Consider the following 56,336-nt stretch of genomic DNA (forward strand, 5'->3'; position numbering starts at 1 on the left):
TCATTTTCGCGGATCGCCCAGAGCCGTGCCATGATGTCGGTGCGGTCCCGTTGCAGCGGATCGAAGAGCGCACTCGGGCGGGCCGCGGCGATTTTTTCGGCGGCCTTCACGATCGGCTCGTAACCCGTGCATCGACAGAGATTGCCTTGCAGTGCCTTTTCAATATCGGCGCGGCCGGGTTTTTCGCTGGTCAGCCAGAGGCCGTAAAGCGACATGATGAAGCCCGGCGTACAGAAGCCGCATTGCGACCCGTGGAAATCCACCATGGCCTGCTGCACCGGGTGCAGCGTGCCATCGCGCGCGGCCAGATGCTCCACCGTGACGATGTGGGTGCCGTGCAGCGAGCCCAGAAAACGGATACAGGCATTGACGCTTTCATAACGCAGCGAACCATCCAGCAGCCGCCCGACCAGCACCGTGCAGGCACCGCAGTCGCCTTCCGCACAGCCTTCCTTGGTCCCGGTCAACCGCTTGCTGATGCGGAGGTAATCGAGAAGCGTGTCCGTCGGTCCGAAATCCCTGAGCGAGATGGTTTCGCTGTTGAGGATGAAGCTGATCGCGTCTTTCATGCAATGCCCTGCTTTTTGTCCGGCTGCCGAGCCGGTTTCTTGTCATTATCTCTGCATATCTATGCACGACCGCGCGTGCATATCGATTTCCGTTTTGGCAATTCATTGTTTCCATAACGGAAAGAAAATCCGGCAATTATTGCGCCGTCCAGCCGCCATCGACGGAGATATGCGTGCCGGTGATATTGCTTGCGGCGTCACTTGCCAGAAATAGGGCAGCCGCCGCCACGTCATCGACGGTGACGAATTGCTTGGTCGCCTGCAATTCCAGCATCACGTCGTTCTTCACCGCCTCTTCGCTGATGCCGCGCATCTTGGCCATTTCCGGTATCTGCTTTTCAACCAGCGGCGTCAGCACGTAACCGGGACAAATGGCGTTGACGGTGACGCCGGTCTGCGCAAGCTCCAGCGCCGCTGTCTTCGTCAGGCCCATGATGCCGTGTTTGGCCGCCACATAGGCCGATTTGAACGGCGAGGCGACGAGACCATGGGCCGAGGAAATATTGATAATGCGGCCTTTGCCAGCCTTCTTCATCAGCGGTATCGCGGCACGCATGGTATGGAAGGAACTGGTCAGATTGATGGCGATGATCCAGTCCCATTTTTCCGTTGGGAAGTCCTCGATCGGCGCGATGTGCTGGATACCGGCATTGTTGATGAGCACATCCACCGAGCCGAGTTTTTCATGGGAGGAATTGATAAGGTCGGCGATCTCGTCCGGTTTCGTCATATCGGCCGGGTGATAAAGCACGCGCCCGCCGCTTTCGGCTTCCAGCAAAAGGCGGAGTTTTTCAATCTCGTCCTCGTCGCCGAAACCGTTCAGCACGATATTGGCGCCTTCCCTCGCAAATCTCTGGGCGATGGCAAGGCCGATACCGCTTGTGGAGCCTGTCACGATAACTGTCCGATGCATGCTTTCCCCTTTTTGCATTACTTCGCACATGTTTAAGCAGGTTATGCCCAAAGGGGGCGGGCTGGCAATCGCCATTTCGGGCGTCATTGCGCGGGCCATTTCAGGCAAGGGTGACGCGGTGGCGAATCCGGCTGCGCCTATCCATTTTTTCGAAGCTAAGCTTCCAGATTTTGCGTTTGTCTGGGGGGCTGTGCGTCCCTATCTCTGAGGCAAGCAAACAGAGGTATCGTTTATGGAACTCGGTCTTTACACATTCGCGGATGTCAATCCCAACCCCGCCGATGGCCGCGGGCCGGAAGGCGCGCGCCGGCTGAAGGATCTTCTCGAGGAAATCGAGCTTGCCGATCAGGTCGGGCTCGATGTTTTCGGGCTGGGCGAGCACCACCGTCCGGATTATGTCGCTTCCTCACCCTCCACCGTGCTTGCAGCTGCGGCTGTCAAAACCAGGAACATTCGTCTCACCAGCGCCGTCTCGGTGTTGAGTTCGGATGATCCGGTGCGGGTGTTCCAGCAATTTTCGACCGTCGATCTCCTGTCGAACGGTCGCGCCGAAATCATGGCCGGGCGCGGCTCCTTCATCGAATCCTACCCGCTGTTCGGTTACGATCTCGAGGATTATGACGTGCTCTTCGCCGAAAAGCTCGATCTGCTGCTGGCGCTGCGCGAACAGGAAATCGTCACCTGGTCCGGTACCAAACATCCGGCCATCAACGGGCGCGGCGTCTATCCGCGCCCGCTGCAGGAACGTCTGCCGGTATGGATTGCGGTGGGCGGCACGCCGCAATCGGTGGCGCGGGCCGGCGCCATGGGCCTGCCGGTGGCGCTTGCCATTATCGGCGGCGAATATCGCCGTTTCGCGCCGCTGTTCGATCTCTACCACGAGGCGGCACGCCGGGCGGGGCAGGAAAAGACCAAGCTGCGCACCAGCATCAATGTGCATGGCTTCATTGCCGACACCACCGAGAAGGCGGCGGACCAGTTTTATGGCCCGCAGGCGGAGGTGATGAACCGCATTGGCCGCGAGCGTGGCTGGGGGCCGACGAACCGCGCGCATTTCGATGCCGCACGCGGGCCGGAGGGCAATCTTTTCCTCGGTGAGCCGGAACTGGTGGCGGAAAAGATCATCAAAGCACATGGCGTGTTCAGGAATGATCGCTTCCTGCTGCAGATGGCCATCGGCCTGATGCCGCATGATCAGATCATGCGCGGCATCGAGCTTTATGGTACGAAAGTCGCCCCTGTTGTCAGAAAAGAATTGACGGGGAGTGCTGATCCGGTGAAAGCCACGGCCTGATGATTACCAAGGCGGGCGTTTTCAGACCCGCCAAATAGAACGACGGACAGAGACATGGTCATTTCCACCGAAGAAGAACTGGTTCTGCTGAAGGATATCGGCCGTTTGTGCGCCGTTGCCATGCAGACCATGGCGGACGCGCTGGAACCCGGCATCACCACGGCCGAACTGGATGCTATCGGCCGCAAGGTGCTGGAGGACAATGGTGCGCAATCGGCGCCGGAATTCTGCTACAAGTTTCCCGGCGCGACCTGCATCAGCGTCAACGAGGAAGTGGCCCACGGTATTCCGGGGCCACGCATCATCAAGGCGGGTGATCTCGTCAATATCGATGTCTCGGCGGTAAAGAACGGCTTTTTCGGTGATACGGGTTCGTCTTTCGCCGTGCCGCCGGTGAAGAAGGATATCGAACGCCTGTGCCGTGATGGCAAACGCGCCATGTGGACGGGCCTGCAGCAGGTGAAAACCGGCCGGCCCTTTGCCGATATCGGCAATGCCATCGGCGCTTTTGCCAAAAAGAACCGCTATACGCTGATCACCAACCTCGCCAGCCACGGCATCGGCCGTTCCCTGCATGAGGAGCCGAAGGAACTGGCGACCTGGCCCGACAAGGGCGAACGCCGCATCATGCAGGAAGGCATGGTGTTCACCGTCGAGCCGTTTCTTTCGACCGGTGCCTATTGGGCCGAAGACGGCGACGATGATCCATGGACGCTCTATAGCGATCCGAGCGCGCCGACGGTGCAATATGAGCATACGGTGGTGGCGACGAAGAACGGGCCGCTGGTGCTGACGCTGGTTGAATGACGGGTGGGGCTGAGTTCCGTTCATCAAGGGCAAATTACAAACGTCTATCTTCTCGTTCTCGCCCCTGAGTGGGGCGAGCGGGTGCCCCTTGTTTCTTCTCCCCGAGGGGGAGAAGTCCGCGGCAGCGGGATGAGGGGGCAAGGGTCGAGATATACGGAGAGCTTGCCCCCTCATCCGACCCTTCGGGCCACCTTCTCCCCGGCGGGGAGAAGAAACTCGCGGCACCTTCGGAACATATCGGATGCGCGCCGCGTGACCGATAAAGGCGGCTTATGACGCCGATCAAAATAACTCGCTTGTCGCTTATTCGCGTGGTTGCGATAAGCCATGCATGATCACCGACAAGCCACTTTCCGCCAGACATCTGACTGCACTCGGTTTCGCCGGGGCTCTGATGATGGCGTCCGCCATGGGTTTCGGCCGCTTTTCCTTCACCCCCATCCTGCCCGGCATGATGGCGGATGTGCCGCTTTCTGCTGGGGATGCTGGCATCGTGGCGGCGGGCAATTTTGCCGGTTATCTGGCGGGTGCGGTGCTTTCGGCCTATTCCTGGGGTTCGGGGAGGGAGCGGCTCGTAGCACTTGGCGGGCTGTTTTCCACCGCCGCGCTGCTGCTGGCCATGGCCGCTTTCAATTCCGTCGCGGCCTTCACCGTCATCCGGTTCCTGGCCGGTGTCGCCAGCGCGCTGACGATGATCTTCACGTCGCAGATCGTCATCGGACATGCCATGAAGGCCGGCAAGGATCATATTCAGGCACTGCATTATGGCGGGGTTGGCGCGGGTATCGCCATCTCCTCGCTTGCGGTCTATCTGATCGGCGTGGTTTTTGATGGTGGCGGCGCCTCCTGGCGGGAGGAGTGGATCGCCGGTGCCGTCTTTTCCTTCCTGACCTTCCTTCTTGTCTGGCGGGTGCTGCCCGCAGGCCCGCCACGGCATGCGTCCTCGGTGGCCGAGCCGCCACTCCAATGGACGCGGCCGCTTTTTCTGACCACGCTTGCCTACGGGCTTTTCGGTTTTGGTTATGTCATCACCGCCACCTTCATCGTGGCGATTGCCCGCATGGCTGCTGCCGGTGCCTTCGTGGAGTTTCTGGCCTGGTTCATCACCGGCTGCGCCGCCGCCATTTCGCTTTTCCTGTGGAAACCGGTGCTGAAGTCACAGGGATTGAAACGCGCTTTCGTGATCGTTCTCGCCGTCGAAGCCATCGGCGTCTTCGCTTCCGTGATGCTGCCGCCGGTGCCCGGTGTTCTCGCGGGCGGTCTGCTTCTGGGGCTGACCTTCATGGTCATCACCGCCTATGGCCTGCAGCTCGGCCGGGAATTTGCCGGTCCAAGCCCGCGCCGCGCCTTTGCGCTGATGACGGCCGCCTTCGGAACGGGCCAGATCGTCGGGCCGCTGGCCGCCGGTTGGATTGCCGAGGTGACGGGCAGTTTTACCGCACCCAGCATTCTCGCTTCAGCCGTGCTCGTGGTCAGCATTCTCCTGATGCTGCCGGTGCTTGCTACCGAGCGGCGGCGTTAGGCAGCGAGCGGTCTCTCCCCGTCTTTCTGCGGTGTTCCATCGCGGCTCGTTTCGCCAGCTTCGCCTTACATCTTGTTAAGGTCCGCGCTTCTCCGTTGCTGTGCACAAATTTCTGCCCTAGGTTCGGGCCATCTAGTGCTTCGCCAATAATGGCTGATTTCAAACGCGCGTGAGTTCGAAAACGTGTTTCATTCCTTCTTTCCCAGGCCGAAAGCCTTCTTTACCTCCGCCATCGTTTGGGCCTTCTTCGCCATTCTTGCCTGGTATTTCATCTTTGAAAGGCTAGGGGCGTCCTGGGGTTATGTGATGCCCGAGCAGGAACCCTACGATCTCAGCTATTTTCTGGTTCCGGCAAATCTGTTCTTTTACGGCTATCTCGCATCGTGCCTAGCGTTATTCGGCGTTGTCTGGACCGTCATCGCCAAGGATCACCCCTGGAAGCTCTGGTCTATCTGGGGATCGCTGCTGATTATCGCGGTAACCTATTTCGGCGTTCAGATTTCCGTCGTCATCAACAATTTTCGGCGGCCTTTCGGCGACCTTCTGCAAAATGCCCTTTCCAAACAACCGGGTATCGAAGTCTGGGATTTCTACAGCCTCCAGATCGTCTTCGCCAAGATTGCCTTTCTCAGCATGGCGGTTTCGATCCTGACGGATTTCTTCACCAGCCATTACATCTTCCGCTGGCGAACCGCGATGAACGATTTCTACATGTCCAAGTGGGAAAAGCTGCGCCATATCGAAGGTGCTTCCCAGCGCGTTCAGGAAGATACGATGCGGTTCTCCTCCACGCTTGAGGCATTGGGCATCACCCTGATCAATTCGGTGATGACGCTCGTCGTTTTCCTGCCGATCCTGTTTGCGCTGTCTTCCTATGTCTCCGAATTGCCGATCATCGGCGAAGTGCCGCATGCGCTGTTCTGGCTGGCGATCGTCTGGTCGATATTCGGTACGGTGCTTCTGGCGACGGTCGGCATCAAACTGCCCGGTTTGAACTTCCGCAATCAGCGTGTGGAAGCCGCCTATCGTAAGGAACTTGTCTATGGCGAGGATCACGCCGACCGCGCCCAGCCGCCAACAGTCAAGGAGCTCTACTCCAATGTGCGGAAGAACTATTTCCGCATGTACTGGCACTATCTCTATTTCAATGTGGCGCGGTATTTCTACATTCAGGCCGATGCGGTGTTCCTGCTCCTGATGCTCGTTCCTACCATCGTCGCCGGCAAGATCACCTATGGTATCTACCAGCAGATCGCCACGGCCTTCGGTCAGGTCAGTAATTCGTTCCAGTATCTGGTCAACTCCTGGACGACGATCATCGAACTGCTCTCCATCCACAAACGTCTTGTCGCCTTCGAAGCGGCAATCGACGACAAGCCCCTGCCTGACATTGACGAGCGTTATCTGCAGCGCGAAGCGGAAGCCGGTGAACTGGCGGCCAACAAACCCTGAGAAAAGGCGGTCGATTGGCCGCCTTCAGGTCTTGAGCACGTTCTACGGAGACGATGTGTTTGATGAACTGCCTCATCCGCACGTCGTCACCCCGGACTTGATCCGGGGTCCAGCGCGATCAAGTCCTTGATCGCAAAAGGCTCTTGTCACGGCGCAGACGCGCCGTGGCTGGATGCCGGGTCGAGCCCGGCATGACGGAGGAGAGGTATTCGACCTTTGTCACGAAACGGAGAGTGTGAGGAAGTTTACCCCTCGGTTTTCTGCTTCTTCCGCGCCTCGATCATCGGCATGGCCTCAGCATAACTCACGCAGGCGACATCGTCTTTCCGGCAGACTTCGCGCAGCAGGCGCTCATAGGCGTTCCAATAGGCGCCGCCATTCATCTTCACGAAATGAAAGCCCATCTGCAGCGGAATGCGCTCGCCATTGTATTGTCTGTCGAAAGCATTGCGGAAGGCCGTATAGGCGCGGTCTTCAAATTCCCTGGCGCGATCCGGCGTCTCGATGCCGATGGAATGGCGGATGAAGAGATTGTAGTCCATGGCAATGATGGGGCGGTTGCCCGGCCCTTCGGGAATGAGCGGCAGGCCGAAATGCTCGATGCCGTCGCGCTCCGCCGGCCATTCCGGCCCCTTGGTGATGCTGGTGGCATCGTAAACGAAGCCGTGTTTTTTCTGGGCGGTGGTCAGTGCCGGTCCCTGCGACAGATAGGGCGCACGGAAACCGTTGATGTTCTTCACCATGTTGCGCCAGCCTTCGGGCTCCTCGCCCTTCTTGCCGATCATCTGCCAGGCATTTTCCAGCGTGCTGGTGAAGGTGGTGAATTCGCCATCCCATTGTTCGGCGGTCCATTGGCCTCCATCGAAATGGCCGCAGGTGTGGTTGCCGATCTCGTTACCTTCACGATAGGCGGCCCAGATGTTTCTGAGCCGCGTCTCCACCTCTTCCGGTGACTGGCCGAAACCGACATTGGAGCGACCGGCCTTCTGGCCCGGACCCTGATAGGTCTTGGCGCTGGTCTTGCGGTCCATGACCAGCGTGCAGGCGAGAAAATAGGTGAAATGCGCGCCGACTTCCTTCGCCGTCGCGCGGCTTCTTTCCCACAGCGTATTGTCGCCCGCACCGTCAAAGGACACGATGACAAGCTGCTTCGGCTTTTCCGTATTTTCGGCAAAAGCGGGCAGGGCGGCGAGAAGCGACAGGGAAAAAGCGGCAAATGGGCGAAACATCAGTCATCCGTCATATGATACACCGTGGCCTTTTGCGGGTGGAATAAGGCGAAGCTTTGAATAGTCTGGCTTTTTTACGTCTTTCAGCCTAATTCCTGTTCTGCCTCGCGGTGATAGGGCCGCGTTCCGATCCACCGGGGGACCGTGTTCCATGCTTTTTCTCGTACTCTGTCTTGCCTTGTTTTTCCTGACGCATCTTTTGAAGGTGTTTGCGCCGCAATTTCGCGCGCGAATGATCGCGAAGCTGGGTGAAGGTCCTTTCAAGGGGCTTTATTCCGTCGCCAGCCTCATCACGCTCGGCCTCGTCATCTATGCCTTTGGGGAAGCCCGGCAGGAGACGGGCATGTTGTGGTATCCGCCGGTCTGGACGAGCCATCTTGCCGTGACGCTGATGCTGCCGGCGATGATCTGTCTTATCGCCAGCCTCATACCGGCTGGCAACATCGCGGTGAAGACGAAGCATCCGCTCATTCTCTCCGTCAAGATCTGGGCGCTCGCCCATCTTCTGGCGAATGGCGAAACCTCTTCGATCCTGCTTTTTGCATCCTTCCTTGCCTGGGGTGTGGTGATGCGCATTTCGCTGAAGCGGCGGGAAAGGGCGGGCGAAAAAGTGCTCCGTCCCTTCGTCTCGGGCCGTTATGATGTGGTGGCCATTGTCGGCGGCATCGTTCTCTGGGGGGCTTTCATCCTGAAACTGCACGAATGGTTGATCGGCGTTCAGCCGATCGCGATGTAGGAAATCAACGTTTCCCCCTTACATATCAGGCAAAATAGGCTAGAAGGCCGACCATGACCCGGTCGGCCACGCTTGTGCTTGCCCGGGTAAGCGGCTTGGTATGTCCGCGGACGGATGGATCGGCGACGATCTCCGCGCGGGTAACGGAGAATTTGATGGCAAACGAAAATGATACCTTTATCCGCGAAGTGAACGAGCAGATCCGCTCCGAGCAGCTGTCGCGCTTCTGGGGCCGTTACGGTATCGTGGTTGCGGGCGCCGCCGTTCTCGTGGTTCTCGGTGCCGCCGGCGCCGGCATTTACGAATACTGGAACACCAGCCGCGCTTCCAATTCCGGCGACCAGTTCCTTGCGGCGCTGACGCTTGCTTCCGAAAACAAGACGGATGAGGCGCTGAAGGCTTTTGCCGATCTCGAAACCTCCGGTCATGGCAATTATCCGGTGCTGGCGAAGTTCCGCTCGGCCACGCTGCTGTCGCAGAAGGGTGATGCGGCCGGCGCCATCGCCGCCTTCACCGCCATTGGCAACGACACATCTGCACCGCAGGTCTTCCGCGACACGGCAAAGGTGCGCGCGGCCTGGTTGCTGGTGGACAACGGCACCTATGATCAGGTGGTTGCACTGGCCGAGCCTTTGAGCGCCGAAGGCCAGACCATGCGGGCCTCGGCCCGTGAGGCTCTCGGACTTGCCGCCTACAAGGCCGGCGATTTCGTCAAGGCCAAACAATGGTTCGAGCAGATCGTCAACGACACGCAGGCACCGCGCAACGTGACGAGCCGTGCGCAGATCATGCTCGACAATATCACCGCTTCGGGCAAAGCTGCTTAAAGCCGCTTATCCCGAGCCATCGCCCGGCATTTCTTCGCATTGCCAAAGCGATCCAACTGATTATTTTACGCATGTCTTTTGCCCAAAACAGGTAACGTTTTGGGCAGACTTGCTCTAAGGAACAGACAACAATGAGCTTCACCGTCGCCATAGTCGGGCGCCCCAATGTCGGCAAGTCCACGCTTTTCAACCGTCTGGTCGGAAAGAAGCTGGCGCTGGTGGACGATACGCCAGGCGTGACCCGCGACCGCCGCCCCGGCGACGCGAAGCTTGTCGATCTGCGTTTCACCATCATCGATACCGCCGGTCTGGAGCAATCCGGGCCGGAAACGCTTCAGGGCCGCATGTGGGCGCAAACGGAAGCGGCGATTGATGAAGCCGATGTGACGCTGTTCGTGGTTGACGCCAAGGCCGGGCTGACGCCCGCCGACGAGACACTGGGCGAAATGCTGCGCCGTCGCGGCAAGCCTGTCGTGCTGGTGGCCAACAAGTCCGAAGCGCGCGGTTCTGACGCCGGTTTCTATGATGCCTTTACGCTCGGTCTTGGCGAGCCTTGCCCGATCTCGGCCGAACACGGTCAGGGCATGATCGACCTGCGCGACGCCATCGTTGCGGCGATCGGCGAAGACGCCGCCTTCCCGCCTGAAGTGGATGAGGCGGAGACGGATATCGTTCTGCCGCGCACTGAACCCGGCAGCGAGGAAGAGGAAGAGGAAGAGCCCGTCTATGACGAGACCAAGCCGCTGCGCGTCGCCATTATCGGTCGACCGAATGCGGGCAAGTCGACGCTCATCAACCGTTTCCTCGGCGAAGACCGGCTGCTGACCGGCCCGGAAGCCGGCATTACCCGCGACAGTATTTCGGTTGAATGGGACTGGCGCGGCCGCACCATCAAGATGTTCGATACGGCCGGCATGCGCCGCAAGGCCAAGGTTACGGAGAAGCTGGAAAAGCTCTCGGTGGCGGATTCGCTGCGCTCCATCCGTTTTGCCGAGACGGTGGTGATTGTGTTCGACAGCACCATCCCGTTCGAAAAGCAGGATCTGCAACTGGTCGATCTCGTCATTCGCGAAGGCCGCGCCGCCGTGCTCGCCTTCAACAAGTGGGATCTGGTTGAAGACCCGCAGGCCTATCTGGCCGATCTGCGGGAAAAGACCGAGCGGCTGCTGCCGCAGGCGCGCGGCATTCGCGCCGTGCCGATCTCCGGCCAGACGGGTTATGGCCTCGACCGGCTGATGCAGAGCATCATCGATACGGACAAGGTCTGGAACCGCCGTATCTCGACCGCCAGGCTCAACCGCTGGCTGGATGGGCAGACCACGCAGCATCCGCCGCCGGCCGTTTCCGGCCGTCGCCTGAAGCTGAAATATATGACGCAGGTCAAGGCCCGCCCGCCGGCCTTCATGATCTCGTGCACCCGCCCGGAAGCCATTCCGGAGAGCTATACGCGTTATCTGGTGAACGGCCTGCGCAAGGATTTCGACATGCCGGGCGTGCCGATCCGCGTGCATTATCGCGGCTCGGACAATCCGTTCGAGAACAAGGCGAAGAAGCGGCGTTGATTTTGACGTGAAGGGTCGCCGCGTCTTTCTTCTCCCCATCGGGGAGAAGGTGGCCCGAAGGGGCAACCTCTCCGCATATCTCGACCCTCGCCCCCTCATCCCGCTGCCGCGGACTTCTCCCCCTCGGGGAGAAGAAACAGGCGGCTGACGCTCATCCAACGCCTTGTTTTGAAGAGTAAAAAACCATGCTGATCAAGCAGACCGACTATCACCGGATTTACCGGGTCATCAACAGCCTGCTCATCAGCCAGAACGCCGATCCCGCCTCGGCCTCGATGTATTTCAGTACCTTCGGCGCTTTCATCCTCAAACAGCATTACAAGGTCAAGGCTGTGCCGAAGGGCGGGCTTGCCGCCTATAATCTCGGTGGAAAGGTCCTGCTGTTTGCGGATCACCGCGATGATGGTTACGTGACGGGTGCTGGCGAGAATTTCCATTGCTGGGTCGAGGCTGATGGCTGGGCGATTGATTTCATGGCGCCGGCTTTTTCAGATGGCGCGCGGGAACTGTCCGTGCCGCCGAAGATGTTTCAGCGGCCGCTTGCTGTAATGGCGGCATCGATCAATGATCTCGGACACTCCGGTGATTTCTTCTACCGTTCAGAAGCAGAAGCGACGGCAAGACGGTTCGCCGACTGGCACAGCCACGCCATGCTTGGCGATATGGCGAGCGTCGCCGCCAGCTGGTTCCGCAAATCGCCAAAGCAGATGTCTGCATCGCTCTCGATGGTTGACAAGGACGGCAAGCCGCGAACTGTACCGCTTTCCGGGCAAATGCTTACCGGAGCATGGTGAAGACAGGTTTCGCCGCACGGCGTTGATCCCCAGAGGTTTCGGCGGCGAAAGGTCTTTTGATTTATAAGGGCAACCCTGTTACGCAGTTTAAACTGCACAGGGACTGGATGACGTGCTCCTATGGCCGATGAAACGATTTCAATAAGCTTCACGCCTGATCCGAAACATGTCCCCGACTATGTCCACGGCTATCAACATCAGGCCTATGAAAATTACGGCATGATTCTCGACAGGTCCTGGACGCGCCATCTTGCCTCGGCAAGAGTGAAGCTGTCGATATTTGCGGGACTGGCGGCCGGTTTTATCTATTCCCTAAGCCTGCCATGGTTCCCGGGTGTCTGGCCGGTGGTCGGTTATTGGGTGTTTGCCCCTGCACCATTTGTGGCCCTCGTCGTCTGGTACATTATCTGGCAGGGCGCGAGACGGGAGGCGAAATCCTATTACGAGGTTTTGGCACACTGGAATATCGCGCACGAGCGCATGTATTCGCCGCACTCGCAGATCGAAATCGGGCCCGATGGCTTTAAGCAGATCACACGACTGGACACCGTGCAATTGAGCTGGGCGCGTTATCATCTCGCACTCACGCCGCCGGACAGTCTGGTGCTGGTTTTTCACGGAACGGTGGTTGTCATCCCCAACAGCGCCCTGCCGATGGCGCCGATGCAAATTGTCGAGAAGATCAATGATTGGTGCGCAGCCCAGCAAAAAGAGCTTCTTCCTTTACCCGGAAGCGCATCTCAAGGGGGCGGCTGAGTATTATCGGGAAATAGGACGGCCAGCGTAATCTCGCGGCAACCGCCTGACGTCAATCAGCAGCCCGACCCCGTTCTAAAGATAACGGCAGTCGCGTCCTGATCGCCTTGTGACATTCCCGTCATGTTTCGTCCACTGGCCCTGCGCAAAAAAAAATGGGGAATGTGCTTGCCTTCAGGCAAGCTGTGAACGCGACAGAAGCGGCAGGGATTTTCCTGCCGCATGGATGACATTGTCGAGGAACTGCCGTGAGGCCTTTTCCCAGCTGTAGCTTTTTGAAAGCGCTAAGGCCTCCTGCGGCGAACAATCCAGCGCCGCCAGACAGGCATTGCGAAGATTGTCATCCAGCGCGCCGGCGGCCGGGTTGCCGCCAAGGATATCGATCGGCCCGGTGACGGGGAAGGCGGCGACGGGCACACCGCTTGCCAGTGCTTCCAGAATGGTGTTGCCGAAAGTGTCGGTTTTTGAGGGGAAAACGAAGACATCGGCCTGCGCATAGGCATCGGCCAGCTCTTCGCCGGTCTTGACGCCGGTAAACAGCACGCCGGGATATTTTTCCTGCAATTCGTGACGGGCCGGGCCGTCGCCGATGACGACCTTGGATCCGGGCAGGTCGAGTTCCAGAAATTCCGGCAGGTTCTTCTCCACCGCCACACGACCGACAGTCATGAAGATCGGCCTTGGCAGATCAAAAGGCAGTGTGGTTTTCGGGCGCGGATGGAACAGTTCGGCGTCGATGCCCCGGCTCCAGCGCTTCAGGTTCTTGACGCCGCGCGCTTCCAGCTCGGTCTCGAGGCTTGGGGTCGCCACCATGCAGGTGTTGCCGCCATTGTGGAACCAGCGCACGAAGGCATAAAGCCAGCTTTCGGGGATCGGGAAACGCGCCGCGACATATTCCGGGAAGCGGGTGTGATAGCTGGTGGAAAACCGCATATGGTTCTTCACACACCAGCGCCGCGCCATAAAACCCAGCGGCCCTTCGGTGGCGATATGCACGAAGGAGGGCTGGCTTTTTTCGATCTCCGCCGCGACACGGCGATAGCCGGCGACGGAGAGGCGGATTTCCGGATAGGTGGGGCAGGGAATGCTGTAGAAACTCTGGGGCGTGACCATGTTCACGTCCACACCCAGCCGCGCCAGCTCGGTATTGGTGTTCTCGATCGAGCGAACCACGCCGTTGACCTGCGGGTGCCAGGCATCTGTGACAATCGTGATTCTCGTCATGAAACACTGATCCTGCTCATCTGCGCGCAGGCGAATCCCCATTGCCCGGCTTCCGCCCGTATATGCGGCGCGCGTGTTACAGGATCATGTCAGGGCATATGACTGTCAATATCGTCCCTTTTCAGGGCAGCCTGCTGGCCTATCCGACCAGCGGCAGCAGTTCGGGGCTGATCAGCGCGCCGTGGTGGCCGATGACGGTTGCCGCTGCCCTTGCGGCAAAGGCGGCGGCTTCCTGTGGCGAGCTGCCGGCTACATAACGGGCAAGGAAGGCGCCGTTGAAGCTGTCGCCGGCGCTCGTCGTATCCACCACCTCCACGGCCTTTTCCGCCGGGGCATGGGTGCGGTTGCCGCCGAAATCGAGTGTCGCACCCTTTGCGCCGTCTTTCACCACGATGTTTTCGACGCCGAGGGAACGGTAACGGTCGATGGTGGCTTCCACGGAGGCGTCGCCGAAATGGCTGGCCTCGTCATCAAAGCTCGGCATGACAAGTGTTGCGGCGCGTGCACCGTTGGAAATCGTCTCGAGCATGACGTCCTTGTCTGCCCAGAGGCGCGGGCGGATGTTCGGATCGAAAACCACGGGCTTGCCCGCCGCCCTGGCGCGGCGAAGCTCGGCCAGAAACGTATCGACATCATGGGCGGAGGCGAGGATGGCGAGGGTGATGCCGGAGAAATAGATGACGTCAGCGCTTTCCACTGTTCGGCGCAGGTGATCCGCGTCGGCGGCCAGCTGTCTTGCGGCGGCGGCATTGCGCCAATAGCTGAAGGTGCGTTCGCCGTCCTTCAGGTTGATGAGGTAGAGGCCGGGCGTGCCGCCCTTGATGCGGCGGATCTTTTCGGTGCCAATGCCGGCTTCCGCAATGAAGGCGAGCATGTCTTCCGAAAGCGGATCATCGCCGAGTGCCGTGAAATAATCGACGGACCAGTCTTCAGGCAGGCAGGCGCGGGCATACCAGGCGGTATTGAACGTATCTCCGGCGAAACCCTTGCGCAGCAGACCGTTGCCGGCCTGCGACAGTTCCACCATGCATTCGCCAATCGATAAAAACCGTCCGCCCACGCCGTCATCCTCCCGTTTTATCCAGCCATGCGGCTTACGACGCGCGCGCGCCGCTGACAAGGGCGGTTCTGGCCGATTGTGCGTGTGCGAAGTTCCGGTTTACGCGGCCGCACAGGCTTTATATTCTCCCGCCAGACACATCAGGAGATTGCCGATGACGCTACCCCATGCCCCGGTCCACAAACCTCAAGCGCAATCGGACTGGTGGAAGGGAGCGGTGATCTATCAGGTCTATCCGCGCTCGTTTCAGGATACGACCGGAGACGGTTATGGCGATCTTGCCGGGGTGACGAAACGGCTGCCCTATATCGCGTCGCTTGGCGTTGATGCCATCTGGCTGTCGCCGTTCTTCACCTCGCCCATGGCCGATATGGGTTACGATGTTTCCGATTATTGCAATGTCGATCCGTTGTTCGGCACGCTTGCCGATTTCGATGCACTGATGGCGGAAGCGCATCGGCTGGGGTTGAAGGTCATCATCGATCAGGTCATTTCACACACGTCGGATCAGCATCCTTGGTTTGTGGACAGCCGGGCGAGCCGGACGAACAGCAAGGCCGACTGGTATGTCTGGGCCAATCCCAAGCCTGATGGTACGGCGCCCACCAACTGGCTTTCCGTGTTTGGCGGGCCGGCATGGGAATGGGACGGCGTGCGCAAGCAATATTACATGCACAGCTTCCTTGCCTCGCAGCCGGATCTCAATTTCCATAATGCCGAGGTTCAGGACGCGCTCCTGGAAACCGTGCGGTTCTGGCTGGATCGCGGCGTTGACGGTTTCCGGCTCGATACCGTCAACCACTATTTCCATGACAAGCTGCTGCGCGACAACCCGCCACTTTTCGACGAGGAGAGCTTTGGTCTCGATGCCTCAGACGTCAATCCTTACGGCATGCAGGACCATCTCTACGACAAGACGCGGCCGGAAAATGTTGCCTTTCTCAAACGCTTCCGGGCGTTGCTCGATGAATATGAGGGCCGCGCCACGGTGGGAGAGGTGGGCGATGGGGCGCGCTCGCTGAAGACGGTTGCCTCCTATACATCAGGCAATGACAAGCTCAACATGTGCTACACTTTTGACCTGCTGGGGCCGGATTTCAGCGCAAAACACCTGCGTGGTTCGGTCGAGACCTTCGGCAAGGTGGTGACGAATGGCTGGGTGTGCTGGGCCTTTTCCAACCATGATGTGGTGCGTCACCTCAGCCGCTTTTCGGAAAGCGTGGAGGAACAGACGCGGGTGGCGAAACTTGCCATCTGCGTTCTTGCCAGCCTGCGCGGTTCCATATGTCTCTATCAGGGTGAGGAGCTGGGGCTGACGGAGGCCGAGCTTGCCTTTGATGACCTGCGCGACCCCTATGGCATTCGTTTCTGGCCGGCCTTCAAGGGGCGCGATGGATGCCGCACGCCGATGGTGTGGGAGACCGGCAAGCCGAATTCCGGGTTTTCAAGCGCTGAAAAGCCGTGGCTGCCAGTGCCCTATGTCCATGCCATGCAGGCTGTGGATGCACAGGAGCGCAAGCCGGACTCGGTGCTGAACCATTACCGTGCGGTTTTGTCTTTCCGTAAAAGCCATGGCGCATTGCGTGACGGGGACATACACTTCATCAAGACCAATCTCGATGTGCTGGCCTTCACGCGCAGCAAGGGTGACGAAAAACTCCTATTTGTTTTCAACCTCACTCGCGAGCCGGTTGAATTTCCCGTGCCCAAGACGATGCGTGTCACGGATATCCTGCCGATGCCGGGTTTTGCGCCGCTATTCGATGCTGATATCGTGAAGCTCGAGGGGCTGGATGTGTTTTGTGGGGTTGTCACATGAGTGGTCAATTCATCATTGGAAACGCCGCCGACCATCGAGATGACTGGTCGCTTTTGCGGCATCGCCTGTGGCCGGATACCTCGCCCGCCGAACATATGACGGAATTGCAGGACGTCTCCGAAACCGGGGCTGGATTGATTGTCCATGATCCGGCCGGAGTGGCAATCGGTTTTGCCGAGGTCAGCCTGCGGCGGGACTACGTTAATGGCTGCGATACCACGCCCGTGGCATTTCTTGAGGGAATTTATGTCGAGGAGGCGTTTCGCGGCCAAGGCATTGCTGCCGCACTGGTGGCCGAAGTGACCCGCTGGGCGGTTCGTCAGGGTGTGAGCGAGCTTGCTTCCGATGCCGATATTGCAAACGTCGATTCACATCGCATGCATGCGGCGCTGGGGTTTGAGGAAACGGAACGGGTGGTTTATTTCCGCAAGCTGCTGCCCTCGGATTGAAGGGGAGACACAATGATTTTTGCCGATCCTCCACTCTTGTGACAAGCACAGGAATAGGGATCGGCATTTCATCCGCCCAGCCGGGATGTTTTCCGGTCAATCAGATCAGCGCAAACCGGTCCACGTCCACCATGCCCATATCCGAAATCTTCAGATGCGGGATAACGGGCAGGGGCAGGAAGGCGACCTGCAGGAAGGGCTCTTCCAGCGTGGTGCCGAGCGCATAGGCTGCTTTTCTGAGCGTGTGCAGTGTGTCGCGCACCGTCTCATAGGGTTCGAGGCTCATGAGGCCGGCGACGGGGAGCGGGATTTCGCCGGTCACCTTGCCGTCTTCGACCACCACGAAACCGCCCTTGATTTCGCCGAGCCGGGTGGCGGCCAGTGCCATGTCGTCCTCACCGACGCCGACGACGCAGATATTGTGGCTGTCATGGCCGACGGTGGAGGCGATGGCGCCTTTCTTCAGGCCGAAGCCCTGCACGAAACCATTGGCATGGTTGCCGTTCTTGCCGTGGCGTTCGATGACGGCGACCTTGATGATGTCGTTCTCGAGATCGACTGTCGTCTGGTTGCCATCCGTCGGCAGTTTATAGCGGCGATGTTCGGTGATGATCTTGCCGGGAAGCACGCCCATGACGGGTGTTTCGCCTTCGGTGACAGGCACGCCGAAATGGGAAGCGAGCACCGGTCTTGCCTTGACGCTATCAAGACCAACGGGGGTGACCGGCTTGCGGGTGGCAAACAGGGCGTCATCGACGATCCTGCCGCCGGAAAGCACCATGCTGGCCTTGCAGTTCTGCAGGCTGTCGATGACCACGAGATCGGCGCGCCAGCCGGGCGCGATGAGGCCGCGATCACGCAGGCCGAAGGCTTTTGCGGCGGAAATCGAGGCGGCGCGGTAGATGGCGAGGGGCTCCACACCGCTGGCGATGGCGGTGCGGATCATATAATCGAGATGGCCCTGTTCGGCGATATCGAGCGGATTGCGATCATCCGTGCATAGCGCCAGATAGGGCGACAGGCGTTCGGTAATGATCGGCATCAGCGCGTGCAGGTCTTTGGAGACCGAGCCTTCCCGCACCAGAATATGCATGCCCTTGCGGATTTTTTCGAGCGCTTCCGGTGCATTCGTGCATTCATGTTCGGTGCGGATGCCGGCGGCGAGATAGCCATTCAGCGCGGTGCCTGACAGAAGCGGCGCGTGGCCGTCGATATGTTGCCCCTGAAAGGCCTCCAGTTTTGCCATGCACACCGGGTCCTTATGGATGACGCCGGGAAAATTCATGAATTCGGCAAGCCCGATGACCTTGGGGTGATTGCGGAACGGCAAGAGTTTCTCGATCGGCAGATCGGCGCCCGAGGTTTCCAGATGGGTCGCGGGCACGCAGGAGGATAGCTGCACGCGGATGTCCATGATGGTTTCCATGGCGCTGTCGAGGAAGAATTGCAGCCCTTCCACCCCCAGAACATTGGCGATCTCATGCGGGTCGCAAATTGCCGTCGTGACGCCATAAGGCAGAACGCAGCGGTCGAACTCGTGCGGAGTGACGAGCGATGATTCGATATGAAGATGCGTATCGATGAAACCTGGAACGACGATCTTGCCGGTAATATCGATTTCCCGACGGCCTTCATAGTTCTCGCAGGTACCGACGATGGTATCGCCGCAGATGGCGATATCCGAAGCAACAAGTTCCCCGGTCACCAGGTCGAAGAAGCGTCCGCCTTTGAGAATCATATCTGCCGGTTCACGGCCAGTACCCTGATCGATGCGCGTTTCAAGTTTCGAATTCATGCGGCTCTTCTTCAGCTCCTGGTTTACGTCGTAAGCGAGAATTTTTAATATTTACATTCTCAGGTTGCTTCTTGATATATTCAGATTGATTCTTCGGTTTTTAAATATATCCTGAGTAAATAATTTTCATATTCGTGCTATCTTATGTTCTGTGTTGCAGAGTTAAATAGTTCGGTGGGCTTATCTTTATCCGTCTGAAGGCTGGTTTTATGTTGGTCTTTACCAATAGCGGGTCACGTTATCATTCCCGGGAAGGAAAATAAAAGCGTCTGATGCTCAAGCGAATTTCCACCCGGCAATTGACTGTTGGCATGTTTATCGAAGCGGTTGAGGGAACGCTGTCAAACCGGCATGTCATGCAGCGACATCGGTTTCTCCTGCGGCATGAGGATGTGGTGCGCCAGCTGAAATCGAGCGGCGCGGAAAGCATCGTCATCAATACGGCCAGGGGAAATGATGTCGAGGGAAGGCCGGGCGTTGACGGACCTGCATCAGTAAAACCGGGCAATTCCTCCGAAACCACGGTGGCCGTCAGCCATGCCGTTCGTTCGGCAGCCGATGCGGTTGCGCAGACCTTTGCGGTCGCAGAAGCCGGCGGTGGTGTCTCGCTGAAGGGCGTGGCGGCAGAAACGAGCAAGATTTCCGAAGCGGTGCAGTCGAACCCGGCGATCTTCATCGGCGTCACCCGCCTGAAATCGAAAGACGAAACAACTTTCGTGCATTCGGTTTCCGTCAGCGGTTTGATGATGCATTTCGGCTGCTATCTCGGGCTGGATAAGGCAACGGTGGATCTGCTGGGGATCAGCGGCCTGCTGCATGATATCGGCAAGGTGGAAATTCCCTCGTCGATCCTCAATAAGGCGGATGGTCTGAGCTCCAGTGAGCGGGAGATCATCAATCTTCATCCCGCCTTCGGCCGGGAAATCCTGTCGCGTAACGATCAGATGCCGGAGATGGTTCTGGATGTCTGCTTCAATCACCACGAGCGGATGGATGGCGGTGGTTATCCAAGCGGCCGGTCTGGTGCCGAGATCAGCCTTTACGCCCGCATCGCGGCGATCTGCGATGTCTATGATGCCGTCACTTCGGTCCGGCCCTACAAGAAGCCGTGGACGGCGAATGATGCGCTGACCTGGATGCTGCGCCGTGAAGGCCATTTCGATGTGCAGCTTCTGAAGAAGTTCGCGCTCTGCATCTCCGCCTCGCTGCCGAGGGCTTAATCGCCGAAGATGACCGCCATCTGCAGGCTGTCGATGTAATGCCCGTCGATCAGAACGGCGTCGCGTGACCGGCCTTCATGCACGAAGCCGATCTTTTCATAAAGCGCAATGGCTCTGGCATTGTCCCCATGCACGCTTAATTCAATACGGTGCAGCCCACATTGACGGGCGGCATCAAGCGTCCGCCGCATCAGCCGCGCACCCAGTCCCTTGTCACGATAGGCTGGCAGGATGCCCATGCCGAGCGTGCCGCAATGGGCGCGGGTTTCTCTGCTCACGCGGCGAATATCGCACCAGCCAATAACTTCATCGTCCACAATCGCCACGAATTGCGGATGGCCGTTTTCGATCATGTCATGCACGAAGGCGCGCACCGCTTCGAGCGGCGGCGCCTCCAGAAAGCTCAGATATTTCCGCTCGCGCGACACCGCATCGAGAGCACGATGAAAGCTTTCAACGTGCTCCGCCCGGATCGGCTCGATGCTGATGGCGTCGGCAGCAGCCATCACGCGGCTTTCGTCTTCGCCTTGCGGGTCAGATGCACCACCACGTTTTCGATCATCCGCATGCCGGCATCCTGGCCGAGCGTCATGATCGATTCCGGGTGGAACTGAACGGCGGCCACCGGCTCTTTGGCGTGTTCGATACCCATGATCGTACCGTCCTCGCTTTCCGCGGTGATGATGAAATCACGCGGCAGGGTGGTGGGATCGGCGAAGATCGAATGGTAACGACCAACGGTGACTTCCTTGCCGAGACCGGAGAAGACGAGGCCGGGCTCCAGCACGCGAATGCGCGAGGGTTTGCCGTGCATCGGCACCGCAAGCTGGCGCAACTCGCCGCCATAGGCTTCCGCAAGGGCCTGAAGGCCGAGGCAGACACCGAAGATCGGCAGGTCACGGGCGCGGGCGGCCTTGATCGTCGCCTTGCAGTCGAAATCCGTCGGGCTGCCGGGGCCGGGAGACAGAACGACGAGATCGGGCTGGAAGCGATCGAACACGTCCGCGGCGACCGGCGATCTGACGGTGGAGACCGTGGCGCCCGTCTGGCGGAAATAATTCGCCAGCGTGTGCACGAAGCTGTCCTCGTGGTCGACGAGCAGGATCTTGACGCCGGTGCCAACCTTGGCGGCATCGCGTTTGGTGGCGGCAGAGTTGGTGCCCTTGGCATCACGAATGGCTGATATCATGGCGGAAGCCTTCAGTTCGGTTTCTGCTTCTTCTTCCTGCGGATTGGAATCGTTAAGCAGCGTCGCGCCGGCACGCACTTCGGCGATGCCATCCTTGATCCGGATGGTGCGCAGCGTCAGCCCGGTGTTCATGTCGCCGTTAAAGCCGACCATGCCGATTGCGCCGCCATACCAGGCGCGCGGGCTCTTTTCATGGCCTTCGATGAAGCGCATCGCCCAGAGTTTCGGTGCGCCGGTGACGGTGACGGCCCAGGCGTGGCTGAGGAAGCCATCAAAGGCGTCCATATCGTCGCGCAGACGGCCCTCGATGTGGTCAACGGTGTGGATGAGGCGCGAATACATCTCGATCTGGCGGCGGCCGATAACCTTCACCGAACCCGGCTCGCAGACGCGGCTCTTGTCGTTGCGGTCGACATCCGAACACATGGTCAGTTCGGATTCGTCCTTTTTCGAATTGAGCAGTTTCAGGATCTGTTCGCTATCGGCAATCGGATCGTCGCCGCGCTTGATGGTGCCTGAGATCGGGCAGGTCTCGATGCGGCGGCCGGAGACGCGCACGAACATTTCCGGCGAAGCGCCGACCAGATATTCCTGATGGCCGAGATTGATGAAGAAGGAATAGGGCGACGGGTTGATTGCCTTCAGGCGGCGCGAAATCGCCGACGGATTGCTTTCGCAACGCTCCATGAATTTCTGGCCGGGAACGACCTCGAACAGGTCGCCGCGGCGGAAGCTTTCCTTGGCCTTCACGACAAGTTCGGAATATTCGCCGGGTCGGTGATCGCCCTTGGGCGGGATCGTATCGGTGGTCTTGAAGGGCTCGGACGTAATGTCGGAGGACTTGCCGTCCGTGGTCACGCCGGCCTTTTCGAAGTCGTAACGGTCGATCCAGGCCTTGGCGGAATAGTGGTCAACGACGAGGATTTCATCCGGCAGGTAGAGCACCATGTCGCGCTGGTCTTCCGGGCGCGAAAGCGACAGCTTGATCGCATCGAACTGGAAAGCGAGATCGTAACCGAAGGCGCCGAACAGGCCGATGGCCGAATCCGCATTCGAATAGAAGAGATCGACGATGGCTCTGAGCGCCGTGAAGACGGTCGGGATTTTCGAACGTTCTTCTTCGGTAAAGACGCGATCCGGCTCATTGACCGTGAGATCGAGACGGCGGGTGGAGGATGCGCCGAGGGTAAGATCGGGTGTCGTCTTCAGCTTTTCGGTGATGAAGCCGAGCAGCACTTCGCCGCGGCCATTATAGGCCTCGATCCACATCTTGCGGCCAAAACAGGAAATGCCGAGCGGTGGGTCAATGATGGCCGTGTCCCAGCGGGTATAACGGCCGGGATATTCATAGTTGGACGAAAAAACCGCGCCACGATGGGAATCGAGCTTTTCGATGTAATTATCGATGGCGTTGGCGTAATCGGCGGGCCGACGCTTCCGGCTGACTTTTATGTCGCCTTTCGTCTCGTAGGTTTCCGCTCCGTCATCCTGAATGATCGTTACCATTTCTTTCGTACTTCCTGTTGTTCAGGCCCGATGACAGGCGGCAAAATAACAAAAAAGCCGCCTGAAAATTCGGGCGGCTTGGACTTTGTCTAAAGACATGACTGGTCAAGGCCGCGTAAAGCTGCTCCACCACCAGTTAGCAATGTTCATAGACACGATATTCATGGGAAAATTGTTAGCGTGCACGATCCGCCTTGGCAAGCGGATTTCGGTGGGGGAATGAACCTTACCTGCCGCTGCTGCGTTGCTCTCCTGCCGAAACGGTCAGGAGTACCCCGTATAATGCTTCATCGCCTGTGTCTTCTGGTAGCCAGCCTCGCATTGATTTCCGCCTCGGAACCGCCGCCCCAGGTGCCCGTGCCACAGCCCAAACCGGGTGAGGCGCAATCCTCCACCCCCCCCGGAAAAACCCGCGGACGAAAAGGTGCAAGATCCGGTGGAAGCGCCGAAACCGGTCCCGAAGCCACAGGCTCCGGAAGAGCAGAAGCCGGATGGTGAAAAGACACCGGCTGATAAGGGTTCGGATGATGCGAAGGGGAAAAGCGAGGGTAAGGACGGCGGAGAACAACAGAAACCGGCTGACGAAGCGGCAAAACCGAAGGAAAAACCGCCGGAGCCGGTAAAGCCGGAAGACCCGGCAGCACTTGAGGCCTGCCTCGGTGCGCTGAAGGAAATCGGCGCGGAATTCAAAAAGCTTGAGCCGATCCGGGACGAGGAGCAGGGCTGCGGCATTGAAGCGCCGATTGAGCTTTCCACGGTTCTGCCCGGCATCAAGCTTGAACCTTCGGGCACCATGCGCTGTGAAACCGCGCTTGCCCTTTCCCGCTGGACCAAGGAGATGATGCTGCCGGCAGCAGCCCTTGCCCTGCCGGAGAAGAAGGTGACGGCGATCGCCAATGCCTCGACCTATATCTGCCGCAACCGTAACAGTGCCGAAACGGGCAAGATTTCCGAACATGCCAAGGGCAATGCGGTGGATATTTCCACCATCGCCTTCGATAAGGGCGAGCCGCTGGTGATGAAACCGCGCGGCGAGGACGGGACGCCGGAAGGCGCCTTCCAGCGGACGATTACGGCCGCCGCCTGCCTGTTCTTCCGCACCGTTCTTTCCCCCGGCAGCGATGCCACCCATCAGGATCACCTGCATCTCGACGTCCTGGAACGCAAGGGCGGCTACCTCTATTGCCGCTGACAAAAAAGGGGCGACCCGAAGGCCGCCCCGACTGGAGATGATGTTTCTGCCCGGTTTTAGAATTTCTGGGTCAGAGAGATTTTGAAGGTGCGTCCGGCTTCGGAATAGAAATCAACCGGTTGGTTGACGGTGCTGGCAGTGTTGGGGTTGATGTCGCGGACACCGACGGCATTCCAATACTTCCTGTCGAACAGGTTGTAGATGCCGGCCTGAATACGCAGGCCCTTCGTCTGTTCAGGCTCCCACCAGCCACTCAGGTTGAAGACGCCGTAACCGGGGGCATCGAAGGTGTTGGCCACCTTGTCGTCACGCATGCCGGATGAGAAGACGCCCGTGAATTCCGTGCCCCAGGTTTCCTGCTCGTAGCCGACGCCGAGGACGGATTTGAACGGCGCAACCGTGCGAATGAACTCATTCGTGTCAGTGTCTTTGCCATAGGCGTAAGCAAGCGAGGCGTGGGCGAAGAAGCCGTTTGCGAGCTCCTTGCGCACCTTGGCTTCCACACCGGAGATTTCGACATTGTTGCGGTTGCGATAGGTGAACAGGCTTCCCGGCGACCCTCTGAAGGAGAAGAGGTTGGTCGTCGTCGTATATTGCTCGATGAAATTCTTGTACTTGTTGTGGAACAGCGTCAGGCTTCCGGCAAGATCGCCGGAGGCGTAGTTCGCGCCGATTTCGAAACCATTGCTCGTTTCTGGCTTCAGTTCGGAATTGCCGATAACGGCATATCCGCCCGAAGTGATGTTCGAGAAGTTCAGATAAAGCTCGTTGATGGTCGGTGCACGGTAAGCCATGGACCATTGTGCAAAAAGCTGCACCTCGGGGGTGAGGTCATAGGTCGCGAGCAGTTTTGGCGAGAAGCGCGAGCCGCTGTTGCCGCTCGGCAGACCGAAGGTTCTGTAGCCGCTGTTGCTGGATACCGAACCATCCGGATCGTAATCATAGGAATCGAAGCGCAAACCGGGGGTAAGGCGGAAGCCGTTACCAAACGCAATTTCGTCGTCGAGATAAAGACCGAGACTCTTGCCGCTCACGTCAGGCATGTCTGACTGCGACGAAGACGTCACTCCGGCCGTATTGGCGTAAAGCTCCTGGCTGAAATCGGTCGTCATGGCGTTGCCGCCGAAACGGACCGTGTGCTGCACGCCGCCGAGTTCGAAGCCGGATTCAAGGCCGCCGACGATACCGAATGCGCTGTTGCGCATGCTGTCTTCGCGAATATAGAGCGAATTGTTGGTCAGTCGGTCGCCAGCACCGGATTCCTTGGAGAGGCGCGTCCAGTAAAGCGACAGATTGGCGGCATCGATCAGGCCGTCGGTCGAAGGTGCTTCGTATTCGTAGTCGAGAGATACGCGATCTCGCTCCGTATTCTCATAGCCGCGGTAGTCGCCGATCCGATAGCTCGATCCCGTGCCCGTTATGCTGACGCCCTGCAGGGTTTTCATGTCGCTGCGGTTTCTCAGCGAGTAACGCTCTGCTGTCAGGCCGATGCGATGGCCGCCTTCAAGATCCTGACGGATCTTGAACATCAGGTTGCTTTCATAGGTGTCGGCGGGGTTGGGCTTGGTGCGGCGCAATCCGTAGATATCGTCCGTGCCCTTGTTATCCGTCTCGTTACCACGCTTGTAGGAGCCCTGGAATAGAACAGAGGTGTTCTCGATCTTCTTGGCAACGGCAAGCGAGCCGCCGACGCTTCTGTCTTCGCTGTCATAGGTGGTTTTGGCAACGCCGCCCCAATCCTTGCCTTCGCCGATCAGGTCTTCCGGCTCGAGTGTGCGCAGCACGAGCGCACCACCGAGAGCGCCGGAGCCGATACGGCTGGAGTCGGCACCGCGCACCACATCAACCGTCGAAAGCGATGAGAAATCAAAGCTCGAATTCGTATTGCTTAACGTGGTGGTGGCCTGACCCTGGCGGGCGAAGTTTTCAAAGAAGGGGACGGGGATATTGTCGATCAGTGTTACGACGCGTGCGCCGCCGAGGCCGCGAATGAACAGGCCACCAGGCTTGCCGGGCTTGGCTTCGATGAAATCGACGCCTGGCTCGGTGGTGTTTCCAAGATCCTTGATGCTGCCGATATCCTTCTTGCGAATCTCTTCCGCCGTCGTCTGGCTTGCCAGCGGCGTATCGGCAGCGGCGTTGGCGCTTTTAACGCGCTTGCCCTTGACCACGATCTTTTCAAGCGTCGTCGTGCCGTTCGCCTGCGAAGCGGCATCCTGTGCCCCTGCAGGGCCGGCAAGCGGCAGAAGAGACATGGCAGTGCACAGAAGCAGCGCGGAATGTGTGCGCGAGATGGACATTAGTACCCCCGGTAGGCGCGCATATAGACACGGCGCGCGAAAACGCGCCGCACTTGTGCGCGGCTGAAAATGTTCTGAATTGTTACGGGCGAGCCGATAGGTGAGGACTAGAAAACATGATGATAACTGTCAACATATTATATATGACTTTTCGCATCATGTTTTAAAGCATAACGGTATGTTGCAGAAATGTTACGGGCTGCCGTGGCGTCTTCCAGCCGCTGAATGCGGCAAAAACGCCATGGTGTCGCCAAAGTCCCGACATTGCCGCTTGCTAGGATATTCACAGCCAGTTTACATGGCGAAAGAAAGCATGCTCCAACAGTAAACAGATTATTATCGGATACGGAAATGAAGTCTCTTGAACTGCTCGTCGAGCGGATCATCCTCTCCAGCCGCTGGCTGCTCGTCGTTTTTTATCTCGGGCTTGTCGCGGCGCTGGCGGTTTATGCGTTTTCCTTCGCGCTCAAATTCCTGAAGGTTGCAAAAAACGTCTTTATTTATGACGAGTCGGATATGATCCTCGCCATGCTTGGGTTGATCGATGCGGCGCTGGTCGCCAGCCTGATCGTCATGGTGATGATTTCCGGTTACGAGAATTTCGTCAGCCGCTTCGACAATGCGGATGACGAGGTTTCGTTTCTTGGCAAGCTCGATGCCGGCAGTCTGAAGATCAAGGTCGCATCGTCGATCGTGGCGATTTCGTCGATCCATCTGCTGCAGATATTCCTCAACGCCAACCAATATTCGGACAGCAAGCTGATGTGGTTCACCATCATTCATCTGGCTTTTGTCGTCTCGGCGGTTATGCTCGGTTTTCTGGAAAAACTGATGGCCAAGCCAAAGGACAAGTCCGAAAAACCCGCGCTTTAATTCAGGTGGTCCGCCGGTCATGAAGGTCGCAACCGTCTTTGCCTTTGCTGTCTGTTCCTCGCATTGGGGCATTTTGCGCCCATCGGGTGGTGGTGGCTGAATGTCGAAAACGGAGCGCCAGGCCAGACTTTGCCGTGACCTGTCGGCCGCCGCCGACAGGCAGCAATGGCTGATGGCGCTGCTAGAGGTAATGCGCGCGTTCGGCTATGCGCATGTGACACTGATGAAATTACCCGGCGGCAGCAATGCCTATGCCTTGCCAACAGTTGTGGAAAGCAGCCTGCCGGTCTGGGTTGTGAATGCGATGACCGCGAATGGTGCGCTTGGCGAGTGTCCCGTTATCAAGCGTGGCGCCTCATCGATGATGCCGCAATACTGGTCGCTGGACGACGCGGATATTGCCTGCGGAACGCTGGCGGAAGCGGGGGCATCGCTCGGCAGCATCGGCATCACCTCCGGGCTCATGGTGCCCGTCAGCGGCATGAGCGGAAACCGGCACCTGATGAATTTTGCCGGCGATCGCGATGCCCTCTCACAGGCATCGCTGAATGAACTGGGCATGATCGTGCTGCATGCTCTGGAGGTCTATGACCGTCTTTGCCGCATCGGCTCCAAAAGCCCGTCGCCTTTAACGAAACGGGAGCTCGATGTGGTGCGCTGGACCGCACAGGGCAAGACCTCCGTGGAAATCGCCGAGCTTCTCTCCATCTCGGAACACACCGTCAATACCTATATGAACAACGCCATGCGCAAGCTCGACTGCGTCAACCGCACGCAGCTGGTGGCAAAGACCATACGTCAGCGCCTGATAGATTGAGCCGGCCGCAAAGGGCCGGCATCATTGTCAGCGGTCGAGAACGGAACGGAGCTCGACGAGGTTCGAACGAACCCGCAGTACGTAAAATCCCATGGTGGCGAGATGCGAGGGCATGATCCAGCCGCTTTCCTCACCATTGGAGATGATCGCCGGCTGGATGCGCAGCGCCGCGCGGGTCTGCACCAGCGTGTCGTTCCACAGGTTGGTGAGATTACGCTCGCGGATGACCTGCGCGAAGTCCGATCCGGCGGCCGAAAGCACGCCGTAATAACCGTAGAGCTGGCCATAGGCGAACCAGAAACGGTCGTCGGCGCGGGTGTCGAACCAGCCGCCATTATAATTTTCCGAACGCTCGCGCAGAATTGCCGATGTGGAGCCGATATCGCCGGCAATACGGTCGATGAACTGGATGAGGTTGTCGGCACGGGTATCGAAGACGGCCTTGCAGGCGGTCAGTTCGCCGTTGAAAGCCTGGAAGCTGCGGATGGCGGCGCGGTAATAGCTGGGTGTAGGCGTCTTCGGACCGAAGGGATCAAGGCCGAAATACCAGGAATATTCGCTGAACTGCATGTTGCCACGCGCTTCCTGGAGATTGTTGTTGATACCAGAGGTGCCGCGCACGCGGCCAAGCGTATCCACCAGTTCCACCGAGGTGCGGCGCACGGCCTGGTTCACGCCGCGCTGGAACGAAGCCTTGTTATCCAGAAACGGCGTGCTGTCCCAATCCATGCCGAAGAGGCCGAGACGGTAAAGCAGCATGGAGGAAATCCATGCATTCTGGTTGACGTTGAAATCGGTGAGATCGGCGGCGGCATCGACGATGGCGGATCGCTGGCACACGGGTGCGGACGTGTTGGCGGCAGCGCCGGTGGCTGCAGCCGGGGTGGCGGCCGGCAATTCCTGTCCGGGCGGCACGGTGCGTTCAGACAGCTTGTAACGGGAAATGTAATCCGGGTCGAAATTGCTCCAGACCTGCGTCTGCCAGACGAAATATCCGTAAAAGCCGGCAAGCAGGATGAGAACCAGAGCGATCGGTCCCTTGATGATCCAGTTGCGGTCGCGATACCAGCCATGGGCGGCCATGAAGGGCCACAAAAGCCAGGCGACGACCATGCCGGCGGCCTTGCCGATGGCGCTGAAGGCTGCCTGAATCAATGCGGTGATCCGGTCGATCATGTCGTCATAGTCTCCTCTGCCCGTGGGGCTGGACGCCGGAAGAAAAATCCGCGGTTCAACCGGGCGCCCTTCGGCGCTTCGGAAAAACCACGGTCATTTACTGTCTTCCAGATATGTCCCGGTCAACCGGGATACAACATGATTGCGAAACTTTTCTCAACCTGCGGTCCGCGTCGGCCATTCCGGCATGCTCAGACTGCTTAACCGGATATTGCCGCCGCGGAGCCGCAGGGATATGCGGTTACAGGCCCAGTTTGGTGATCTCGGCATTCAGCCGGTCACGGGCTTTCTTCGGCAGCTTACCGTTCTTGACAGCATCCAGATTGGCCGGCGGTGCGTCGCCAACGACAATGAGAGCCACCATGCCCATGCCAAGATGCGGTGTGCATTTGACGACATATGCGCCTTCCTTGTCGACCGTCACCTTCACCGTCTCGTTCATCTTGCCTTTGAAGTCGGCGACACCTTCGGGGATCATTTCCTTGACGGCTGCCGCATCATGGCCCTTGTCGACCGGAACGAAGGTGATGACGTCACCGACAGCGGCCTTGACGGTTGCCGGTTCGAAGACCATCGCCTGGCCGTCGCTGCCCTTGTTGAGCATCTTTACTTCGATTTCAGCCGAGAGGGCGGGAAAGGCGAAAAGGCCTGCGATGATGGCGAGGCTGGCGAATTTGGCAGTTTTGTTCTGCATAATTTTGCTCCTGAGAGAAAGCACATCCACGCGAATGTGTCGTCCTCGTCTTAGCGCAGGAGCAGGGCAGCCATCTTTGCGAAAAATCAAATGCGGCAACCGGACGCAGAGGCTCAGCCGCCCTTGATGGTCTCCACCCAATGGCGGCGGCAGAAGGAAACGTATTTTTCATTGCCGCCGACCTCGATCTGCGCGCCTTCCGTCACGACCTTTCCTTCATTGTCGAAACGGGCCACCATCGTCGCCTTGCGACCGCAATGGCAGATGGTGCGGATTTCGCGAAGCTCGTCGGCGATGGCGAGCAGTTCCTTCGAGGCGGGGAATAACTTGCCCTGAAAATCCGTGCGCAGGCCATAGGTCATGACCGGAATATTCAGCCTGTCGGCAATATTGGCCAGCTGCCAGACATGGTGTTCGGAGAGAAAGTTGGCTTCGTCGATGAAAACGCAGGCGACCGGCGCCTCGGCATTAAGGGCCGATACCTCGGCGAAGAGGTCGGTATTTTCATCGAAGGTCAGGGCGTCGGAGGACAGGCCGATGCGCGAGGCGACGCGACCGACGCCCGCCCGGTTGTCGAAGGCGGCCGTGAAGATCAGGGTGCGCATGCCGCGTTCCTGATAATTATAGGACGCCTGCAGCAGCATGGTCGATTTGCCGGCATTCATCGTCGAATAATTGAAATAGAGTTTTGCCATTATCCACTCCCGGAGCGCCTTTGCGTTCGTCAGACGCGTCGCAACCACCGCTCCAATTTTCTGAATCGGCGCATCGCGCCTTGCAAAACCGATTCTCATTCCCGAGCCGATGCTGCAATCTGCGTCTTTTGACGGCGAAGAAGCGGGTTGAAAAGTGCGGAGATGGAAAAAACACAGATTTCCGCGGCCTGCCATTCTCGACATTACACGGTTGAAGGCCGACATTTTCACGGTTTTGTCGCAAACGGTGGGCCAAAGCACGCAAATGCACGCGAGTTGATTGTGGCCGGCAGATATTGATAATGGCAAGGGAACGAAAAAAAAGGGAGCAAACAATGTTTGCAAATAGAAGCCGCTGTCTGGCCCTGGCCGCAGCAATCTCCTCCATGACGTTCAGCGCGGCCGGTGCCGCCGAGCCGGCAAGTTGCGGTACGGTGCGTTTCTCAGATGTTGGCTGGACCGACATCACGGCCACAACGGCGACCGCCACCGTACTTCTGAAAAGCCTGGGTTATGAAACCGACGTCAAGCTTCTCTCCGTACCTGTTACCTATACATCCTTGAAAAACAAGGACATCGACGTCTTCCTCGGCAACTGGATGCCGACCATGGAAGGCGATATCGCGCCTTACCGCGAAGACAAATCTGTTGAGACGCTGCGTGAAAACCTGACGGGCGCCAAATACACGCTGGCGACCAACGCCAAGGGTGCCGAACTCGGCATCAAGGACTTCAAGGATATCGCCGCCCATAGCGCCGATCTCGGCGGCAAGATTTACGGCATCGAGCCGGGCAATGACGGCAATCGCCTGATCCTCGACATGGTGGCCAAGGATAGTTTCGGCCTGAAATCATTCGAGGTGGTGGAGTCTTCCGAACAGGGCATGCTGTCGCAGGTTGCCCGCTCGGAAAAATCCGGCGAGCCGATCGTCTTCCTCGGCTGGGAACCGCATCCGATGAATGCGAATTTCAAGCTGACCTACCTGACCGGTGGCGACGAGGTCTTCGGCCCCAATCTCGGCGGCGCGACGATCCATACCAATGTGCGCAAGGGTTATGTCGAGGAGTGCCCGAATGTCGGCGCGTTTCTGAAGAACCTGCAATTTTCCCTGCCCATGGAAAACGAGATCATGGGCAAGATCCTGAATGACGGCCTTGAGGGCGAAGCCGCAGCAACGGCCTGGCTGAAGGCCAATCCGGCGGCGATCGAGCCCTGGCTCGCCAACGTCAAGACCAAGGACGGCAGCGCCGACGCCTTGCCCGCCGCCAAGAAGGCACTGGGCCTTTAACGCAAGACCATGCATGACTGCGTCCGGCCTGTGCGACAGGCCGGATTGCAGCGGGAAATAACGATGCCCATGCATGACCTCAGCCGGCGAATTTTGCCGCACCGCAGGTCATGCGCCAGCACCGCGCCCGGCAGTCCCGCTGCCGGCCGTCGTTTCTGCATTTGTTCACGAAAGGTCTTTTCTTACCGTGGAATGGCTCAGCGCTCCTGAAAACCGCCTGCCTGTCGGCCGATATGCCAAGGAGGCCATCGATTGGCTGACCGGCAATCTCGCTTTTTTCTTCGATTGGCTTTCTTTCATCTTCCAAAGCGTCATCAACGCCCTGCTTTATGTTTTACAGGCGCCGCATCCGCTGATCATCGTCGCGATAGTGACGGCGCTTTCGGCCTGGACACGCCGGTCTGTCGGTATGCCGCTCTTCACGGCGCTCGGCCTGTTGCTCATCATCAATCTCGGTTACTGGAAAGCCACGACGGAAACGCTGGCGCTGGTGATGGCCGCGAGCGCCGTTTGCATGATCATCGGCATACCGCTCGGCATATTGGCGGCGCGGCGCAAATGGATTTATGCCGGCATGCGCCCGGTGCTGGACCTGATGCAGACCATCCCGACCTTCGTTTATCTTATCCCGGCGCTGGTGCTTTTCGGCCTCGGCATGGTTCCCGGGCTCATAGCCACCGTCATCTTCGCCATCCCGGCCCCCGTGCGGCTTACCCGCCTCGGCATCGTCTCGACGCCGCCGGCGCTGGTGGAGGCGGCGGTCGCCTTCGGTGCGACGCCGTCCCAGGTTTTGCGCAAGGTGGAGCTTCCCTTCGCCGCGCCGCAGATCATGGCGGGCCTGACCCAGACGATCATGCTGTCGCTGTCGATGGTGGTCATCTCCGCTCTCGTCGGTGCCAACGGGCTCGGCGTACCGGTGGTGCGCGCGCTCAACACCGTCAACATCTCCATGGGCTTCGAGGCGGGGCTGTGCATCGTCATACTGGCGATCGTTCTCGACCGGCTTTTCCGACTTCCCGGCGCGGAGGATGACCTATGAGCGACGCCATCATCTTCGGAAATGTCGATATCGTTTTCGGCGACCGGCCCGATGCCGCCCTGCCGATGATCGACAGAGACAGTACCCGCGACGAGATCAATAACGAAACCGGGCTGGTGCTCGGTGTTGCCAATGCCTCGCTGTCGGTGAGTGAAGGCGAAATCCTCGTGCTCATGGGGCTTTCCGGATCCGGCAAATCGACGCTGCTTCGCGCCGTCAACGGTCTGGCGCCGGTGGTGCGCGGCAATGTCGGCGTGAAGACCAAGTCCGGTTATGTCGATCCCTATCGGTGCCCGGCGAAGGCGTTGCGCGACCTGCGCACGCACACGGTTTCCATGGTCTTCCAGCAATTCGGCCTTCTGCCCTGGCGCAATGTGGCCGACAATGTCGGTTTCGGGCTCGAGCTTTCCGGCGTGCCGGAAGCGGAGCGCAAACGCATGGTGTCCGAGCAGCTGGAACTGGTGAACCTCTCCGCCTGGGCCGACCGCAAGGTGGGAGAACTTTCCGGCGGCATGCAGCAGCGTGTGGGGCTGGCCCGTGCCTTCGCCACCGGCGCGCCGATTCTCTTGATGGACGAGCCGTTTTCGGCGCTCGATCCGCTGATCAGAAGCCGTTTGCAGGATGAGCTTCTGGAATTCCAGAGCCGGCTGAAGAAGACCATTCTCTTTGTCAGTCACGATCTGGACGAGGCATTCCGCATCGGCAATCGCATCGCCATGATGGAAGGCGGACGTATCATCCAGTGCGGTACGCCACAGCAGATCGTCAAGCAGCCGGCCACGCAATATGTCGCTGACTTCGTGCAGAACATGAACCCGATCTCGATGCTCACCGCCGCCGACGTGATGAAGCCCGGTGTCGACGAGCGAAACGGGCGGCTTACCGTGGCCGCCACCGCGCTTGCGTCATCGCCGCTGATCGACATTCTCGATGCGCTTGCGAAGCATTCGGGCGCGATCGGTGTCGTCGACAATGGCGCGATCATAGGCACAATCTCCGCCGACGAGATCGTGACGGGGCTGACCCGGCATCGCAAAAAATAATATTCCCCCGCGGTGAAAAAGCAAAAAAGGGCCTTCCGTGATGGAGGGCCCTTTATGCTTTTAAAGCGGGCCTGCGGCGCAAGTTATACCTTCCCACGGTAGCAAAGAATATTTTTGGTATCATAAGTTATGCATGAAAATAATTACTAATAAAAATCATATTGCAAATTTCGAGAAAATTGCGCAAAGTTAATCTAGATTCTGTAGGCCGTTGCTAAATTTAAGGTGGTATAAGATTGCAGCCTCAAAACCGGGCACTGGTCGTCAAGATTTATACGCTCAAATTTTGATCGTTTACTGCTTATAAATACTACTGCTAATACATAAGGTTATTGCTAAATTGATAAAAATCAGGCAAAAAGATTATAATTTAGTCGCGATGTCTTAAGTAAATAAATGGTCAAGAATAGTCTTTGAAAGGGACACGATATAAGCAAGATTTAGGTATATACAACGTATCCGCCGAATTATAAAAACTTCTTTTGGAACACCTATTATAGCCACCATGACGGTCTTTCCGACTGTCATCAGGAGACTTGAGCGTATGGATAACCAATCTCTGTCGGAACATAGCATCGCCGCTGCAGACTTGCTCTCAGCGATGGCGAATCCCAAGCGCCTGATGATCTTATGCACGCTGGTGGATACGGAAGTGCCGGTCGGTGTTCTCGCTTCGCAGGTTGGTCTCAGCCAGTCCGCTCTTTCGCAGCATCTTTCCAAATTGCGTGCGCAACGGCTGGTCAAGACACGACGGGATGCGCAGACCATCTATTACTCCAGCAACTCCGAATCCGTCAAAAAAATCCTCGCCTCCCTCGAGGAAATTTATTGCCAGGTGCAGAAGAGCAGCAGCAAGACCGCCGCTTGATCCCACGGCCATTTTTCGGGCCTTCGCGGCAACATATCCGTTGAAACCGGCGCACGACGCCGGTTTTTCGTTTTCAGGTCCTGCGTCTGGATCGGAGGACCATCAGGCTTAAGAGGCGCACCTCTCACACCGGCGGGTCTTATGGGGATAGCGCCGCCTGCATCTGTTGTTTGAGGCGGCTTGACGCTGCCGCATATCCGCCGTCCGCACCGTCCACGAAATGCATGTGATCCCGCGAAAGCGGCGAGGGCACGATACAGGTCATCAGGGCGGCCTCCTGTTCGTGCAGGCCAAAATAGCAGGTTCCGGACAGGCGGGCCTGTTCCAGCCGGGCATGGATTTTTTCGAACCGCGCGGCGTCTATGTCCACCGTCATCTTCAGGCCGTCATCGAATTTCCTGAAATCGGTGTTGCTGGCCACCGAGCGTCGGTAACGCTCCGCATTGAACCGCCCGAGCGACACCCCGGTCAGGCCGAGAAGATTGACGAGCAGGCTTTCGCCGAGGATGCGCAGCGAACGGCGCTTCTGCCCCCAGCCATCGTGATAGGCAGCGCCAGCCTTTGCTTCGAGACCGAGGCCTTCTCCGACAAAACCGAGTTTCGGTCCGTCCTCCGGCACGGGGTGGCCATGTCTTGCATCCTGGGCGGCCAGATCAACGAGATCGACGACCAGTTGCCGGAAGGCGGGCATATCCTGCGACGGTCCCGGCACGGCGATGATCGACACCACCTTGCCATGGGTGGCCGGAATGGGGTTCCAGCGGCATGAGAGGCCCGTGAGATCCGGCCGCTCACCCGCTGCGGCGGCTGGCAGGGTATATTGCCCGGCCTTCATCTGCGCTTCCGCCCAGCTGTTGCCGCCGCCCGAAAACATTGCATAGGAAACATCTTCGCTTGCCTGAAAGCGCGCGACCCTGACATCGAAGCCGTTTGTGCGGATGTCTTCGATCGGCACCAGGGCAACCCGCATCGAAAGGTCAAGGTCGTCCTTCACCCAGCGCTGAACGTTCGAAAGGGCGATGCCCGCAAGCGGCATTCCATTTGCCGGCACGGCGACGGCGGCGCCATCGCCACCAAAGACGAATGGCAGGTCATGGCGGCCAAGACTGTTCGAGACGCCTGATATGACCGCCGCGCCAGCCATGTTGACGGACTTGTACCTGCCGGCACCGATCGCGGCCGTCGAATCGACGATATCGGCGATGGCCAGGCCCCATCCCGGCGGCAGGGCGCGGTAAAGCGCCGGGTCTGCCACGTCCTCAAAATGCCGGAAGACGGGAAGGCCCGTCAGAAATGCGTCATCTGCTGCGATCATGCCGGTATTATCCACTTCTGGCAGCCAAACGCCAAGGGTTTACGAAGGGTCGATTATAGGTTCTGATAGCGCAATCATGACGGGCGGGGCGATTGATTTACAGGTAATAGACCTTATCCAACAAAGGTGACTTGCATAAATCATCAAACCTTCCGTATGAGTTGAGATTGAAGGCTCGGAATTCAAACATGGAACGAGTTTTCGCCGGGAGGCGTCCGATAAGTTTCATTCGGTCAACGCCCATGGCGCTCACCGGGTCCGCGACCCCTTTTAAGGAGACACCAGGATGAAACTGAAGACATTGACCAGCGTGACGCTTGCCGCGTCCTTCGCATTCGCACCCCTTGCCCATGCCGAAATCGTCATCGGCCTGATTGCGCCGCTCACCGGCCCCGTCGCTGCCTATGGCGACCAGGTCAAGAACGGCGCGCAGACGGCAGTCAATGAAATCAACAAAAAGGGCGGCATCCTCGGCGAACAGGTCGTGCTGAAGCTGGCCGACGATGGCGGCGAGCCGAAGCAGGGCGTTTCCGCGGCCAACCAGCTCGTTGCCGAAGGCATTCATTTCGTCGTCGGTCCGGTGACGTCTGGCGTCGCCATTCCGGCATCGGATGTCTTTGCCGAAAACGGCGTACTGATGATCACCCCCACGGCAACTGCGCCGGGCCTGACCAACCGTGGCCTTTCCAACGTCTTCCGTACCTGTGGTCGTGACGACCAGCAGGCCGAGGTTGCGGCGAAATACGTTCTCGCCAACCTCAAGGACAAGAAGATCGCCATCATTCACGACAAGGGCGCCTACGGTAAAGGTCTTGCGGATGCCTTCAAGGCAACGCTGAATGCCGGTGGCGTGACCGAAGTTCTCTATGATGCCCTGACACCCGGCGAAAAGGATCTCGGCGCGCTGACAGCCCGTCTGAAGTCCGACAATGCCGATGTCGTCTATTTCGGCGGTTACCATCCGGAAGCCGGTCTTCTGGTGCGCCAGCTGAAGGACATCGGCTCCAAGGCTGCCGTCATTGGCGGTGACGGCCTGTCGAACAGCGAGTTCTGGAACATCGGTTCGCAGGCTGGCGAAGGCACCATCTTCACCAACGCCTCTGACGCGCTGAAGAACGACGACTCCAAGGCCGCAGCCGAAGCGCTGAAGGCTGCCAACATTCCGGCGGAAGCCTTCACCCTCAATGCCTACGCTGCCGTTGAAGTTCTGAAGGCCGGCATCGAGAAGGCTGGAAGCGCCAAGGATGCCGAAGCGGTTGTCACGGCTCTGAAGAGCGGTGATGCTTTCGCCACGGCAATCGGCAAGGTCACCTATGGCGAGAATGGCGACCTGACGTCGCAGACCTTCTCGCTCTTCAAGTGGCAGGACGGCAAGATCGTCGCCGCCGAATAAGCTGACGATACCGGCCGCACCTGTTGCGGCCGGTATTTTTTCATGGCCTTAAAAACGGGAAAGTGCGCATGCGCGACGCCGAAAAGCACAGCCTTTCAGAAATCGGTTTCGAGCGGACGTTCCCGATCGTCAGGATTTTCGACGAGGCCAAGGCCCGGGAATTTTATGTCGATTTTCTCGGCTTCGAGATCGACTGGGAACATCGCTTCGGCGACAATTTCCCGCTCTATATGCAGGTATCGCGCGCCGGAATGGGGCTGCACCTCAGCGGCCATCACGGCGATGCGACGCCGGGCTCCAACATCTTTGTCACCATGCGCGGCGTTCACGCCTATCAGCAGGAACTGGCGGCACATGACTATCGCTTCATGAAGCCGGGCGTCGAAGAACTGCCCTGGGGCGATGTGATGGAAGTCACCGATCCCTTCGGCAACCGCATCCGTTTCTGCGAACAGAAAAGCGAGGACTGAGGTTGTTGATGCGATCTTGAGGCTCTTGACCTTGCCTGCGGTTTGAACGATAGAAAACCCTAATAGCGAACCGCGCGCACGGAGACCCCGTGCGCGCGGTTCGTGCGTTTTGGCAGTCGGTCATGCAATTCGTTCGCATCCGCACGGGGGCAAAAATGAACAGTGAAGGCAATGCACTGGTAAGGAAGCTCGCATTCTGGGGCATTCCACTTTCTTTCGGCGTGCTGGGCCTCAAGCTTCTGGCATGGTGGGTCACGGGGTCCGTCGCGCTTCTGTCTGATGGTCTGGAATCGACCGTCAACGTGGTCGCGGCCTTCATCGCCTATTTCGTCATTCGTTATGCGCAGAAGCCCGCGGATGACGACCATCAGTTCGGCCATCACAAGGCGGAATATATTTCCGCCGTGGTGGAAGGCGTGCTGATCGTCGTTGCCGCGCTCCTGATCGTGCAGGAAGCGTGGGGCAGCCTTTTCAGTCCGAGGCTGCCGGAAGCGCCGGTTCTCGGTCTTGCCATCAACGCCTTTGCGGCCGTCATCAATGCCGTCTGGGCGACAACCCTGATCCGCGTCGGTAAAAAATACGCCTCGCCGGCGCTTGCGGCCGATGGCCATCACATCATGTCCGATGTCGTGACCTCGGTGGGTGTTCTCGTCGGCCTCATTCTGGCGCTTCTGACGGGTTACGCCATTCTCGATCCGCTGCTCGCCATTCTGGTTGCCATCAACATCCTGTTTCAGGGATCGAAGGTCATCCTGCATTCGTTGGGCGGGCTGATGGACCGGGCCGTGGAGCCGGAAGAAGACGAGGCGATCAAGAAGGCGATTGCCGAACATTCCGGCGGCGTGATGGGCGTGCATGACCTGAGAACCCGCCGTGCCGGTTCGGCGGCATTCATCGATTTCCACGTGGTCGTTCCCGCCACGATGACGGTGCGGGAGGCGCATGATATTTGCGACCGCCTTGAAGATGCCATAAGGGAGGTCATACCGGGCGCCAGCCTTGCCATTCACGTCGAGCCTGAGGGCGAAAAGGCGCATGGCGTCAAAGTCATTGTATAAGTAATCAGGAGTTTTCCATGTCCGTGACGGATGTTTCCGGCCTGTCGCAGCTGGGCACGAAGGTCGATACGCCCGAGAGCCCGGAAAAGGCCATTCTTGAAAAGGTGCCGAACGGCAATGCCGGCACTGATTACGTGGTGCGCTTCACCGCGCCCGAATTCACCTCGCTTTGCCCGATGACCGGCCAGCCGGATTTCGCCCATATCGTCATCGATTATATTCCGGGTGATTTTCTGGTGGAATCGAAGTCGCTGAAGCTGTTCCTGCAGTCCTTCCGCAACCACGGCGCATTCCACGAGGATTGCTCGGTCTATATCGCCAAGCGTCTGGTGGAGCTGCTGCAGCCGAAATGGCTCAGGATCGGCGCGTACTGGTATCCGCGCGGTGGCATTCCGATCGACGTCTTCTGGCAGACCGGAGCTGCGCCCGAAGGCGTGTGGCTGCCGGATCAGGGTGTCCCGACCTATCGCGGTCGGGGCTGATCCGGCTGTTTACAGGCATGACGATTCAGGCGAACGACCCGTCGTCGCCTGAATCGGAATCCATATCGTCGGCGCTGTCGTCATAATCGGCCTGCTGGATATTATCGTCATCGTCGTCGTTGTTCAGCTGGTTTGCGCTGTCGCCGTAATAATTGTTGACGACGGTTTCTTCGACCGGGGCATTGCCTGCGGCATTAGTGCCGCCGAAGGGTGAACCCAACCCCAGCGACGACATGTGGCTGCCGAAAATGCCGCTCAACGAATTGGCAAGCAGCATGCCGCCCGCGACGCCGGCGGCGGTGCCAAGCGCACCCTGCAGAAAGCCACCACCTGAACGCCCGACGGCATTGGGCTGCTGGCTCCAGGGGCCGCCGGGTTGCTGCTGACCAGCCGGCGATCCCCAGGGGCCAGCCGTCTGGCCGGCGGTATCATTGCGCCATGAGGTCGGGGCAGCAGCCGGGGCTGGCGTCGGTGCGGGTGGCTGCGGCTGGCCGGTGCCGAAAATGGAACTCAGAAACCCGCCCTGTGCGGCCGCCTGCGGGGCGTTGTTACCGCTTTCCAGCGCATGGATGCGGTCTTCGAGCTGCCTGATATGGGCTGCTGCCGCTTCCAGCCCTTTTTCCTGAACAATCACCGCCTGGGCGAGATAATAGGGGGCTGCGGGCTGATCGCGCACGGCGTCTGCGATCAATGTTTCCGCCTCGCGGTCACGCGGGGTGGCGGATGCGGTTTTGGTCCTGTCGAACAGGCCCTTGAGAAGCTGGCTTTCTTCCGGTGACATATGCTGCCTCCTTACCGTGAAGCGTAAATCCACGATAAGGAGGTAGGCCTCAATTCAGGCTTTTCAAAGCGGCCCGAATTTTAAATTTCGGTAATGATCGTCAGCCGCCGAGGGCAAGCGACAGGCCGGCGATTGCTGTCAGCGCGCCGATGGTGCGGCTTGCCGCCGAGCCGAAACGGGCAATGCCAAGGCCGAGCGCGATGCCGGCCAGATGCAGCAGCGCGGTGGCGATCATGAAGCCAAGGCCGAATTGCCACGCGCCGGCACTGCCCAGTTCACCGCCATGGGCATGACCGTGGAAAAGCGCGAAAGCGCCGACAACCGATGCCGCCGCCGTCGCGGGAAGCTTTGCCGCTGTGGCAACCAGCAGGCCGAGACCAATGACGGAGGCGAGGATGGCGGGTTCGCCGAAGGGAAGACCGATACCGTAAACCGCCATCAGAAACCCGACGGCCATGGTGCCGACAAAGGCGGACGGCACGATCCACAAGGCTTTTCGGTCACTGTTTGCGGCGGCGATCTGCGAGGCCCATATGCCGACGGCCACCATTGCCAGAATATGGTCCGCGCCAAAGAACGGGTGGGAAACGCCGGCCATGAAGGAGCCGTGCTCTTCCGGGTTCAAATGGGCAAAGGCGGGCAGGGCGGTAACGCCGAGCGCTGTAGCGGCAAGGCCTAATCTTTTCAGCATGTTTCCCTCTTTCGATTGTTGCCGCCGGTCCGGATCCTGGGCTTCCGGTATGGGCGGCGCTGCAATGAGGGGACGACGATATCGTGAACGCAAAGAAGCTGTCCATGCGTCATCTGCCGGGGGTACTGTTTATTGTTCAGGCGCGAACCTTGTCTTTTTCGCTCATTGCCTTACGTAACAAGTCGCACTATGTCCGAAGGGCATGCAAGAATTACGCTGGAGAGAGCCGTTGATGAACGAAGACGAAGACGACAAGAGCAAGGAACTGCCGATCGGCAAGGAAACGGAAGCGAATCTTTTCAAGTCGCGTTCGATCTTCATCTATGGTGGCATCACGCAGGAACTGGCGCAGAAGGTCTGCACGCAGCTGGTCGCGCTTGCCGCCGCCAGTGACGACGACATTCGCGTTTACGTCAATTCGCCGGGCGGTCACGTGGAATCAGGTGATTCCATCCATGACATGATCAAGTTCATCAAGCCGAAGGTCTATATCATCGGCACGGGCTGGGTCGCTTCCGCCGGCGCGCTGATCTATGTTTCGGTGCCGAAGGAACGTCGTCTTTGCCTGCCGAACACCCGCTTCCTGCTGCACCAACCCTCCGGCGGTACGCGTGGCATGGCATCCGACATCGAAATCCAGGCCCGCGAAATAATCAAGATGAACCAGCGCCTGATCAAGATCTTCTCCAAGGCCACCGGCCAGAGCGAAGAAAAGATCGCCAAGGATATCGATCGCGATTACTGGCTGAGCGCGGATGACGCCAAGGATTACGGCCTCGTCGGCAAGATCGTCGAGAGCCAGTCGGAACTCTGAGTTTCTGAGATTATCTGTTGAAAAAGCCCGTGCCGGTGAAAACCGGCGCGGGCTTTTTCCGTTCAGGCTAGGGCATCTCCAGTAAAGCGGGATCGCTTTTGCGTCAGGACAATGGGTAACAACAAAGCGACAGAGTGTTTTCGCGTTTCGGAGAAAAGCGGAAATGCCCCGGTGTCATTTCATGGCGTCACAGGCCTTCATCATGTCGGCCTTCTTCATCTTGTTCATTTCCATGCCAGCCTTGTGCATGCAGTCCTTCTTGCCTGCCATGGACATGCCGTCTTTTTTCATCGTCTCCATTTTCATCTTGTCGCCGTGCATGGCATCCTTCTTCATCGTGTCGGTTTTCATGCTGTCGGCATGGGCGATGCCTGCGAAAGACAGGGCGGACAGCATGGAAGCGACGGCAATGGTGCCAAAAATCCGGGTCATGAAAGATCTCCTCTGGACGTCCTTTTATGTCCGCCAGCGTTGTGCCGGGGGCTCACGACTGTCCATTCGGTCGGAAACGGCCCATCGTTACAGCTTCACGTGCTTGTGAGAGCATATTCGGGCGAGATTATTTTTAAGCCATTATGTAACAATATCCTGCGGACTGCGAATAACCCGATAGTGACGATGACAGGCAGCCTTTCGGAAGAAACATTAAAGATACTGATGCTGCGTTCCCTTGACGGGGACGATAGCGCCTACAGGCATTTGCTCCACGCCTTGCGCCGGCTGCTTATCGCCTATTATGGGCGGCGCATGGCCTCCACTTCCAGAGGCGATGTGGAGGATCTTGTACAGGAAACCCTGTTGTCGCTTCACGCCAAACGGGGGACCTATGATCGTGCGCGACCTTTCACGGCCTGGTTTTTTTCGATCGCCCGTTACAAGCTCATCGACCACTATCGTGGCAGGGGTGGGCGCATGCTGGCGGAAGTGGAGCTCGATGAGACGCTGGAGGCCGAGCCAACCATCGATGCGGTGACGGCACGCATGGATGTGGAACGGCTGCTCGACGACTTGCCGGAACGGCAACGCGACCTCATTCGCAATGTGAAGCTTGAAGGGCAGTCGATTGCCGAAGCGGCAAAAAAATCCGGCCAGACCGAGCTTGCGGCAAGGGTCGGCATTCACAGGACACTGAAAGTCCTGGCGGCAAAATTGCGGGGAGATTCGTGAGAAAGACGGACGACATGATTGACCAACTGGCGGGTGACCTCAGGCCCGTGCCCGCTTTTGCGATGGAGCGCAGGCTCGTGCTTGCGGTTCTGCCCGCGCTTGGCATTTCGCTGTTGCTGATGCTCGTCATTCTCGGGCTGCGCGTCGATATGGATGATGCCTTCACCGAACTGGGTTTCTGGATCAAGTCTGCCTACAACGCCCTGCTGGCCGTGGCTGCATTTGTCGCCGTCAGACGCCTTGCCAGCCCCGATGGGGACAGCGGTCTTTTCTTCGTTTGGCTTGCGCTGATTTTCGTCGCGATGGTGGCGATAGCGCTTGTCCAGCTCGGTTTTGCCGTGCCGGGTAGTTATCGCGCCCTTATTCTGGGGCGGTCGGCGCTGCATTGCCCGTTTCTGATCGCGGCTTTTTCGCTTCCCGTCTTTTTGGCGAATTTCGCCGTTCTCAAACGCGCCGCTCCGGCTGACCCGACGCTTGCCGGTTTTGTCGGTGGCCTTGCCGCGGGTGCGGCCGGAGCCTGGGTCTACTCCTGGTTCTGCACCGAAAACGGCATGGCATTCGTGCTGATCTGGTATTCGCTCGGCATTCTCATGATGGGCCTTTTCGGTGCCTTTGCAGGTTCCCGTTTTCTGCGCTGGTGAAAGGCGCTGCTCTTGCCGGCTCCGAACGTGGTCCGGAGCCGGTGTCTCATGTCGTCACGGATTTCATTGACCCAGATTGGCGGGAATTGCGAAGGCCGCGAACTGGGTGAACTGCTTGCCCGCATTGAAATTGTCGTCCGAGGCGATGAAGAAAAGCTGCTTGCCATCCACCACCGGTCCGAAGGCGAAGCTTTCGATATTGTCGATGTCGAGACCGAAATCGCCTTCGTTGATCTCGAACCACGGGGTTTTCGATACGGCGCGCACATTCGCCGCCTCTATCTTGTCCTTGCCGAGGATGTTTTCCGCGCCGGACAGGTCGGCAATGAAAAAGCGGATATGGTTGCCGACGCCGGAAGCGAAATTGCGCTCCACCGTGACAAACCGGCCATCCGGCATGGCGGCGATGGCGGAGAGACCATTGTCGTTATATTTCGGTTCGGCGGCTGTCGGGGTCTTCGAGATCGCCTCGGTGACATAGACATGTTCGGCAACCGGCGTCAGTGTCGCCGTGTCGATGACGAGAATGCGGGACGGGCTGCCGGCCTGCGGGGTGGCCTTCTGGCCATCCTGGGTCAGCGCGTTTTCCGTGGCGGCGATGAGCTTGCCGGATGTCAGCGTTAGCCCCTCAAAGCCGAGATTATTCTGCACGCCTCTCGTCTTTGCATCATTGACGAGATAGGCCTCGGGCAGTTCCAGCCGCCTTACATCGCTGCCATCGAGGTTCGAGACATAGATCGCCGGCTGGTTTTTCAGGTCGCGTTCGGACGACCAGTAGAGCTTGCCGGCCTTGCGGTCGAGTGCGATGCCTTCGGCGTCGATGCCCTTCAGCGCGAAGGCTGCGCCGGTCTCGTCCTTCAATTCGCGGGTGGCGGCGATGTTCAGCGTGACGGCACCTTCCGTCACGGCCAGTTCCAGTTCGTAATAACGGGCTGGGCCTTTTTCGACACGGTCATCGGAAATGGCCAGATAACGGCCGGTTTCGCTATCAAAAGTCAGATCGGAAATGCCGCCGAAAGCAACGCCATTGATGGATAGGCCGGAGGGCACGACGATCTGGCCGAGAAAGGCTGGCGGTGGCGGGGTCTGGGCGGCGGCCGGAAGGGCCACAAGGCAGAATGCGGCGATGGCGGCGATGCGAAACATGGAGACGATCCTTCTTGTGGCGGCTGCCCTGTTGGGATGGATGCCGCGAGGATTAGCGCCCTGCCGCTAAACTTTGATGACGTTTTCCGTATCTCCGTACCTGAAGTCCGGCGGCTCATCTTGCCAAGCCTTGTCTTTTTTGATCCTGAATATAGTCATGCTTCATCCAAAGCGTGTCGCGCTGTCCGGATTCGCGCCCTACGCTTCAAATTTTGTTCCTGCCTGTCGCCCCGCCGTCCGTTGCGGTTCTTGCGACTGGCAGCAGGCCCGCAGAGTGCTTCATGCTGAAAGATTTTTCCGTCCAGAGCCTGTTCATGGGATGCCTTACCGCCTTTGTCGGTTTTGCCAGCTCCTTTGCCGTCGTGTTGCAGGGCCTCAAAGCCGTCGGCGCGACGGATTTCGAGGCGGCCTCCGGGCTGATGGCGCTTTCGGTGGCGATGGGGCTTTGCGCCATCGTTCTTTCCGCCACCACCCGGCTGCCGGTCAGCATTGCCTGGTCGACGCCGGGTGCGGCCCTTCTGGCAACCACCGGTGTGATCGAGGGCGGGTTTCCGGCGGCGGTGGGCGGGTTCATCATCTGCGCCGTGCTGATCATCATCGCCGGCCTGTTCAAGCCGCTCGGGCGCGCGGTCGCCTCCATTCCCGCGCCGCTCGCCAATGCCATGCTGTCAGGTGTCATCATCGGCCTGTGCTTTGCGCCGGTAAAGGCGATCGGCTTTAACCCGGCGCTTGGTTTGCCGATCATTCTTGCCTGGATCGTGGTGGGAGCCTTCAGGCGGCTTTTCGCCGTGCCTGCCGCCCTTGCCGCCTTCGTACTTGTCATGATCTTCGGCGTCGATATTCCGGCGGGGGCGCTTGATAGCGTGGCGCAATCGCTGACGCCGCCGATGGAATGGGTGACGCCCGTCTTCAACCTGCACGCCGTCGTCTCCATCGCGCTGCCGCTGTTCATCGTTACCATGGCCTCGCAGAACATTCCCGGCATCGCGGTGCTGAAGGTCAATCACTACGATCCGCAGCCTGGTCCACTCTTCGCCACGACCGGTTTCTTCTCGCTGCTTTCCGCACCCTTCGGCGGCCATGCCGTCAATCTCGCGGCGATCACCGCGGCGATGTGCGCGGGCGAGGACGCCCATGCGGACCCCAAACGGCGCTATTGGGCAGCGATCATCGGCGGTGTCGGTTACATCATCTTCGGCCTGTTGGCCGGCGTGGTCACGGCCTTCGTGGCTCTGGCGCCGCCCATCCTCATTCAGGCGGTGGCGGGGCTGGCGCTGGTCGGCGCCTTTTCCGGTTCCGCCCTCGCGGCCTTCAAGGAGCAGGAAACCCGCGAGGCAGCGGCGATCACCTTCCTCATTACGGCCTCAGGCCTGTCTTTCGCCGGCGTTTCCGGTGCATTCTGGGGGCTTATCGGTGGCGGGCTGATGATGGCGTTGCAGCGGGTAGTGAAGCGTGGTTAGATGGTGGAAATGGTATAGTTTTTATATTATATTCTCATGGTATTCGAATTTGATCCGGTAAAGAGCGCTGGCAATAAAGACAAGCACGGCATCGATTTTGTCGATGCGCAGGCATTGTGGCACGATAAATATGGTTTGACGGTTGCCGCCCACGGTATTGGCGAAGAGCGGTTTGCGCTCATCGCGCTTCTCGGGGAGAAGCTATGGTTGGCTGTCCACACACTGCGGGGCGGCCGTATTCGCATCATTTCCGTGCGTCGTGTCCGGGAGTTAGAGAGGCATCACTATGAAGACAATAAGCGCAGAAGAATTCGACAGGATGGCCGATGATGGCGAAGACATCAGCGAATATCTCGACTGGTCGACGGCTCGGCATCTGAACATCGAACCCAAGCGCGTGAATATCGATTTTCCGACTTGGGTCGTCAACGATCTCGACAATGAAGCGCGGCGCCTCGGTGTGACACGACAGTCACTTGTCAAATTGTGGATCGCCGAAAGACTGGAGACTGGCCGTCACGTAAAATAAGCCGGTCATCACAAGATCACTTGTCAGACCGCCAGTCGCTGTTTATACACGTCGCCATGAGCAACCGCATCGCAACCATTTTCGGCATGAGCGCGCAGATTTCTGCGAAGGCCTCGCCGTGCGGTGCACTCTCGCTTCTTAGCCTCGACCTTACACGCGGTTGCCGGGTCCAGTGAGGAGCGCCCGGCGGCCGAAAGCCCGCTGGCGCAAACGCTCCTCATCTTGAAATCTCATTTTATACTGGATTTAGGCCCTCAAGGGCCGCGCATCCGCCGATGGCTTGGACAAGCCCGCGGACTGCGCAAGGAGGAAGCGAAATGGACGGCAAGATCACCAATATTTCCAAGGGCATGAACGACGCGAGCGTGAAGTATCGCCCTTACCCGACCATCAACATCCCTGACCGCACCTGGCCGGGCAAGATCATCGACAAAGCGCCGATCTGGTGTTCGGTGGATCTGCGCGACGGCAACCAGTCGCTGGTCAACCCTATGGGCCACGACCGCAAGGCCCGCATGTTCAAGCTGCTGCTCGAAATGGGCTTCAAGGAAATCGAGATCGGTTTTCCTTCCGCCTCGCAGACGGATTTCGATTTCGCCCGCTGGTGTGTGGAAGAGGGCAATGTGCCTGACGATGTCTCCCTGCAGGTGCTGGTACAGTGCCGCCCGGAACTGATCACCCGCACCTTCGAGGCGCTGGAAGGCGCCAACAAGCCGATCATCCACTTCTACAATTCCACTTCGGAACTGCAGCGCCGCGTGGTGTTCGGCAAGGATGTGCACGGTATCAAGCAGATCGCCGTCGATGCGGCCAAGATGATCACCGACATGGCGGCCAAGGCCGGCGGCGGTTACCGTTTCGAATATTCGCCTGAGAGCTTTACCGGCACCGAGCTGGAAGTGGCGCTGGAAATCTGCAACGCCGTGGTCGAGGTGGTAAAGCCGACGGCCGACAACAAGCTGATCCTGAACCTGCCTTCGACGGTGGAAATGGCGACGCCGAACATCTATGCCGACCAGATCGAATGGATGTGCCGCAATATCGATAATCGCGAAAACGTCATCATCTCGCTGCATCCGCATAATGACCGTGGCACCGGCATCGCCGCAACCGAGCTGGGCCTGATGGCGGGGGCGGATCGCGTCGAAGGCACGCTGTTCGGCAATGGCGAGCGCACCGGCAATGTCGACGTCGTGACGCTGGCGCTGAACATGTATACGCAGGGTGTCGATCCGGAGCTGGATTGCCGCGATATCGAGCGCATCAAGGCGGTCTATGAATATTCCAACGAGATGACGATCCCCGAACGCCACCCTTATGTCGGCGAACTGGTCTACACGGCCTTTTCCGGCTCACATCAGGATGCGATCAACAAGGGCATGAAGGCGATCAAGGTCGCCAACCATCCCGTCTGGGAAGTGCCCTATCTGCCGATCGACCCGAAGGATGTCGGCCGCTCCTATGAGGCGATCATCCGCATCAACTCGCAATCCGGCAAGGGCGGCATCGCCTATATTCTGCAACAGGATTACGGCATCAACCTGCCGCGCAACCTGCAGGTGGAGTTCCGCGAGGATATCCAGCGCATCACCGATGAAGAAGGTGTCGAACTGCCGGCCAAGCGCATCTATGAGCGCTTTATCGAGCGTTACGTGACGCAGCCGAAGGCGCGCATCAAGTTTGTCGATCACCACACCTATCCGGCGGGCGATTTCAAGGGTGTGCGCATCGTTGCCGCCGAGATCACCGACAATGGTGAGGTGAAGCGCATCGAAGGCAAGGGAACCGGTCCGATTGACGGGTTCATCAATGCGCTGTCTGTCTATCTCGGCATTGACCTGTCGGTGAATGATTATTCGGAGCATTCGCTGCAGCATGGCTCGAATGCGTCGGCCATCGCTTATGTCGAGATGGAGCATCCGGGCGGCAAGCTGTTCGGGGCGGGGGTCAACACGAATATTGTGGCGGCTTCGCTGGAGGCGATCGTTTCGGCGGCCAATCGGGTGCTGGAAGAGCGGGCGAAATAAGTGGGCCTTGAGGGTGGGCAAGGTACCCCCCTCTGCCCTGCCGGGCATCTCCCCCACAAGGGGGAGATCGGCAGGAGGCGCTATTGCCACTTCATTCGCAAATGTTGAGATGGGCGAGACCTACCCGCGAGTCGATCTCCCCCCTTGTGGGGGAGATGCCCGGCAGGGCAGAGGGGGGTAAAGCCCAACGCACCAACCCTCACGGCAGCGAACGCTATTCCCCCAACCGCGAAAACCCCAGCGGACGCCCGTTGTCATAAAACACCCGCACATCCTCCAGCGCCACGCCCGTCCCTGTCTCATCAAGGCTGTGCCGTTCGCAGGTAACGTTCCACGTCCCCGGCCCACCGGAAATGTGGAAGAGATTATAGGCCGCGCGCGGTTTTTCCCCACCCGGTCCCTGGCTGGCCGAGGCGATGCCGACGACCGGAATGTGGTCTTCCCCGTGATGCGTATTCAGCCAGTAAACCGTGTTGAGATGGGTATGACCATGCAGCACGAGTTCCGCGCCGCCGACGCCCAGCGCCGCTGCGAAACGGCGGATGCCGATCATGCGCTTGTGGGTGGCGGTGGCGCCGCGGATGGGTGGATGATGGATCATTACCACCCGGAACAGCCCCTGTTCGCCAGCTTTTTTCAAAAGTTCCGCCGTGGCGCGCGCCTGCCGGTTGCCGAAGTAACCGGTGGCTGAAAAGGGCGGCGTGGCAATCGAGGTTGAGCAGCCGATCAGTGCGACCGGGCCGCGCACGCGCATATAGGGGAAAATCTTGCGGTCATCGTCCCATTCCGGCGGGTCGCCATCGCCGCGCACATAGGGGTACCAGGCCTGCATGGCCTTGTCGTGCGCGCCGGAAACATAGGCGTCGTGATTGCCGGGAACGACGGATGTTTTTTCAGGATCGCCCACTTCCTCCAACCAATCGGCGGCGGCGCGAATTTCAATGCCGGTCGCAAGATTGACGAGATCGCCGGTAATAGCCAGATGATCCGGTGACTTTGTCTCGAGATCATCAAGCAGCTTTTCCAGCGTATCGGTGAAGAGATGCTTGCGGCGGTTGCGGTGCCAGTTGACGAAACCGGTGATACGCTTGGATGCAAGTTCCCGGAAAGTGAGTTTTGGCAGTGGCCCCAAATGGACGTCTGAAATATGCGCAAGTTTGAACATGGCGGCAGAGATAACCTATGATATGCGGCACGTCCAATAAAAGCCTGCCGGCGGGGAGAAACCAGGGTGAATGACGAGACAACCGGGCAGAAGGCCCGTCCGTTCCACATGCGTGTCTTCATCCGCTTTCTGCATTTCATTTTTCTGCTTACGCGGGGCGCCACGCTTGGCGTGCGTGCGGCCTGTTTCGATGAAAAGGGCAGGATTTTCCTGGTGCGGCACACTTATCTGCCGGGCTGGTATCTGCCGGGCGGGGGGGTGGAGCGTGGTGAGACGCTGATCGCGGCACTGCACAAGGAAATCCGCGAAGAAGGCAATCTCGAAGCGGCTTCCAAGCCTGAGCTTTTCCACGTCTATCTCAATCTGGAAGGCAGCAATCGCGATCATGTCGCGCTTTACCGGCTTGATGTCACCCAGACCCGGCCGAAAAAGCCGGATCATGAAATTGCCGAAAGCGGCTTTTTCGACCTTTCGGCTTTGCCGGAAGGGGTGACAGCCGCCACCCGCCGCCGCCTCGCCGAACTTGCCGGCGAAGCGGAAATCGCCGACCATTGGTAGCAGCGGGAGGCTTCCGGTCAGGAGAGCGCCTCGCGACCATGGGCCATGGTCAGATCCAGCTCCGGGCCGACGGGCACGATGCCGGTCGGGTTGATGGTGCGGTGGCTTCGGTAATAATGTTCCTTGATGTGGCGCATATCCACCGTCTCTGGCACGCCCGGCGTCTGGTAGAGATCGCGCAGGTAACCCGTCAGGTGCGGATAGTCGTGGATGCGGCGGATGTTGCACTTGAAATGGCCGACATAAACCGGATCGAACCGTACCAGAGTGGTGAACAGGCGCCAGTCCGCTTCCGTCTGTTCTGAACCGAACAGGAAGCGCCGGTTCTTCAGGCGGTCTTCCAGCATGTCCAGCGTTTCGAAGACCTTTACGGCATTCTGCTGATAGGCGTCCTGCGTGGTGGCGAAACCGGCCTTGTAGACGCCGTTATTGACGGTGTCGTAGATGACGTCGTTCAGCGCATCGATCTCGGCGCGCAGCGCTTGAGGGTAATAATCCGCCTTCGATCCGGTGAGATCGTTGAAGGCAGAGTTGAACATGCGGATGATTTCCGCGGATTCATTGGAGACGATGGTGCCGCGCTGTTTGTCCCAGAGCACCGGCACGGTCACACGTCCGGAATATTTGGGGTCCGCTTTGGTGTAGACCTGCCAGAGCGTGGAGGAACCGAAAAGGTGGTCTTCCGTCGCTCCCGGTGTGCGTTCGCTCTCAGGCTTGAATTCCCAGCCGTTTTCCAGCATCAGCGGGTCGACGACGGAGACGGAGATCAGGTCTTCCAGTTTCTTCAGCTTGCGGAAAATCAGCGTCCGATGCGCCCAGGGGCAGGCGAAGGAGACGTAAAGGTGGTAGCGACCCTTCTCCGCCTTGAAACCGCCTTCTCCGGAAGGGCCGGGGGCTCCATCTGCTGTAACCCAGTTGCGGAATTGCGAGGCACCGCGCTTGAAATGCCCTTTGGTTTCCTTGGTGTCGTACCAGACGTCTTTCCATACGCCTTCCACCAGCATGCCCATGACGATCTCCTTGATTGTTTCCTTGACGGCGATCCTAACCGTTCCCTGTCGTCTCGCGAACCCGCAAGGCGTTGAACAATGCGTTTCTGCTCTTGCACAGGCTGAATGAGATGGCTTCGAGATTTGTTCTGGACGGGTTTGAATTTTCCTGATAATTGCGATTTTCACAAATCTGAGGAAATTGCTGACTATGATCGAACCACGGATGCTCCGACGACGCTGACGCTCCTGAACGCCTTTACCGGCGCAGCCGTCATCTATTGTCACATCCGCATTCTGGAAGTTTCGGTCTCTTCATGTCCAAGCACGATCTTGTCTACCTCACCGAGGACGCGTCGCACGACGCCATCATCGAAGTCATCAACGAAGAAGCTTTTGGTCCCGGCCGGCACACCCGTGCGGCAGCGCGCATCCGTGAGCAGGGGCCCCATGATCGGTCTCTGTCCTTCGTCTGCGCCGATGATGGCGAGACGATTGCTTCTGTACGCATGACGCCGGTTCTGGCCGGCGGGGTGAAGGGCCATATGCTTGGCCCGCTTGCGGTGCGGCCCTCGCACAAGAACAAGGGCATCGGCCGGGAACTCGTCCGGATCGCCATTGCGGCGGCCCGGCGCAAGGGCTCCGAAGCCGTTATCCTGATTGGCGATCCGCCCTATTACATGCCGCTCGGTTTCGAGAAGGTCGCTTATGCGGCGCTCGATTTTCCGGGTCCGGTCGACCCGAACCGGGTGCTGGTGGTGCCTGTTGGTGACGACGTGCACCAGCGGCTGAAGGGCAAGATCGGCTGGCGCAAATGCGAGGCTGCGATGCCGGCCGCCGCGGCGGACGATGAGGGTTTTGAGGAGCCTCTTCGGGTTTACGGCTGAGGGTTTTCTTCTTGCCATGATACTATCCCATCTGTCATTCCGGCCTTGAGCCGGAATCCAGCCGGCGCGCGTCGGGACAGGGAAAGAATCTCTTTTCAGCCCAAGGACTTGGGCTCGCTGGACCCCGGATCTAGTCCGGGGTGACGGAAGGGATGTTACGAATTACGGGAACCATCGAGACTGCCGTGCCAATCCTCGCGCGGTGAAACCTTGAACGACGAGTGCCTGTCTCGAAACAACGCGTCTCCCCACCACAGAATTCAATTCCGTTTCCTCCCCCCATGCGGTAGCTAGTGAAAGTCGATTACTGCGAAGGGGCGGGGCATGACGGCGATTACCATGAACGATGCGCTGGAGCGCGCGGGCGCAGGCGCCTATCAACGGCGGCTGATGGGCATTTTCGGCCTCGTCTGGGCGGCGGATGCCATGCAGGTTCTGGCGGTTGGTTTCACCGCAGCCTCGATTGCCGCAACCTTCGGCCTGACGGTGCCCCAGGCCCTGCAGACAGGAACGGCGTTCTTTTTCGGCATGTTGCTCGGTGCTGCCGGTTTCGGGCGGCTGGCGGACCGGTATGGGCGTCGTCGTGTGCTGATCGTTACCGTCGCCTGTGATGCGCTGTTCGGTGTGCTTTCGATATTTTCGCCCGATTTCACCATTCTACTCATCCTGCGTTTTCTCACTGGCGCGGCGGTGGGCGGCACGCTGCCGGTGGATTATGCAATGATGGCGGAGTTCCTGCCTGCCAAAAATCGCGGCCGCTGGCTGGTCTTTCTCGAGGGCTTCTGGGCTGTTGGTACGCTGATCGTGGCCTTGGCTGCCTGGGGTGCAAGCCTTGCCGGCGTGGCCGATGCCTGGCGTTATATTTTCGCCGTGACGGCTTTTCCGGCCGTTCTTGGCCTCGGCCTGCGTTTTCTGGTGCCGGAATCGCCGCTTTACCTGCTGCGCAGCGGGCGATTGGACGAAGCCAAGGCCGTCGTCAACCGTATGCTGGTGACGAATGGCCGTGCGCCTCTCGATGCCGGGACGGGGCTTTTCCAGCCTGACGTGGCCAAGGGGCAGGGGATATTTTCACCGGCGCTCCGGCAGCGCAGCATCATGATCCTCACCATCTGGTTCCTTGTCTCCGTTTCCTATTACGGGGTCTTCACCTGGATGCCGGCGAAACTGGCGGGCGACGGTTTCGGCTTCGTGCGCGGTTATGGTTTTCTGGTGCTGGTGGCGCTGGCGCAGATCCCCGGTTACGCGCTTGCCGCCTATGGCGTTGAAAAATGGGGCCGCAAGCCGACGCTGATCGGCTTCTGCCTGCTCTCCGCGCTTGGTTGCCTGCTGTTTACGCTCGCTTCCGGCGGCGCGATGATTGCCGCCTCGCTCCTCATCATGAGTTTTGCCCTGCTCGGCACATGGGGCGCGCTTTATGCCTATACGCCGGAGCTTTACCCAACGGAATCGCGGGCGACCGGCATGGGGGCCGCGGGCGCCATGGCAAGGCTCGGCGGTCTGCTGGCACCGTCGCTGCTCGGTTATGCCATTGCGCAGGGCTTTGGTGTCGCGATCGGCATATTTGCCGGACTGCTGGTGCTGGCTGCCATTGCGGCCACGATGATCAATGCTGAAACGCGGCAGGTGGCGCTGACTTAGTTGCCGCCAAGGGTGATGGCCTGATCTGATCCACGATCAGGCCATTCTGTTCTGCGCTTACAGCGTCGTATAATTGACCGGAAGCCAGTCGTAATTGGTGCTGTCGGTACGCACATGGCCGATGCCGGGGAAAGCGATGTGAGCGCCGGCCACCAGATATCTGCCCTCTACCGCCTGTTTGAATGCCAGATCGCGTGCCACGACGGCGGCCTTCTGGTCGACATCGAACTCGATCGCCACGTTAGGCTCATCAAACTGGAGGATATCGCCATGGGTGATATCGCCCCAGAAGACGATCTTCTGGCCGTCGCTTTCCAGAACAACAGCGCTGTGGCCGGGTGTGTGGCCGGCGTAAAGGATCGAGCCAAGACCGGAGACCGGTGCGGCATTATCGCCGAAAGTCTCGAATTTACCGGCATCAATATAGGGCTGGATGCTTTCCTTCGCTTCGGCATAACCCTTTTTCAGCGCTTCAGGGGCTGCCTTGGCCTTTGCCTCGTCAAGCCAGAAGGCGGCTTCGCGTGCATTGACCCGGAGCGTCGCATTGGCAAAGACACGCTTGCCATTCGAGGAAAGCCCGCCGGAATGGTCCGTGTGGATATGGGTGAGGACAATGTCGTCTATCTCGTCGGTTTTGTAACCGGAGGCCTCGATATTGGCGACGAGCCTGCCAAGGCTCGGACCGAGATAGGTGCCGGTGCCGGCATCGATCAGCACCAGCCTGTCTCCGGTGTTGACGAGAAATGCATTGACCGATGTCGGCGTCTCTTCCGGCAGGAAGGCATCGCGCAGCACCTTGGCGGCATGTTCCGGCGTGGTGTTGGTGTAGATTTTGGCGAGCGGCAGCGCAATGACGCCGTCCGAAAGGGCGGTGACTTCCACCTTGCCGACCATCCAGCCGATAAAAGCCGGGTGCCTGTGTGGCGGCCAAAGGCGCCTTGGCGAATGCGACGGTGGGCGCCACGAAAGGGGCGGCGAAGATGGCGCTGGCGGCGCCTTTGAGAAGCGAACGACGTGATGGCATGGGTGGCTCCTGAGTTTGGGGAACGTCTTGAAAGTTTCCGAACTCCAGCTAAGTGTAGAGAGGCCAGCAATCAAATCGATGTGACTTATGCAAACTATCGATCATTTCAATCTCCGTTCCTTCGACCTCAATCTTCTCATCGCCTTTGATGCGATGATGGAGGAAATGAATGTCACGCGCGCTGCGCGTCGGTTGAAAATCCAGCAGCCGGCCATGAGCCATAACATCTCCACCCTGCGGACATTGTTTCAGGATGAGCTTTTCATCCGCGTGGGGCAGGAGATGAAGCCGACGGCACGGGCGCTCAATCTAGCCGGGCCAGTGCGGCAGGCGCTGAGGCAGGCGCAGGCGGCAGTGCTGACGGCGGATGTTTTCGATCCGGCCACGGAGCGCCGCACCTTCCGGCTGGGCATGTCGAGCGAGGTGGAACTGCTGCTGCTGCCGGACCTGACGGCGCGGCTGCGCGAGATCGCGCCCGGCATCCGCATTCTGGCCCGCAGCGGGCAGGAGCAGGAAATCACCGCGATGCTCGATACGGGTGTGATCGATATGGCCGTGGGATGCGCCTATTCGCAGGAGCAGCGTCACCATTGCGAGCCGCTTTATGTCTCAAGCGTTCTTTGCTGCTTCAACCCGAATTTGCTCGATCTCACCACGCCCGTGGGGCTTAATGCCTATATGGCGGCAAAACATGCGGTGATATCGCAGACGGACAGTTTGCAGGGCTGCATCAAGGACGCGCTGGAATTGAGCGGCGTGGAAATCGATGTCATTGCAGCCGCGCCGGATTTCCTCTCGGTTCTGGCAACAGCACGATCTTCGGCGGTGCTGGCCACCGTATCTTCACGCATTGCGTTGCGTTATGCGCCGATGCTCGGGCTTGAAGTGAGCCCGGTGCCGGTGACACTGAATTTCCCGCCGGTTGCCATGGTCTGGACCTTGCAGACCGATGCGGATCTCGGTGCCATGTGGCTTCGCCAGCAAATCCGCGAGGTCATGGGCCGAACCGTGGATTGTGGACTATCGGGGATCGCGGCCTAGGCATTCGCCTCAACTCTGGAGCGCGTCCTGTTGAAACGGAAGTGTCAGGGACGCTCTATGCCTTTGTTTCCATGTGTTTTCCGAATGTAGAAACGCTACGCATTGTGAGTTGAAATGCTCTAGAACCGCTTCTCCAGCCAGGTGATCGACTGGCCACTGGAAAGGGGACCAAGCGAGCCGATTCTGGTGAAACCGTAGCGTTCGTAGGTTCTCAGGGCATCAGGGTTCATCGTGTCGATATAGGCGCCGGTGCAGCCGCGCTTTCTGGCTTCTTCCTCCGCCATCGCAAGCAGCTTCGCAGCGGTGCCCTTTCCGCGCATGGTTTCCGGCACGAAAAGAAGCTGCACATAA

53 protein-coding genes and 2 pseudogenes (2 of these 55 running past the window's edge) are annotated in these 56,336 nt (G+C 58.9%); 34 read left to right on the top strand and 21 right to left on the bottom strand.

Features of this window, described 5'->3' with window-relative positions; all coding sequences use genetic code 11:
• Positions 1-569: the 5' portion of a xanthine dehydrogenase small subunit gene (xdhA, locus tag M0412_RS01345; protein WP_269701980.1), read on the bottom strand. Its footprint begins 901 nt before the window's first position; the window shows 569 of its 1,470 coding nt (coding positions 1-569); it begins with the start codon at positions 567-569; its stop codon lies off the left edge, out of view.
• A gap of 136 nt (positions 570-705) precedes the next feature.
• Positions 706-1,482 carry a 3-hydroxybutyrate dehydrogenase gene (locus M0412_RS01350; protein ID WP_269701982.1) on the bottom strand — a complete coding sequence of 259 codons (777 nt, stop codon included), beginning with the start codon at positions 1,480-1,482 and terminating at the stop codon, positions 706-708.
• 232 nt (positions 1,483-1,714) lie between these two features.
• Here M0412_RS01350 and M0412_RS01355 point away from each other — a divergent pair, with 232 nt between their 5' ends.
• The 4 genes from M0412_RS01355 (at position 1,715) to sbmA (ending at position 6,557) form a co-directional block, all read left to right on the top strand.
• Positions 1,715-2,776 carry an LLM class flavin-dependent oxidoreductase gene (locus tag M0412_RS01355; protein ID WP_142840436.1) on the top strand — a complete coding sequence of 354 codons (1,062 nt, stop codon included), beginning with the start codon at positions 1,715-1,717 and terminating at the stop codon, positions 2,774-2,776.
• A gap of 54 nt (positions 2,777-2,830) precedes the next feature.
• On the top strand, positions 2,831-3,583 hold the full coding sequence (gene map, locus M0412_RS01360; RefSeq protein ID WP_269701985.1) for a type I methionyl aminopeptidase: 753 nt from the start codon (positions 2,831-2,833) through the stop codon (positions 3,581-3,583).
• A gap of 331 nt (positions 3,584-3,914) precedes the next feature.
• Entirely contained in the window at positions 3,915-5,105 is a 1,191-nt protein-coding gene (locus tag M0412_RS01365; protein ID WP_269701987.1) for an MFS transporter, read from the top strand.
• 183 nt (positions 5,106-5,288) lie between these two features.
• The gene (gene sbmA, locus M0412_RS01370; protein WP_269701989.1) at positions 5,289-6,557 is read left to right on the top strand and encodes a peptide antibiotic transporter SbmA; all 1,269 of its coding nucleotides are present in this window, start codon (positions 5,289-5,291) and stop codon (positions 6,555-6,557) included.
• A 245-nt stretch (positions 6,558-6,802) separates the two neighbouring features.
• On the opposite strand, the gene M0412_RS01375 is transcribed toward sbmA, so the two are convergent.
• A complete protein-coding gene (locus tag M0412_RS01375) occupies positions 6,803-7,786 on the bottom strand; it encodes a polysaccharide deacetylase family protein (protein WP_269701990.1) in 984 nt (327 codons plus the stop codon).
• Between the two features lie 151 nt (positions 7,787-7,937).
• On the opposite strand from M0412_RS01375, the gene M0412_RS01380 reads away from it, so the two are divergent.
• From M0412_RS01380 to M0412_RS01400, 5 genes are all read left to right on the top strand, one after another.
• Positions 7,938-8,522 carry an NnrU family protein gene (locus M0412_RS01380; RefSeq protein WP_269701991.1) on the top strand — a complete coding sequence of 195 codons (585 nt, stop codon included), beginning with the start codon at positions 7,938-7,940 and terminating at the stop codon, positions 8,520-8,522.
• A gap of 155 nt (positions 8,523-8,677) precedes the next feature.
• Complete coding sequence (locus M0412_RS01385; protein WP_052818143.1) at positions 8,678-9,349, top strand: tetratricopeptide repeat protein; 672 nt, start codon at positions 8,678-8,680, stop codon at positions 9,347-9,349.
• A 131-nt stretch (positions 9,350-9,480) separates the two neighbouring features.
• Entirely contained in the window at positions 9,481-10,911 is a 1,431-nt protein-coding gene (gene der / locus M0412_RS01390) for a ribosome biogenesis GTPase Der (protein ID WP_269701992.1), read from the top strand.
• Between the two features lie 185 nt (positions 10,912-11,096).
• Positions 11,097-11,705 (top strand): DUF2026 family protein, encoded by a 609-nt coding sequence (locus M0412_RS01395; protein ID WP_269701993.1) that lies wholly within the window; start codon positions 11,097-11,099, stop codon positions 11,703-11,705.
• 120 nt (positions 11,706-11,825) lie between these two features.
• Positions 11,826-12,461, top strand: a complete 636-nt coding sequence (locus tag M0412_RS01400; protein ID WP_269701994.1) for a hypothetical protein — start codon at positions 11,826-11,828, stop codon at positions 12,459-12,461.
• Positions 12,462-12,635: 174 nt separating this feature from the next.
• Here the strand turns inward: M0412_RS01400 and M0412_RS01405 are convergent, their stop codons facing one another.
• Positions 12,636-13,685: a bifunctional monoglucosyl/glucuronosyl diacylglycerol synthase gene (locus M0412_RS01405; RefSeq protein WP_142840428.1), complete on the bottom strand. Its 1,050-nt coding sequence runs from the start codon at positions 13,683-13,685 to the stop codon at positions 12,636-12,638.
• Between the two features lie 139 nt (positions 13,686-13,824).
• The gene (locus M0412_RS01410) at positions 13,825-14,745 is read right to left on the bottom strand and encodes a sugar kinase (RefSeq protein ID WP_269702247.1); all 921 of its coding nucleotides are present in this window, start codon (positions 14,743-14,745) and stop codon (positions 13,825-13,827) included.
• A gap of 154 nt (positions 14,746-14,899) precedes the next feature.
• Between M0412_RS01410 and M0412_RS01415 the strand changes: the two genes are divergently transcribed.
• Both M0412_RS01415 and aac(6') read left to right on the top strand, forming a co-directional pair.
• Positions 14,900-16,564, top strand: coding sequence for an alpha-glucosidase family protein (locus M0412_RS01415; protein WP_269701997.1), 1,665 nt, complete (start codon positions 14,900-14,902; stop codon positions 16,562-16,564).
• The gene (gene aac(6'), locus M0412_RS01420; RefSeq protein WP_142840426.1) at positions 16,561-17,013 is read left to right on the top strand and encodes an aminoglycoside 6'-N-acetyltransferase; all 453 of its coding nucleotides are present in this window, start codon (positions 16,561-16,563) and stop codon (positions 17,011-17,013) included. The genes M0412_RS01415 and aac(6') overlap by 4 nt, the downstream gene beginning before the upstream one ends.
• A gap of 100 nt (positions 17,014-17,113) precedes the next feature.
• Here aac(6') and ade read toward each other — a convergent pair whose 3' ends face one another.
• Entirely contained in the window at positions 17,114-18,808 is a 1,695-nt protein-coding gene (ade, locus tag M0412_RS01425) for an adenine deaminase (RefSeq protein ID WP_269701999.1), read from the bottom strand.
• Positions 18,809-19,080: 272 nt separating this feature from the next.
• Between ade and M0412_RS01430 the strand changes: the two genes are divergently transcribed.
• A complete protein-coding gene (locus M0412_RS01430) occupies positions 19,081-20,028 on the top strand; it encodes an HD-GYP domain-containing protein (RefSeq protein WP_269702001.1) in 948 nt (315 codons plus the stop codon).
• Here the strand turns inward: M0412_RS01430 and M0412_RS01435 are convergent.
• Both M0412_RS01435 and M0412_RS01440 read right to left on the bottom strand, forming a co-directional pair.
• A complete protein-coding gene (locus tag M0412_RS01435; protein WP_269702004.1) occupies positions 20,025-20,534 on the bottom strand; it encodes a GNAT family N-acetyltransferase in 510 nt (169 codons plus the stop codon). The two genes, M0412_RS01430 and M0412_RS01435, sit on opposite strands and share 4 nt — an antisense overlap.
• The gene (locus M0412_RS01440; protein ID WP_269702006.1) at positions 20,534-22,723 is read right to left on the bottom strand and encodes an anthranilate synthase; all 2,190 of its coding nucleotides are present in this window, start codon (positions 22,721-22,723) and stop codon (positions 20,534-20,536) included. The genes M0412_RS01435 and M0412_RS01440 overlap by 1 nt, the downstream gene beginning before the upstream one ends.
• A 282-nt stretch (positions 22,724-23,005) precedes the next feature.
• Here M0412_RS01440 and M0412_RS01445 point away from each other — a divergent pair.
• Positions 23,006-23,915 (top strand): annotated as a pseudogene (locus M0412_RS01445) (extensin family protein).
• Between the two features lie 56 nt (positions 23,916-23,971).
• On the opposite strand, the gene M0412_RS01450 reads toward M0412_RS01445, so the two are convergent.
• Positions 23,972-26,215 (bottom strand): TonB-dependent hemoglobin/transferrin/lactoferrin family receptor, encoded by a 2,244-nt coding sequence (locus tag M0412_RS01450; protein ID WP_269702008.1) that lies wholly within the window; start codon positions 26,213-26,215, stop codon positions 23,972-23,974.
• A gap of 351 nt (positions 26,216-26,566) precedes the next feature.
• Between M0412_RS01450 and M0412_RS01455 the strand changes: the two genes are divergently transcribed.
• Positions 26,567-27,088 carry a TIGR00645 family protein gene (locus tag M0412_RS01455; protein ID WP_269702010.1) on the top strand — a complete coding sequence of 174 codons (522 nt, stop codon included), beginning with the start codon at positions 26,567-26,569 and terminating at the stop codon, positions 27,086-27,088.
• A gap of 100 nt (positions 27,089-27,188) precedes the next feature.
• A complete protein-coding gene (locus M0412_RS01460) occupies positions 27,189-27,905 on the top strand; it encodes a LuxR family transcriptional regulator (protein WP_142840419.1) in 717 nt (238 codons plus the stop codon).
• A 27-nt stretch (positions 27,906-27,932) separates the two neighbouring features.
• Here M0412_RS01460 and M0412_RS01465 read toward each other — a convergent pair whose 3' ends face one another.
• From M0412_RS01465 to M0412_RS01475, 3 genes are all read right to left on the bottom strand, one after another.
• Positions 27,933-29,081 carry a DUF2333 family protein gene (locus M0412_RS01465; RefSeq protein WP_269702012.1) on the bottom strand — a complete coding sequence of 383 codons (1,149 nt, stop codon included), beginning with the start codon at positions 29,079-29,081 and terminating at the stop codon, positions 27,933-27,935.
• 241 nt (positions 29,082-29,322) lie between these two features.
• Positions 29,323-29,775 carry a pseudoazurin gene (locus M0412_RS01470; protein WP_065113916.1) on the bottom strand — a complete coding sequence of 151 codons (453 nt, stop codon included), beginning with the start codon at positions 29,773-29,775 and terminating at the stop codon, positions 29,323-29,325.
• 113 nt (positions 29,776-29,888) lie between these two features.
• Positions 29,889-30,470, bottom strand: coding sequence for a thymidine kinase (locus M0412_RS01475; RefSeq protein WP_142840417.1), 582 nt, complete (start codon positions 30,468-30,470; stop codon positions 29,889-29,891).
• 386 nt (positions 30,471-30,856) lie between these two features.
• Between M0412_RS01475 and M0412_RS01480 the strand changes: the two genes are divergently transcribed.
• The 4 genes from M0412_RS01480 to M0412_RS01495 all read left to right on the top strand — a co-directional run bounded on the left by M0412_RS01480 (position 30,857) and on the right by M0412_RS01495 (position 34,709).
• Complete coding sequence (locus tag M0412_RS01480; protein ID WP_371338215.1) at positions 30,857-31,759, top strand: choline ABC transporter substrate-binding protein; 903 nt, start codon at positions 30,857-30,859, stop codon at positions 31,757-31,759.
• Between the two features lie 187 nt (positions 31,760-31,946).
• Positions 31,947-32,798: a choline ABC transporter permease subunit gene (gene choW, locus M0412_RS01485; protein WP_142840687.1), complete on the top strand. Its 852-nt coding sequence runs from the start codon at positions 31,947-31,949 to the stop codon at positions 32,796-32,798.
• Positions 32,795-33,841, top strand: a complete 1,047-nt coding sequence (choV, locus tag M0412_RS01490; RefSeq protein ID WP_269702020.1) for a choline ABC transporter ATP-binding protein — start codon at positions 32,795-32,797, stop codon at positions 33,839-33,841. Before choW ends, choV begins: the two co-directional genes overlap by 4 nt.
• A 544-nt stretch (positions 33,842-34,385) precedes the next feature.
• Positions 34,386-34,709 carry a helix-turn-helix transcriptional regulator gene (locus tag M0412_RS01495; protein ID WP_046797913.1) on the top strand — a complete coding sequence of 108 codons (324 nt, stop codon included), beginning with the start codon at positions 34,386-34,388 and terminating at the stop codon, positions 34,707-34,709.
• 139 nt (positions 34,710-34,848) lie between these two features.
• Here the strand turns inward: M0412_RS01495 and M0412_RS01500 are convergent, their stop codons facing one another.
• Positions 34,849-36,024 (bottom strand): DUF3095 domain-containing protein, encoded by a 1,176-nt coding sequence (locus M0412_RS01500; protein ID WP_269702024.1) that lies wholly within the window; start codon positions 36,022-36,024, stop codon positions 34,849-34,851.
• 286 nt (positions 36,025-36,310) lie between these two features.
• On the opposite strand from M0412_RS01500, the gene M0412_RS01505 reads away from it, so the two are divergent.
• The 4 genes from M0412_RS01505 (at position 36,311) to queF (ending at position 39,427) form a co-directional block, all read left to right on the top strand.
• A complete protein-coding gene (locus M0412_RS01505; protein ID WP_142840413.1) occupies positions 36,311-37,417 on the top strand; it encodes a branched-chain amino acid ABC transporter substrate-binding protein in 1,107 nt (368 codons plus the stop codon).
• A 68-nt stretch (positions 37,418-37,485) separates the two neighbouring features.
• Positions 37,486-37,887, top strand: a complete 402-nt coding sequence (locus tag M0412_RS01510) for a glyoxalase superfamily protein (protein WP_269702027.1) — start codon at positions 37,486-37,488, stop codon at positions 37,885-37,887.
• A gap of 155 nt (positions 37,888-38,042) precedes the next feature.
• Complete coding sequence (locus M0412_RS01515) at positions 38,043-38,945, top strand: cation diffusion facilitator family transporter (RefSeq protein ID WP_269702249.1); 903 nt, start codon at positions 38,043-38,045, stop codon at positions 38,943-38,945.
• A 17-nt stretch (positions 38,946-38,962) separates the two neighbouring features.
• The gene (queF, locus tag M0412_RS01520) at positions 38,963-39,427 is read left to right on the top strand and encodes a preQ(1) synthase (RefSeq protein ID WP_142840411.1); all 465 of its coding nucleotides are present in this window, start codon (positions 38,963-38,965) and stop codon (positions 39,425-39,427) included.
• Between the two features lie 25 nt (positions 39,428-39,452).
• On the opposite strand, the gene M0412_RS01525 is transcribed toward queF, so the two are convergent.
• Positions 39,453-40,208, bottom strand: a complete 756-nt coding sequence (locus M0412_RS01525) for a DUF2076 domain-containing protein (RefSeq protein ID WP_269702029.1) — start codon at positions 40,206-40,208, stop codon at positions 39,453-39,455.
• A gap of 100 nt (positions 40,209-40,308) precedes the next feature.
• Positions 40,309-40,899 (bottom strand): HupE/UreJ family protein, encoded by a 591-nt coding sequence (locus M0412_RS01530; protein WP_269702032.1) that lies wholly within the window; start codon positions 40,897-40,899, stop codon positions 40,309-40,311.
• Positions 40,900-41,131: 232 nt separating this feature from the next.
• Here M0412_RS01530 and M0412_RS01535 point away from each other — a divergent pair, with 232 nt between their 5' ends.
• Positions 41,132-41,713 (top strand): ATP-dependent Clp protease proteolytic subunit, encoded by a 582-nt coding sequence (locus M0412_RS01535; RefSeq protein WP_142840408.1) that lies wholly within the window; start codon positions 41,132-41,134, stop codon positions 41,711-41,713.
• A 174-nt stretch (positions 41,714-41,887) separates the two neighbouring features.
• On the opposite strand, the gene M0412_RS01540 is transcribed toward M0412_RS01535, so the two are convergent.
• Positions 41,888-42,145, bottom strand: a complete 258-nt coding sequence (locus tag M0412_RS01540; protein ID WP_142840407.1) for a pentapeptide MXKDX repeat protein — start codon at positions 42,143-42,145, stop codon at positions 41,888-41,890.
• A 219-nt stretch (positions 42,146-42,364) separates the two neighbouring features.
• Between M0412_RS01540 and M0412_RS01545 the strand changes: the two genes are divergently transcribed.
• On the top strand, positions 42,365-42,880 hold the full coding sequence (locus M0412_RS01545; protein WP_161991280.1) for a sigma-70 family RNA polymerase sigma factor: 516 nt from the start codon (positions 42,365-42,367) through the stop codon (positions 42,878-42,880).
• Positions 42,877-43,521 carry an NrsF family protein gene (locus tag M0412_RS01550; RefSeq protein WP_269702034.1) on the top strand — a complete coding sequence of 215 codons (645 nt, stop codon included), beginning with the start codon at positions 42,877-42,879 and terminating at the stop codon, positions 43,519-43,521. The genes M0412_RS01545 and M0412_RS01550 overlap by 4 nt, the downstream gene beginning before the upstream one ends.
• 63 nt (positions 43,522-43,584) lie before the next feature.
• On the opposite strand, the gene M0412_RS01555 is transcribed toward M0412_RS01550, so the two are convergent.
• Positions 43,585-44,667, bottom strand: coding sequence for an esterase-like activity of phytase family protein (locus M0412_RS01555; protein WP_269702036.1), 1,083 nt, complete (start codon positions 44,665-44,667; stop codon positions 43,585-43,587).
• Positions 44,668-44,948: 281 nt separating this feature from the next.
• Between M0412_RS01555 and M0412_RS01560 the strand changes: the two genes are divergently transcribed.
• The 4 genes from M0412_RS01560 (at position 44,949) to leuA (ending at position 48,683) form a co-directional block, all read left to right on the top strand.
• A complete protein-coding gene (locus M0412_RS01560) occupies positions 44,949-46,127 on the top strand; it encodes a benzoate/H(+) symporter BenE family transporter (protein ID WP_269702038.1) in 1,179 nt (392 codons plus the stop codon).
• 36 nt (positions 46,128-46,163) lie between these two features.
• A complete protein-coding gene (locus tag M0412_RS01565) occupies positions 46,164-46,457 on the top strand; it encodes a BrnT family toxin (RefSeq protein WP_142840403.1) in 294 nt (97 codons plus the stop codon).
• Positions 46,414-46,656, top strand: coding sequence for a type II toxin-antitoxin system BrnA family antitoxin (brnA, locus tag M0412_RS01570; RefSeq protein WP_142840402.1), 243 nt, complete (start codon positions 46,414-46,416; stop codon positions 46,654-46,656). The genes M0412_RS01565 and brnA overlap by 44 nt, the downstream gene beginning before the upstream one ends.
• A gap of 317 nt (positions 46,657-46,973) precedes the next feature.
• On the top strand, positions 46,974-48,683 hold the full coding sequence (gene leuA, locus M0412_RS01575; RefSeq protein ID WP_269702041.1) for a 2-isopropylmalate synthase: 1,710 nt from the start codon (positions 46,974-46,976) through the stop codon (positions 48,681-48,683).
• A 214-nt stretch (positions 48,684-48,897) separates the two neighbouring features.
• Here leuA and M0412_RS01580 read toward each other — a convergent pair whose 3' ends face one another.
• A complete protein-coding gene (locus M0412_RS01580; protein ID WP_142840400.1) occupies positions 48,898-49,848 on the bottom strand; it encodes a metallophosphoesterase in 951 nt (316 codons plus the stop codon).
• A gap of 66 nt (positions 49,849-49,914) precedes the next feature.
• Between M0412_RS01580 and M0412_RS01585 the strand changes: the two genes are divergently transcribed.
• Entirely contained in the window at positions 49,915-50,406 is a 492-nt protein-coding gene (locus M0412_RS01585; RefSeq protein WP_142840399.1) for an NUDIX domain-containing protein, read from the top strand.
• A 17-nt stretch (positions 50,407-50,423) separates the two neighbouring features.
• Here M0412_RS01585 and M0412_RS01590 read toward each other — a convergent pair whose 3' ends face one another.
• Positions 50,424-51,416: a glutathione S-transferase family protein gene (locus tag M0412_RS01590; RefSeq protein ID WP_269702044.1), complete on the bottom strand. Its 993-nt coding sequence runs from the start codon at positions 51,414-51,416 to the stop codon at positions 50,424-50,426.
• A 296-nt stretch (positions 51,417-51,712) separates the two neighbouring features.
• On the opposite strand from M0412_RS01590, the gene M0412_RS01595 reads away from it, so the two are divergent.
• Together M0412_RS01595 and M0412_RS01600 are read left to right on the top strand one after the other, a co-directional pair.
• Complete coding sequence (locus M0412_RS01595; RefSeq protein ID WP_142840397.1) at positions 51,713-52,282, top strand: GNAT family N-acetyltransferase; 570 nt, start codon at positions 51,713-51,715, stop codon at positions 52,280-52,282.
• Positions 52,283-52,606: 324 nt separating this feature from the next.
• A complete protein-coding gene (locus tag M0412_RS01600; protein WP_110756092.1) occupies positions 52,607-53,920 on the top strand; it encodes an MFS transporter in 1,314 nt (437 codons plus the stop codon).
• A 57-nt stretch (positions 53,921-53,977) separates the two neighbouring features.
• Here M0412_RS01600 and M0412_RS01605 read toward each other — a convergent pair.
• Positions 53,978-54,944, bottom strand: a pseudogene (locus M0412_RS01605) (MBL fold metallo-hydrolase).
• Between the two features lie 87 nt (positions 54,945-55,031).
• Between M0412_RS01605 and M0412_RS01610 the strand changes: the two are divergent.
• The gene (locus tag M0412_RS01610) at positions 55,032-55,985 is read left to right on the top strand and encodes a LysR substrate-binding domain-containing protein (RefSeq protein WP_269702049.1); all 954 of its coding nucleotides are present in this window, start codon (positions 55,032-55,034) and stop codon (positions 55,983-55,985) included.
• 119 nt (positions 55,986-56,104) lie between these two features.
• Here M0412_RS01610 and M0412_RS01615 read toward each other — a convergent pair whose 3' ends face one another.
• Positions 56,105-56,336 carry the 3' portion of a GNAT family N-acetyltransferase gene (locus M0412_RS01615; RefSeq protein WP_269702051.1) on the bottom strand. It continues 182 nt past the right edge of the window, so the window shows 232 of its 414 coding nt (coding positions 183-414); its start codon lies beyond the right edge, outside the window; it ends in the stop codon at positions 56,105-56,107.

This window comes from Agrobacterium sp. O3.4, from assembly GCF_041414895.1.
GTDB classification, from domain to species: domain Bacteria; phylum Pseudomonadota; class Alphaproteobacteria; order Rhizobiales; family Rhizobiaceae; genus Agrobacterium; species Agrobacterium cucumeris.

Excerpts from the sequence above, each read along its gene's own strand:
- M0412_RS01530 (WP_269702032.1), bottom strand. The coding sequence starts at position 40,899 with ATGCTGAAAAGATTAGGCCTTGCCGCTACAGCGCTCGGCGTTACCGCC.
- M0412_RS01525 (WP_269702029.1), bottom strand. The coding sequence starts at position 40,208 with ATGTCACCGGAAGAAAGCCAGCTTCTCAAGGGCCTGTTCGACAGGACC.
- M0412_RS01465 (WP_269702012.1), bottom strand. The coding sequence starts at position 29,081 with ATGATCGACCGGATCACCGCATTGATTCAGGCAGCCTTCAGCGCCATC.
- M0412_RS01415 (WP_269701997.1), top strand. The coding sequence starts at position 14,900 with ATGACGCTACCCCATGCCCCGGTCCACAAACCTCAAGCGCAATCGGAC.
- M0412_RS01500 (WP_269702024.1), bottom strand. The coding sequence starts at position 36,024 with ATGATCGCAGCAGATGACGCATTTCTGACGGGCCTTCCCGTCTTCCGG.
- M0412_RS01610 (WP_269702049.1), top strand. The coding sequence starts at position 55,032 with ATGCAAACTATCGATCATTTCAATCTCCGTTCCTTCGACCTCAATCTT.
- M0412_RS01565 (WP_142840403.1), top strand. The coding sequence starts at position 46,164 with ATGGTATTCGAATTTGATCCGGTAAAGAGCGCTGGCAATAAAGACAAG.
- M0412_RS01460 (WP_142840419.1), top strand. The coding sequence starts at position 27,189 with ATGTCGAAAACGGAGCGCCAGGCCAGACTTTGCCGTGACCTGTCGGCC.
- M0412_RS01555 (WP_269702036.1), bottom strand. The coding sequence starts at position 44,667 with ATGTTTCGCATCGCCGCCATCGCCGCATTCTGCCTTGTGGCCCTTCCG.
- M0412_RS01400 (WP_269701994.1), top strand. The coding sequence starts at position 11,826 with ATGGCCGATGAAACGATTTCAATAAGCTTCACGCCTGATCCGAAACAT.
- der (WP_269701992.1), top strand. The coding sequence starts at position 9,481 with ATGAGCTTCACCGTCGCCATAGTCGGGCGCCCCAATGTCGGCAAGTCC.
- M0412_RS01580 (WP_142840400.1), bottom strand. The coding sequence starts at position 49,848 with ATGTTCAAACTTGCGCATATTTCAGACGTCCATTTGGGGCCACTGCCA.
- M0412_RS01595 (WP_142840397.1), top strand. The coding sequence starts at position 51,713 with ATGTCCAAGCACGATCTTGTCTACCTCACCGAGGACGCGTCGCACGAC.
- M0412_RS01365 (WP_269701987.1), top strand. The coding sequence starts at position 3,915 with ATGATCACCGACAAGCCACTTTCCGCCAGACATCTGACTGCACTCGGT.
- M0412_RS01395 (WP_269701993.1), top strand. The coding sequence starts at position 11,097 with ATGCTGATCAAGCAGACCGACTATCACCGGATTTACCGGGTCATCAAC.
- queF (WP_142840411.1), top strand. The coding sequence starts at position 38,963 with ATGTCCGTGACGGATGTTTCCGGCCTGTCGCAGCTGGGCACGAAGGTC.
- M0412_RS01455 (WP_269702010.1), top strand. The coding sequence starts at position 26,567 with ATGAAGTCTCTTGAACTGCTCGTCGAGCGGATCATCCTCTCCAGCCGC.
- M0412_RS01515 (WP_269702249.1), top strand. The coding sequence starts at position 38,043 with ATGAACAGTGAAGGCAATGCACTGGTAAGGAAGCTCGCATTCTGGGGC.
- M0412_RS01590 (WP_269702044.1), bottom strand. The coding sequence starts at position 51,416 with ATGGGCATGCTGGTGGAAGGCGTATGGAAAGACGTCTGGTACGACACC.
- M0412_RS01375 (WP_269701990.1), bottom strand. The coding sequence starts at position 7,786 with ATGTTTCGCCCATTTGCCGCTTTTTCCCTGTCGCTTCTCGCCGCCCTG.
- M0412_RS01380 (WP_269701991.1), top strand. The coding sequence starts at position 7,938 with ATGCTTTTTCTCGTACTCTGTCTTGCCTTGTTTTTCCTGACGCATCTT.
- M0412_RS01600 (WP_110756092.1), top strand. The coding sequence starts at position 52,607 with ATGACGGCGATTACCATGAACGATGCGCTGGAGCGCGCGGGCGCAGGC.
- M0412_RS01385 (WP_052818143.1), top strand. The coding sequence starts at position 8,678 with ATGGCAAACGAAAATGATACCTTTATCCGCGAAGTGAACGAGCAGATC.
- M0412_RS01355 (WP_142840436.1), top strand. The coding sequence starts at position 1,715 with ATGGAACTCGGTCTTTACACATTCGCGGATGTCAATCCCAACCCCGCC.
- M0412_RS01440 (WP_269702006.1), bottom strand. The coding sequence starts at position 22,723 with ATGGTAACGATCATTCAGGATGACGGAGCGGAAACCTACGAGACGAAA.
- M0412_RS01405 (WP_142840428.1), bottom strand. The coding sequence starts at position 13,685 with ATGACGAGAATCACGATTGTCACAGATGCCTGGCACCCGCAGGTCAAC.
- M0412_RS01450 (WP_269702008.1), bottom strand. The coding sequence starts at position 26,215 with ATGTCCATCTCGCGCACACATTCCGCGCTGCTTCTGTGCACTGCCATG.
- brnA (WP_142840402.1), top strand. The coding sequence starts at position 46,414 with ATGAAGACAATAAGCGCAGAAGAATTCGACAGGATGGCCGATGATGGC.
- M0412_RS01505 (WP_142840413.1), top strand. The coding sequence starts at position 36,311 with ATGAAACTGAAGACATTGACCAGCGTGACGCTTGCCGCGTCCTTCGCA.
- choV (WP_269702020.1), top strand. The coding sequence starts at position 32,795 with ATGAGCGACGCCATCATCTTCGGAAATGTCGATATCGTTTTCGGCGAC.
- M0412_RS01560 (WP_269702038.1), top strand. The coding sequence starts at position 44,949 with ATGCTGAAAGATTTTTCCGTCCAGAGCCTGTTCATGGGATGCCTTACC.
- M0412_RS01540 (WP_142840407.1), bottom strand. The coding sequence starts at position 42,145 with ATGACCCGGATTTTTGGCACCATTGCCGTCGCTTCCATGCTGTCCGCC.
- M0412_RS01480 (WP_371338215.1), top strand. The coding sequence starts at position 30,857 with ATGACGTTCAGCGCGGCCGGTGCCGCCGAGCCGGCAAGTTGCGGTACG.
- map (WP_269701985.1), top strand. The coding sequence starts at position 2,831 with ATGGTCATTTCCACCGAAGAAGAACTGGTTCTGCTGAAGGATATCGGC.
- M0412_RS01535 (WP_142840408.1), top strand. The coding sequence starts at position 41,132 with ATGAACGAAGACGAAGACGACAAGAGCAAGGAACTGCCGATCGGCAAG.
- leuA (WP_269702041.1), top strand. The coding sequence starts at position 46,974 with ATGGACGGCAAGATCACCAATATTTCCAAGGGCATGAACGACGCGAGC.
- M0412_RS01510 (WP_269702027.1), top strand. The coding sequence starts at position 37,486 with ATGCGCGACGCCGAAAAGCACAGCCTTTCAGAAATCGGTTTCGAGCGG.
- M0412_RS01350 (WP_269701982.1), bottom strand. The coding sequence starts at position 1,482 with ATGCATCGGACAGTTATCGTGACAGGCTCCACAAGCGGTATCGGCCTT.
- M0412_RS01435 (WP_269702004.1), bottom strand. The coding sequence starts at position 20,534 with ATGGCTGCTGCCGACGCCATCAGCATCGAGCCGATCCGGGCGGAGCAC.
- M0412_RS01470 (WP_065113916.1), bottom strand. The coding sequence starts at position 29,775 with ATGCAGAACAAAACTGCCAAATTCGCCAGCCTCGCCATCATCGCAGGC.
- M0412_RS01475 (WP_142840417.1), bottom strand. The coding sequence starts at position 30,470 with ATGGCAAAACTCTATTTCAATTATTCGACGATGAATGCCGGCAAATCG.
- ade (WP_269701999.1), bottom strand. The coding sequence starts at position 18,808 with ATGAATTCGAAACTTGAAACGCGCATCGATCAGGGTACTGGCCGTGAA.
- M0412_RS01495 (WP_046797913.1), top strand. The coding sequence starts at position 34,386 with ATGGATAACCAATCTCTGTCGGAACATAGCATCGCCGCTGCAGACTTG.
- M0412_RS01430 (WP_269702001.1), top strand. The coding sequence starts at position 19,081 with ATGCTCAAGCGAATTTCCACCCGGCAATTGACTGTTGGCATGTTTATC.